Raw genomic sequence first — 54,903 nt, 5'->3', positions numbered from 1 at the left:
TATCTGCCCCAGTACGCGCTTCGGGACCGGTGATGGTCAGCGAGCGTAGCGCGCCAGGGTAGAGGGCGGTCTGGAGTGTCTGGGCCAGGATAGCCCGGGTGCAGAGCAGGGCGGTCGGAGCAGCGCCTTGCAGGCGGGTGGCGAGCTCCGGCCCACACAGGATGGCTGCCGGATCGAGCTCCAGGCAGGGCAACAGGGGCAACCCCTCCGCCAGCATGACCTGACTGTGAGCCTGCAAGTCGGCGATTGGCGGCTCACCGGCGGTGACCAGCAGGATTCGTCGATGCCCGAGCGCGATCAGCCGCTGGGTGGCCAGCGCGATGCGCTGGCCGTGCGCCTCGGCGGAGCGGCAGTGGTCAAGGTCGTTAGCCAGCGCCAGCCTTTGCGATGGCGTGGCGAAAGGATCGAGCGGACGGATGGCGGGACGAGTATCCATGGATGGGCCTCTGCCACGGCGTGGTGGTCAAGAGGTCCAGCGTGCCGGTAGTGGATGGCAGCTTCGTGACAGCCTTGCGTCCTGCTTCCGCGCCAGCGCCTGCTCAGAACCCGCTGGTATCTCCCGTCGGCGGACAGGTCCCGAGTAGAGGCCTTGCGTTCTCCACCGAGGCGGCTAGCCTGAACAGGGTGACGTTCCTCCGGGAGCCCTGCTGATGGACAGGTTGCATGAACGCTTGGCCCAACTCGATCCGCCCGTGCGCCACGAGCTGGAGCGGCGCAGCGACGGCTTGCTGATCACCCTCATCGAGGCCGATCGCAATGTGCGGGTGTCGCGCCTGCTGAAGGCGGACGACATGCGTGAGGTGGAACAGGTCAATCTGATCCTGCTGCACGCCATCAACGAACTCAGACGCAAGGGTGCCCAGGTGCCCCTCGACAAGGATACCGTTCTGCTGACGCGGCTGCCCTGCGCGGGGGTCGGTACTCCGGGTTGAGCGGCGTCTCTAGTCCTCCAGCTCCAGATCCAGCAGCGCCGCACCAAGGCCCTTGCCGTGGGCGTCCAGCGCCAGCGAGCGGGTGACGCCGCCGCGCAGGGCACCGGGCAGCACGAAGTTCAGCGCGCCCAGGGCCGGCAATTCGTAGCGGCGCACCGGCGCGGCATCGGCCGGGCGACTGTCGGCGAACCAGGCGGCGACCCGTTCCGCGGTAAGCGCCTGGCGCAGGCGGTCGAAGTCTTCGCGGCGATAGGCGATCACCGCCATGTTCGAAATGTCCCCCTTGTCGCCGGTACGGACGTGGGCGATCTCGCGCAATTTCATGGCAGCGTCTCCAGCTCCAGGGCAGGGGTGACGGCCGCACGCGGCCACAGCAGCGAGGCCACGGCGATGATCTCGCGGACCGCCTTGGTGGCGCCGCCACCGCCAGCCGGGCCATTGGTGTACAGGGTTTCCACCTCGTTGCCGATCTGCACCGCCGCCGCCCGGCTGGCGCAGCGGCCGACGACGCGCAGGCGCACCTCCCAGGGTTCGCCAGCGGCCCTGGCCGCTAGGGTTTCTCCATGCAGCGCATCACAGCCGATCAGTTCGCAGCGCAATTCCTCGACCGGTACGCCGCAGAGTTGCAGGCGTTCGCGTACCACTTCCGCTGCCAGGCGGGCACGCGCCAGGGCACCCGGTCCGGCGTAGGAGAGCTGGCCTTCGCCATGCCAGCCGTCGCGATAGCCCACCGAGACCTTGAGCTGTTCCGGGCGCGGCTTGCCCCGGGCCCCGCTGACCGCGACCCGGTCGGGTGCGGACTGCTCCAGGGCGACGCCGGAAAAGTCGGCGGTGACGTCCGGCGTCAGGTAGGCCGCCGGGTCGTGGACCTCATAGAGCAGTTGTTCGGTGCAGGTCGCCGGGGTCACGCAGCCGCCGGAGCCGGCGACCTTGGTCAGGGTCGCCTGGCCGTCGGCGTCCACCTCGGCCAGGGGAAAGCCCAGGCGGGCGAGGTCGGGGACGTCCTTGTAGCCAGGGTCGGCGAAGTAGCCACCGGTGACCTGGCCGGCGCATTCCAGCAGGTGGCCGACCAGGGTGCCGCGTCCGCGACGCTCCCAGTCATCTGCCGCCCAGCCGAATTCATGCACCAGCGGCGCCAGGAACAGCGAGGGATCGGCCACCCGCCCGGTGATGATGACATCGGCGTCCGCCTGCAGGGCCTGGACGATGCCTTCCACGCCCAGGTAGGCGTTGGCCGAGATCAATCGGTCGCCCAGTTCGGCCAGGGTCTGGCCGTTGTCCAGCCGGGCGTCGGCGGGCAACTGGGCCAGCACGTCGTCGCCGGCCACAGCGGCGATCTTCAGACCGGTTACGCCCAGCTCCCGCGCCAGGGCCGCGACCTTGCGCGCCGCGGCGGAGGGATGGGCGGCGCCCATGTTGGTGACTACTCGCAGGCGCGGCCGTCCGGCCTTATTCAGCAGCGGCAGGATACGGCGCATCCTGGCTTCCAGCAGCGGATCGAAACCGGCCTCGGGATCGGCCAGCCGCGCCTGTTGCGCCAGGGCGATGGTGCGTTCGGCCAGGCATTCGAAGACCAGGTAGTCGAGCCGGCCGTGCTCGGCCAGCTCCACGGCGGGTTCGATGCGATCGCCGGAATAGCCGGCGCCGCAGCCGATGCGAAGAAGACGGCTCATCTAGAAGACTCCCAGGAGCAGGGCGGCCAGGGTCATCAGCACCGAGGCCGCGAACAGGAAGGGGATGGTGAAACGCTGGTGATCGGCCAGGTCCAGCTTGCACAGGCCCACCAGCAGGAAGGTCGCCGGGGTCAGGGGGCTGACCGGGAAGCCGGTGGTGTGCACCCCGAGCAGCGAGGCCTGGGCCACCTGCAGCGGATCGACTCCCAGGTTGCGGCCAACCTCGGCGATCACCGGCATGACGCCGAAGTAGAAGGAATCCGGATCGAACAGGAGGCTCAGCGGCATGGAGAGGAAACCCACCACCGCCGGGATCAGTTGGCCATGCCCGGCGGGGATGCCGGCCACCGCCACCTGGGCCATGGCCTTGAGCATGCCGCTGCCCTGCATGATGCCGGTGAAGACCCCGGCGGCGAAGAGGATGCTGGCCATGGTCAGGGCGGTCTTGGCATGGGCGTCGATGCGCGCCTTCTGGGCGTCCACCGAGGGGTAGTTCAGGCACAGCGCGGCCACGGTGCCAAGCATGAACATCACCACTGGATCGACCCAGCCGGCGATCATCACGCCCATCACCACCAGGGTCAGCAGCAGGTTGATCCAGAAGCGCTGCGGGCGACGCAAGGCACGTTCGGCCTCGCTGAGCACCCGCTCCGGCGCGGCACCGGCGCCGCCGCCGGCCAGCCACGGCGCCTGGCCAGCCAGGGTCAGGCGCTTCTCCTCGCGCCGCCCGAGCCACCAGGCGCTGGCGAAGACGAAGGCCAGGCCCACCAGCTGCACCGGGATCAGCGGCTGGAAGAGGTCGGCCACCGGCACGTGCAGGGCGGCCGACGAGCGCAGCACCGGCCCGGTCCAGGGCAGGAAGTTGACCCCGGCGGCCATGGCGGCCACGCAGGCGAGGATGCGCCGGTCCAGGCCCAGGCGGGTATAGAGCGGCAGCATGGCGGGAATGGTCACCAGGAAGGTCACCGCGCCGGAGCCGTCCAGGTGCACCAGCAGGGCGAGCAGGGCGCTGCCGCAGACGATGCGCGTCGGCCGGGTGCCGACGGTGCGCAGGATGCGGTCGATGATGGGATCGAGCATCCCGGCGTCGGTCATGATGCCGAAGAACAGGATGGCGAAGACGAACATGCCGATCACCGGGGCGACACCCTTGATGCCGGCGATGATGAAGGCGCTGGTGCCCAGGCCGAAGCCACCGATCAGGGCCGCGGCGATGGGGATGACGATCAGGGCGACCAGGGGCGAGACGCGTTTGCTCATGACCGCGACGAGCAACGCGAGAATGGTGACGACACCGAGCAGGGCGAGCATGGCGGACTCCTTGGACCGTGGCGCGGCAGGCGGGCGCACGGGAGGTTTTGTTGTTGTGGGTCCAGTATTCGAAGACGTCCGATGTCCTGTAAATTGGAATCTTCCGAAGCGGCGTTCAGAAAAACAAAATGAAGAATCTGCTCCAGCATGTGCAGGCCTTTCTCGCCGTGGCCCGCCAGGGCTCCTTCGCCCGGGCGGCGGAGGAGTTGCACCTGTCACCCCCGGCGCTCACCGTGCAGATCCAGCAACTCGAAGCCTGGCTGGAGGTGCAACTGCTGGAGCGCACCCCGCGGCGGGTCCAGCTGACCACCGCCGGGGAAGAATTGCGCGGCCCCCTGGAGCGCATCTTGGTGGACCTGGGCGATGTCCAGACCCACGCCCGGGACCTGGCCGGCCTGCGCCGCGGGCGGATCACCCTGGCGGCCTTGCCGTCCTTTTTCATGGGACCCTTTCCCGAGTTGCTGAAGACCTTCCAGGCCCGTCATCCGGCCATCGAGGTCCGCCTGCAGGACGTGGTGGCCGGCCGGGTCGAGGCGCTGGTCAGGGAAGGGCAGGTGGACCTGGGCATCGGCGTCCGCCCACGGGCCGTGGGCCTGGACTTCCAGCCGCTGTACGTCGATCACCTGCAGCTGTTCGTCCCCCGCGACCATCCCTGGACAGGCCGCACCGAAATTACCCTGGCCGAACTGGACGCCGTGCCCCTGCTGCTCACGGGGCGTGACAGCAGCGTGCGCGAGTGCCTGGACTTCGCTTTCGCCGCCGCCGGCCTGCGCCTGGTGGCGGCCCTGGAGGCCAACTACATGAGCACCCTGCTGGCCCTGGTGGCGGCCGGGCAGGGCCTGGCCCTGCTGCCGGAATCGGCGGGTGGCGAGGCCCCGGTGGTGGCCCTGCCGGTCCGCGGCGAGAGCCTGGCCCGGCCGCTGGGCATCCTGACCCCCACCGGGCGCAGCCTCACCCCGGCGGCCCAGGCCTTCGTCGACTTGCTCAGGGAGCGGCTGCAGGTGCTCTAGTACTCGAAGGGCTGGCCCAGTTCCTGTTGCAGCCAGTCCAGAAAGCGCCGCACCCGGGCGTAGCGCGAGTGCGCCCGGGGAAACACCAGATGGTGAGCGGCCACCGGCAGGTCGTCGTCCTGGGGCAGCACCCGCACCAGATCACCGCGGGCCAGATAGTCCGCTGCCAGCACCGTGCTCTCCAGGGCGAAGCCCAGGCCATGGCGGGCGGCTTCCAGGGTCATGTAGGAGCGATCGAAACTCAGGGTGTAGGGGCGTTCCGGCAGCGCCAGGCCCTGCTGGGCGAACCAGTTGGGCCACTTCATCAGGGTGGCCTCGGACAGGATCAGCTCGCTGTGCAGCAGATCCGCCGGCGACTGGATCGGACGTTTTTCCAGCAACTGCGGTGCGGCCAGGACCGCCAGGCGTTCGCGCTGCAGGGTGCGGATCTCCAGGTTCGGCCAGCTGGGCAGGCCGTGGCGGATGTCGATGTCGACCTTGTCGCGGCTGAAATGCAGGGATTCGTAGGAGCAGGAGAGATTGATCTGCAGGTCGGGATGGCTCTGGCGGAACTGTTCCAGCCGTGGCATCAGCCAGAGCAGGCCGAAGCTCGGCGCCGAGTGCAGGCGCAGGCATTCCAGGCCGGCATCGCTGGCGGCGCGATCCGTGGCCATGGCCAGCCGATGCAGCACCTCGCTGACCTCTTCGAGGTATTGCTCCCCGGCCGGGGTCAGGGTCATGCCGCGCGCGCCGCGGACGAAGAGGGCGCGCCCCACCAGGGCTTCGAGCTTGGCCAGCTGATGGCTGACCGCCGAGGGCGTCAGCGCCAGTTGCTCGGCCGCGCGGGCGACGTTGGCGAAGCGGGCGGTCTGCTCGAAGGCTTGAAGGGCTTTCAGGGGTGGCAGGGAAAGCGTCTTGCCGGAATCCATGAGTCGCGGGTCCTGTGGCCAGTTCGAGGTCGATTCTCAGGTGGTAAGACCCGACTGCCAAGCCGCAGGCATGAATTTTATTCAGCACGGTCTGACGCAGGCTGCGTTGCTGGGGCCCTGGGGCGAGGGCACTCTGGCCCTCAGCGACAGCCCTCCACAACAACAAGAAGGATAGCGTCATGCCCCTGCATTCCCTGCTGCTGCAAGACAAGATCGCCCTCGTCACCGGCGCCGCCTCCGCCCGCGGTATTGGCCGCGCCACCGCTCAGGCCTTTGCCGCCCAGGGCGCGCGGGTCATCATCCTCGACCTCGATGCCAGCGCCGCGCGGGATGCCGCTGCCAGCCTCGGCGAAGGTCACCTGGGCCTGGCGGCCAACGTGGCCGACGAGGCCCAGGTCAGGGCCGCGGTCGACCAGGCGCTCGCCCACTACGGTCGCCTCGACGTGCTGGTCAACAACGCCGGCATCACCCAGCCGGTGAAGACCCTGGAGATCGGCCGCGCCGACTACGACCGTATCCTCGACGTCAACCTGCGCGGCACCCTGCTGATGTCCCAGGCGGTGATCCCGGCCATGCGCGAGCAGGGCGGTGGCAGCATCGTCTGCCTGTCCTCGGTGTCCGCCCAGCGCGGCGGCGGCATCTTCGGCGGTCCCCACTACAGCGCCGCCAAGGCCGGGGTGCTGGGCCTGACCAGGGCCATGGCGCGGGAATTCGGGCCGGACGGCATCCGCGTGAATGCCCTGACCCCCGGCCTGATCCAGACCGATATCACCGGCGGATTGATGCATGACGAGCGCCGCCAGTCGATCATCGACGGCATCCCCCTGGGTCGCCTGGGCGAGCCCAGGGACGTGGCCAATGCCGCGCTGTTCCTGGCCAGCGATCTCTCCGGCTACCTGACCGGCGTCACCCTGGACGTCAACGGCGGCATGCTGATCCACTGATCGCCCCCTCGTTTTCAACGCTCTGCATCGACAAGGGCGCCGCGTCTGCGGCGTCCATAACAACAAGAGATCAGACCATGACTACGCTCACCCTGGCAGCGGCCACCTCGGCGCGCGCCAACGCCTATCGCAAGACCGCCTGGCGGCTGATGCCCTTCCTGATGCTGTGCTACTTCTGCGCCTATCTGGACCGGGTCAACGTCGGCTTCGCCAAGCTGCAGATGATGAACGACCTGGCCCTGAGCGAAGCCGTCTACGGCCTTGGCGCCGGCATGTTCTTCCTCGGCTATTTTCTCTGCGAGGTGCCCAGCAACATCATCCTGCACAAGGTCGGCGCCCGCCGCTGGATCGCCCGCATCATGATCACCTGGGGCATCCTTTCCGGGATGTTCGCCTTCGTCGAGACGGCCTGGCAGTTCTACCTGCTGCGCTTCCTGCTCGGCGTGGCCGAGGCCGGCCTGGCGCCGGGCCTGCTGCTCTATCTCACCTACTGGTTTCCTTCCTACCGCCGCGCCCGCATGACGGTGCTCTGGTTCGTCGCCATTCCGCTGTCGGGCATGATCGGCGGACCGCTGTCGGGCTGGATCATGAATCAGTTCGCCGGCGTCCACGGCTGGGCTGGCTGGCAGTGGATGTTCGTCATCGAAGCCATCCCCACGGTGGTGGTGGGGCTGATGGTGCTCGGCTACCTCAAGGATGGCGTGCACCAGGCGACCTGGCTGGACGACGAGGAAAAGGCGCTGATCCAGAAGGAGCTGGCCGAGGACAACCAGCACAAGACCGAACACGCCAGCGTGCGCGACTTCATCCGTGATCGCCGGCTGTGGCTGCTGGCCGCCATCTACTTCTGCGTGGTCATGGGCCAGTACGCCATCACCTTCTGGCTGCCGACCCTGGTGCGCAATTCGGGGGTCGCCGATCCGCTGCACATCGGCCTGCTCACCAGCCTGCCCTATATGTGCGCCATCGTCGCCATGCTGCTGGCCGGGCGCAGTGGGGACAGGCACCGCGAGCGCCGCTGGCACCTGGTGATTCCCATGCTGCTGGGCGCCTGCGGCCTCAGCCTCGCCGCGGTGTTCGGCCACAACGTCACCCTGTCGATCCTCAGCCTGTGCCTGGCCGCGGCCGGCATCCTCTCCGCGTCCTCGCTGTTCTGGATGCTGCCCACCACGCTGCTGGGCGGGGTCACCGCCGCCGCCGGCATCGCCGCGGTGAACAGCTTCGCCAACCTGGCCGGCTTCTGCTCGCCCTACCTGATCGGCTGGATCACCACCAGCACCGGCTCCAGCGCCATCGGCATGTTCCTCATCACCGGGGTGCTGGTGATCGGCGCCACGCTGGTCCTGCGCATTCCCGCCGCCCTGGTCAATCGCTAATCGAGGTACAGATCATGACCGCTTCTTCGCCACAACCCGCAACGCTCTCGCTGGCCGAGCGCGCCCACAACATCCGCCGCCATGCCCTGCGCATGGGCCAGATCCAGGGCCAGGGTTATGTCGGCCAAGCCCTGGGCGTCGCCGACGTCCTGGCGGTCGCCTACTTCCATGCCCTGAGCTACCAGCCCCAGGAGCCCGAATGGGAAGGGCGCGATCGCTTCTACCTGTCCATCGGCCACTACGCCATCGCCCTCTATGCCGCGCTGATCGAGGCCGGGATCGTGCCGCAGGAAGAACTGGAGACCTATGGCTGCGACGACAGCCGCCTGCCCATGTCGGGCATGGCTGCCTACACCCCCGGCATGGAGATCACCGGCGGTTCCCTCGGCCAGGGCCTGGGCATCGCCGTGGGCGCCTGCCTCGGCCTCAAGCGCAAGCAGTCGAAATCCTTCGTCTACAACCTGCTCTCCGATGGCGAACTCAACGAAGGCGCCACCTGGGAAGCGGCCATGTCGGCTTCCCACTGGCAACTGGACAATCTCATCGCCCTGGTGGACGTGAACAACCAGCAAGCCGACGGCCATTGCCGCGAGATCCTCGCCTTCGAGCCCCTCGCCGAGCGCTGGCAGGCCTTCGGCTGGTTCGTCCAGCGCGTCGACGGCAACGACCGCGCGGCGCTGGTCGCCGCCTTCGACCGGGCTCGCCAGCACCCGGGCGCGCAGCCCCGGATCATTCTCTGCGATACCCGCATGGGCAAGGGCGTGCCCTTCCTGGAAACCCGCGACAAGACTCACTTCATCCGCGTCGAGGCGCACGAATGGGCCCTGGCCCTCGACGCCCTGGATGCCGGGAGGGACTTCTGATGACTACCACCGCCACCAAGCCACGCCTGACCACCTCGGCGATGATCGCCAGCATCGCCGCCGAGGGCCAGCCGACCCGACCAGCCCCGTTCGGCCATGCCCTGGCGGCCCTGGCCGAACAGCGCCAGGACATCGTCGGCCTCACCGCGGACCTTGCCAAGTACACCGACCTGCACATCTTCGCCAAGGCGCATCCCGAGCGCTTCTACCAGATGGGCATGGCCGAGCAGCTGCTGATGAGCGCCGCCGCCGGTATGGCCCGCGAAGGCTGCGTGCCCTTCGCCACCACCTATGCGGTGTTCGCCTCGCGCCGCGCCTACGACTTCATCTGCATGGCCATCGCGGAGGAGAATCTCAACGTCAAGATCGTCTGCGGCCTGCCCGGGCTGACCACCGGCTACGGCCCCAGCCACCAGGCCACCGACGACCTGGCGATCTTTCGCGCCATGCCCAACCTCATGGTGATCGACCCCTGCGATGCCCTGGAGATCGAGCAGGCGGTGCCGGCCATCGCCGCCCACCAGGGGCCGGTCTACATGCGCCTGCTGCGCGGCAACGTGCCCCTGGTGCTGGACCGCTACGACTACCGCTTCCAGCTGGGCAAGGCCCAGGTGGTGCGCCCCGGTCGCGACGTGCTGGTGGTGTCCACCGGCCTGATGACCATGCGCGCCCTGGAGGCCGCCGAGGCCCTGGCCGCGGATGGCGTGGACGTCTCGGTGCTGCACGTGCCGACCATCAAGCCGCTGGACGAAGCGACCCTCCTGGCGGAAGCCCGCAAGCCGGGGCGGCTGGTGGTGGCGGCGGAGAATCATTCGCTGATCGGTGGCCTGGGGGAGGCCGTCGCGACCACCCTGTTGCGCAACGGCGTGACGCCCACCTTCCGCCAGATCGCGCTGCCCGACGCCTTCCTCGACGCCGGCGCGCTGCCGACCTTGCACGACCGCTACGGCATCTCCACCACGGCGGTCTGCCAGCAGATCAAGGGTTGGTTGTAGGGCGGGGAAAGGGCGCCTGGTTACCTCAGGGAGTGCACTGAGGAAGCCAGGCGCCGCCAGGGCGATTCGAAGACTCGACGCCGCCCGCCCATCCGGGCAAGGTGATCAGCTGTCTCTCACCGCCCGCTGGCCGCCATGTCCGATACCGATGAACTCACCCTGCGCAAGCTGGAGATCTTTCTGGCTTTCATGCGCAGTCGCAATCTGGCGCGGGCCGCCGCCGAGCTGGGCACCAGCCATGTCAGCGTGCACCGCGCCATCCATTCACTGGAAAACGCCCTGCGCTGTCCGCTGTTCAAGCATGAGGGGCGTACCCTGACGCCGCTGGACGGCGCCTTCGTGCTGGAGGCGCGGGCCGAGCGACTGATGCAGGACCTGGCCGAGACGGTGCGGCTGACCCGGCAGGCGGCGGGCTTCTCGGCCGATCGCTTTCGCCTGGGTGCGCTCTATTCGCTGACGGTCAAGACCGTGCCCCAGCTGATCATGGGCCTCAAGCTCAGGCGCAGCGAACTCAACATCGACCTGGTGCTGGGTTCCAACGCCGATCTCGCCGAACAGCTGCACGACTTCAAGCTGGACGCCATGCTGGTGGCCCTGGACGACGCCGTGGTGGATGCCGATTGCGAGAGCGTCGAGCTGTTCAGCGACGACATCTTCCTGGCCGCACCCAGCGACTCGCCCTTCGCCGACCAGGCCGAGGTGGACCTGCGCGATCTCGCCGGGGTGCCCTTCGTGACCCTGACCCAGGGCTTCGCCACCTTTCGCGACGGCCGCCAGGTGTTCGCCCAGGCCGGCTTCGAGCCGGAGGTGATCATGCAGGTCAACGACATCTTCTCGCTGATGAGCATGGTCAGCTCCGGGGTGGGCTACGCCCTGCTGCCCGGGCGGGTCGAGGCGGTCTACCAGAACCGCCTCAAGCTGCTGCCCCTGGCCCCGCGCTACCGGCTGCAGCAGCGCATCGGCGCGGTCTTTCTGCGCAGCCGCGAGCGCGATCCCAATCTGCTGGCCTTCGTCGCCGAATGCCGGATGTACGCGCGCAACTAACCCACCAGCGCCCGCACGCAGAAAAACAGCAGCGACGGACCCAACAGGCAGCCCAGGCCGGTATGGAAGGTGGCGGTGAGGGCGCCATAGGGCACCAGGCGGCGGTCGGTGGCGGCGAGCCCCGCGGTGACGCCGCTGACGGTGCCGGCCAGACCGCCGAAGACCATCGCCGAGCGCGGGTTGTCCAGCGCCAGCAGGCGCGCCGACGCGGGCGTCGCCACCATGACGATGATCGCCTTGATCAGGCCGGTGGCGATGGACAGCGCCATGACGTCGGAGCTGGCGCCCAGGGCGGCGCCGGTCACCGGGCCGACGATGTAGGTCACCGCGCCCGCGCCTATGGTGGTCATGCTCACCGCGTCGCGGTAGCCGAAGGCCCAGGCCACGGCGGCGCCGACGATGAAGGGCAGCACGGTGCCGAGCAGCAGGGCCACGGCGCCGATCATTCCGGCCTTGCGCGCCTCGGTGGCCTGGACCTCGAAGGCGGTGGCGACGATGGCGAAGTCGCGCAGCATGGCGCCGCCCATCAGACCGATACCGGAAAACAGCGCGAGGTCGGCCAGGCCTTTCTGGCCCCCGGTGACGGTCCCGCCGACCCAGGCCAGCACCAGGCCGATGACGATGGCGATGGCCGAGCCGTGCACCCGGCCAAAGGTCAGTCGGCGCGAAAGGATCACCGAGATCCACATGATCAGGCCGATCAGCGCGAAGGCGGCGACCAGGCCGTTGTGTTGCAGGGCTTTGGTGATGATGTCGTTCATCCTAGCGACCTCCGACCGGTGCGGCATGGGTGACCGCTGGCGCGGGGGCCACGGCGGCGTCCGGCAAGGGCGGTAGCGGTTCGCCGCGATGGCTGCGGCTGATCAGGGCGATGGTCAAGCCGCAGATCCCCACGGCGCCCACGGCGGCCAGCACCGCCACCGGTCCGCCGTGCAGGGCGGTGACCACGTTCTGCTGGGCCGCCATGGCCACCACCACCGGGATGTACAGCGCGCCCCAGAAGCCGACGCCGAATTCGCATTCCTTGCTCATGCCGCCATGCCGCTCCATGTAGAGCCGGGCGCAGATCAGCAGGAGCATGGCGATGCCCACCCCGCCGACATTGGACTTGACCCCGAGCAGGACGCCCAGGAAGTCGCCGATGATGACGCCTGCAAGCATGCAGACGGCCAGAAGCGCTACACCGTAGATGATCATTGTTGTTGTCCTCGGTTGTGCTTGGGGTGGGGTGAAGCCTGGGGCAGCGCTCCCGCTCTTGCCCCCTCTCCCTGAGGGAGAGGGCAGGGGTGAGGGCAGCCGCCCTGTCTGAAGGTCTCCGTTGTTCCTGTAGGTTGGGTGTAAGCCTGGCACGGCTCCCGCTCTTACCCCCTCTCCCTCTGGGAGAGGGCCGGGGTGAGGGCGGCCGACTCGTGCGAAAAGCTCAGTCCAGTCGCGCCGCCTCCTCGCGCCGCAGCGCGTCCAGGGTATCGGGGTGGGTATCCTGCCAGGCCAGAACGCCGCTGGCGGGTAGCACGCGCCTGGCCAGCTGGGTGAGCACGCTGCCCGGCGCCAGCTCGATGGCCAGGCGCACGCCGCGCTCGCGGGCGGCTTCCAGGGTGGCGTGCCATTCGATGGGCCGCGCCATGTTGAAGGCCAGGTCGTCGCGCAGCTGTTCGGCGCGCACCAGCCGCCGTGCCGAGGTACCGCTCAGATAGGCCAGGCGCGGCGCGCGCAGCTCGACGCCGGCGAAGGCCTGGTCCAGGGTCGTGGCAGCCTCCGCCAGCAGCGGGCAATGGGAGGGCACGCTCATGGCCAGGCGCTTGGCCGCCGCCGCGCCCTCGGTGCGCGCCGCCTCGGCCAGCGTGGCCAGGCCCGCGTCGCTCCCCGCCACCACGTATTGCTGCTCGGCATTGGCGTTGGCCAGGTACAGCGGCGCGTCAGGACGCTGGTGGTCAGAGACCAGCTTCTCGACCGCACCGCGCCCCAGGCCAAGGATCGCCAGCATGCCGTAGCCGGACGGGTAGGCCGCCTGCATCAATTCACCGCGGCGGGCCACCAGGCGCAGGGCATCGGCGAAGCCCAGGGCCTCGGCCACCACCGCGGCGGCATAGGCGCCGATGGACAGCCCGGCCACCAGTTGCGGCGCCGGGCCGCGACTCAAGAGCAGGCGCGCCGTGGCGACGCCGGCGATCAGCAGGCAGAGCTGCACGGCGCGGGTGTGTTCCAGGGCCTGGGCGGAGTCCAGGCTCAGGGGGTCGGTGTCCAGCACCTCGGCGGCTTCCGCCAGCGTCCGCCGGATCTCGGCGTCGTCGGGCAGAGCGTGCAGCATGTCGGGCCGCTGGGCGCCCTGGCCGGGAAACTGGAAGAGGGTGCTCATGCGGCGCGCGCCTCCGGCCAGGGATCGCCTACCAGCCCGGGGCCGGCAGTGGTCTTGAGCAGCACGCGTGGGGCCTCTCCGGCCCAATCGGCCAGGGCCACGCCGCCGAGCGGAGTTTCCAGCAGGATGTCCAGACGACACAGCGCTTGCCCCTGCAGGGACGTCAGCAAGGCCCGGGCCTGGTCGCGCGACAGTGGAGCGGCGCAGCGGATCAGCAGATCCAGATCGCTCCCGGCATGCAGCGCCGGCCAGCCGGAGGCCAATTCATAACCCGCAGCGCCGGTGGGCCCCCAGGGCAGCCCCAGGTCATCCAATAGCGGTTCGATAAAGGCCAGGGTCGAGAAGACGGGCAGGTGACGGCAATCACTGGAGACTCTCAGCGCCTCGGGTGAGAGCTGGCGTCTCACGGCAGCAGGCTCCAGCCAGGCCGCCAGCCGTTCGGCGCGGGTGGTGCCGCGCAGGCCGACCGGGATGAGGTCTGTTTCGGGTACCGCACGGCGGACTACCACCGGCAGCCCGGCCTGGACAACCTCTGCCGCCCAGGCCGGGGCTTCCGGCGAGAGGCCATCCGGCGTCAGGCCCCAGAGCAGGTCGTGGGGTCTGTATTGGGCTCCCATCGACCGCCCGCCCATTACGCGCTCCATTCCGCTCTCAGGCGTTCGCGCACCTCGCGAGAGGCCGCGCGATTGGCGCCATCCAGCCGCAGCCTGAGATCGGTGGCTCCGCTGGCCAGGACATCCGCCTGGGCGTCGGCCAGGGCCTGGCGCACCTGCTGCACAGCTTCGGCCGAGGGCTGGTCGGGCTGGGCCACTTCCAGCTGGCGCCAGAGCAGGCCCAGGGAGGCATAGCTGTCCAGGTCATAGGCCATGGGCGGGATGTCCGCCGCCAGGCGCTCCAGCTCCTCGACGCTGCGCAGGGTGACCCGCGCCGCCGAGGCCTTGCCCATGGCATGCACCTGCACCTGGGGATCGCGCAGGGCCAGCAGGCGATTGGCCTGGTAGCCATGGGCAAGGAAGCCGCCGGACATGGCCTTGCCCACCAGCAGGCCCAGCACCGGATGCCCGGCCAGACGCGCCTCGGCATAGGCCCCGGCGGCCCCGGCCAGGGCCTGATGGATGCCATAGGCTTCCTCGCGGCGCCCATAGGCCTGGCTGGGCACGTCCACCAGGGCGATCAGGGTGCGTTTCACCGCGGCGTCACGATCTTCGGCGATGGCCTGCTGGATGGCCCGGGCCAGGCCCCAGCCCTCCAGCAGGCCCACCTCGCCCTGGCGGGCGCGGGGAAAGGGATTGTCGGCATCCGCTACCACCGCCAGCCAGCGCGCGGGGCGTCCGGCCAGTTCGAGGTCGGCGACGCGCAGGGAGGCAGGCAGGCCGTTGACGGCCTCGCCCTGACCGGCCAGGGCCTGGAACCAGATCAGGCCGCGTTGCGAAGGCTGGGTGCTCATGGCTGGTCTCCGGCATAGAGGTCACGGACCGCGGCGGCGTCCGCTTGGGGACGGGTGTCGAGATCGGCAAGACGCGTCAGATAGTGTTCGGCCTGCTGGCTGCGCAAGGCGCCGGCAACGCCCCGGGTGAAGCCCTGGCGGATGGCGGCGGTCACGGCGGCGCTGTCGTCGGCGACGAAGACATCGGCCAGGCCCGTGGCGACCCGCTGCTCGCCGCCGGTCAGGCTCCAGATGAAGGGGCGGTCGCGGGAATCGTATTCCTCGATCCCGGCTTCCTGCTCGATCACCTGGGGCCCGTTGAGGCCCAGGCGGGCCTCGCGGGTGACGATCAGCTGACTGCACAGCCCCGCGGCGATGGACATGCCACCAAAGCAGCCGACGCTGCCGGCGATGACACCGATCACCGGCTGGTGGCTGCGCAGGGCGACGATGGCGGCCTGGATCTCGGCGATGGCCGCCAGCCCCAGGTTGGCTTCCTGCAGCCGTACACCGCCGGTTTCCAGCAGCAGCACGGCACGGGTCGGGGTGCCGGCGAGATTGTCTTCCAGGGCCAGCTCCAGCGCCCCGGCGATCTTGGCGCCGCTCACTTCGCCCATGCTGCCGCCCTGGAAGGCACCTTCGATGGCGCAGACCACCGCCGGCTGGCCGTCGATCAGCCCCTTGGCCACCACCACGCCGTCATCGGCCTGGCAGACGATGCCCTGCCTGGGCAGCCAGGGCGACATCAGCCGCTCGAAGGGCCCGACCAGCTCGCGAAAGCTACCGGCGTCGAGCACCGTGCGCGCCCGTTCGCGGGCACCGAGTTCGACGAAGCTGCGGCTGTGCAGCAATTCCTGCACGTCGGGAAGGGTGGCTTCAGACATGGGCGGCTTCCTCCAGGTCGAGGGTTTCCAGACCTTGCTCCAGGCGCAGGCGCACCACGCCGGGGGTGGCGCCGAAGTCGTGGATGTCCAGGGTCAGGGCCGGCAGGTCGTCACGGGCGGCGAACAGCCGGTCGAAGAGGGCGCGCCAGCGCGGTTCGCTGCCATTGACCGAGGTGGTCACCCTGAGGGTGAAGTCGGCGTTGGCGGGTTCGAGCAGGACCTCCAGGTCCCCCGAGCCGACGCAACCCACCAGGGCCCGACCCCGGCGGCGCTGGCTGGCCGGATAGCTGCAGCTGAAATGTTCCATCAGAGGTCTCCAGGGAGCCGTGGCTCCAGGCGATCGACGAGAAGGGTGGCGGCCAGCAGATCGGCGGCCCCACCGGGCGAGGCATTGGCGGCCAGCAGCTCCCGGTCCAGGACCAGCAGCTGGCGGCGGCCGGCCAGACTGGCGCTGCCACCGGCGTCCAGCACCGCCTGGGCGCCCTGTTGCATGGTCGCCAGGGCTACGGGGCCGCCGCGGTGCAGCACGCAGGTGTCGTCCAGCCGGGTCATGATCGCCAGCAGGGCATCCAGGCGGGCGTTCTGCTCGCCGGCACCCCCTTGGCGGCTGGCGCGCAGTTGCGGCAGGCCGCGCTGGTGGATGGCGGGAAAGCCGGCGGCGGCTTCAGCCCGGGCGCCGCCGACGCCATAACGTTGGGCGACACGCTGGCCATGGCTCGGCAGAGTGCTGGGAGCATCAGGATCCGGGAGGCTAGCCAGGCGACCTGCCGCAAGGCACAAGGCCTCAGCAGAGCCAGGACGCCAATGCATGGCCGCCGTCACCAGCAGCCCCAGCGCCCAGATGGCGCCGCGATGGGTGTTGACGCCACCGGTCACGCTCAGCATCGCGGCTTCGCCATCGCGACCCAGGCGGCCGATCAGGCGGCGCAGGTCGGCCGCGGGCAGCCCCAGCTCGGCGGCTTCGGCCATGGCCTGGAAACAGGGCCTCAGCGCCTGGGCGGAGGTCAGCATCAGGCCAAGGCTGAGGTCCTGGTGGGCACCCTGGCCGCGACGATCCACCAGGGCCGGCTTGGGCGAAAGTTCGGCTTCGTCCACCAGGGCCGTCACGGCCAGGTCGGCCAGGCGTTCGGCGGGAGACGGGGCAAGACGGGCGAGGGCGGGCATCACCAGCTCCTGAATTTGGCCGGGGGTTGATAGAGGCCGCCGGACCATTCCACCAGTTCGCCGATGCTCTTGGCGGCGAGCAATTCGCGACTGGCGTCGGTGCGGCGGATGCCGAGGTCCTCGGGCAGCGCGACCAGGCCTTCCTGGCGCAGCCGCCGCGCTTCGGTCGGATCGCTGCGCAGACCGATGGCGGTGACCCCGGCCACGGCGGCGATCATCGCCCGGCGCTCTTCCAGGGAGCGGGCGCGGTAGAGATAGGCGATGCCTTCCTCGGTGAGCAGGTGGGTGACGTCGTCGCCATAGACCATGATGGGCGCCAGCGGCATGCCGCTCTTGCGCGCCACCTCCACGGCATCCAGGGTGTCGACGAAGGTGGGTTTGCCGCCTTCCTGGAAGGTCTCGACCATCTGCACCACCAGCTTCTTGCCGCGCTCCAGCAGCGCCGGGGCGCTGTCGCCCGTCTGTTGGCGCATGTCCAGCCAGGCCGGGGTGGGATGGCGGCGGCCGCGCGGGTCATGACCCATGTTGGGCGCGCCGCCAAAGCCGGCCAGGCGCCCGCGGGTCACGGTGGAGGAATGGCCATCGCCGTCCACCTGCAGGGTGGCGCCGATAAAGAGGTCGACGGCGTACTGACCAGCCAGCTGGCAGAGCAGGCGGTTGGAGCGGAGCGAGCCGTCGCGACCGGTAAAGAAGACATCCGGGCGCTGGGCGATGTAGCCCTCCATGCCCAGCTCGGTGCCGAAGCAGTGCACGCTTTCCACCCAGCCGCTCTCGATGGCCGGGATCAGCGTGGGGTGGGGATTGAGCGTCCAGTGCCGGCAGATCTTGCCCTTGAGGCCCAGGCGCTCGCCGTAGGTGGGCAGGATCAGTTCGATGGCTGCGGTGTTGAAGCCGATGCCGTGGTTGAGCGACTGCACCTGGTGGCGCTCGTAGATGCCGCGGATGGCCATCATCGCCATCAGCACATGCACCGGCTTGATATGGCGGGGATCCCGGGTGAACAGCGGCTCGATATAGAAGGGTCGGTCGGCCACCACCACGAAATCCACCCAGTCCGCGGGGATGTCGACCCGCGGCAACTCGGACACGTCGTCCACCAGCTGGTTGACCTGGACGATGACGATGCCGTCGCTGAAGGCCGCCGGCTCGATCAGCGCCGGGCTGTCCTCGGTGCTGGGGCCGGTATAGATGTTGCCGGCGCGGTCGGCCATGAAGCCGGCACTGAGCACCACCTTGGGGATGAGGTCCACCAGCAGCCGGGCATAGAGTTCGATGTAGGTGTGGATGGCGCCCACTTCCAGCAGCCCGTCTTCCAGCAGCTGGCTGATCCTCAGGCTCTGGGTGCCGGCAAAGGAGAAGTCCAGTTTGCGGGCGATGCCGCGTTCGAAGAGATCCAGGTGCTCGGCGCGACCGACGCTGGGCATGATCATGTGCAGGTCATGCAGCCGGGCCGGATCGACCTGGGCGAGACTGCGAGAGAGGAAATCGGCCTGCTTCTGGTTGTTGCCTTCCAGCACCACCCGGTCGCCGGGGGCGAGCAGCTGTTCCAGGGCCGCGACGATGGATGCGGTGGGCAGCACCTTGCCATCGGCCAGCGCGGCCACCCGGTCCAGGCGCTGCTGCTTGTCACGGCGGCGCCTGGCGATCCGAGCCGGTGGGTGGGATGTCGTTGTCATTGGAGTCTCCACGAATCACCTGTCGTGGAGTCACCCTAGACCTCGCCTCCCTGGCGTTCAATCAACCTGAAGGCGGAATCGTTACGCTGAAGTTAACGATCCCGCCTGCATCAGGCCGCCGCGACCGGCTCAGGTCTTGTCGACCGGGGTGAACACCGTGGTGGTCTTGGAGAACCAGCCGGTGGGGGTCACGTCGACGTTGGCGTTGTCATATCTCAGGCTGTTCTGCACCTGCTTGAGCGTCAGGTTGGCCTGCCAGTATTGCTCGTGGCCCAGCTCCTGATTGGCCCGGTGCACCAGATCCAGGGTTTCCTGGGCCGGCAGCACGGCGGTGGAGTAGTCGACGTCGACGCCGGCCACCTTGAGGATCTCGCCGGCGGCCTTGGTATCGCCCTGCTGGATCTTCTCGTTGGCCTGGACCACGGCCTGGTTCTTGGCCGGGGTGGCGACATAGTCGTCACGCAGCGCCATGCCGCTCCAGATCGGCAGCCAGGACGTGGCCTTGGCGTCCTGCGCGGAGACCTGCATGAGTTTGCCGTCCTGACCGCGCAGGTCCCTGGCCGACTTGAGGTAGGCGGTCTTGTCGGTCTGGGCGGTCTGCAGCGCGCTCTCGGCGGCGGCCAGGTGCTGCTTGGCCTGATCGACATGGGCCTCGAAGAGGTCCTGGCGGGCGGCGACCACGTCCATGAAGGCCTGCTGTCCCTGCTGGGAGATCGCCGGCAGGGTGGCGACCTGCTGGGTGGCGATGTCGGGTCGGGTGTCGGCCAGGGCGGCGGTGGAAAACACCGAGGCGATGGTCAGGACGAGGAGGCTCTTGGCGATACGACGATTGAGGTTCATGTGCTTCTCCCGGATACGAAAGTAACTGGAACCGCGGGGGTATCGGGCAGGGTTGCGAGATACCTTGGGGTCAGTGTCCATCCGGTGAGCTTAACGAACGCTTAGCAGGCTATCGGTAGGTGTAATTCCAGGTGTCGGACGCTGGAACGGAAACAGCGCCCGCCCCGGAGAGTCCGGAGCGGGCGCTGTTGGCGGGCCGAAGGGCCTAGCGCACCAGGCAGGGCTTCTTGTTATCGAAGGTCCAGTTGGGCGAGAGGAATTGCATGGCCATGGCGTCGTCGCGCGCGCCGAGGCCCTTGGACTTGTACAGCTCGTGGGCGCGGGCCAGGGCGTCCAGGTCCAGCTCCACGCCCAGGCCACCCTGCTGCGGCACCGCCACCAGGCCGCCCTTGATCTCCAGCGGTTGCCGGGTCAGGCGCTGGCCGTCCTGCCAGATCCAGTGGGTGTCGATGGCAGTGATCTTGCCCGGCGCCGCGGCGGCGACGTGGGTGAACATGGCCAGGGAGATGTCGAAGTGGTTGTTGGAGTGCGAACCCCAGGTCAGGCCCCAGTCGTTGCACATCTGCGCCACCCGCACCGAGCCCTGCATGGTCCAGAAGTGCGGATCGGCCAGGGGGATATCCACCGATTGCAGCTGGATGGCATGACCCATTTGGCGCCAGTCGGTGGCGATCATGTTGGTGGCGGTGGGCAGGCCGGTGGCGCGGCGGAATTCGGCCATCACCTCGCGTCCGGAATAGCCGTTCTCGGCGCCACAGGGATCCTCGGCATAGGCCAGCACATGGTGCTGGTCGCGGCACAGGCGGATGGCTTCCTTGAGCGACCAGGCGCCATTGGGGTCCAGGGTCACGCGCGCCTCGGGGAAGCGCTCGGCCAGGGCGGTGACCGCCTCGATCTCGGCGTCGCCGCTGAGTACGCCGCCCTTGAGCTTGAAGTCCTTGAAGCCGTAACGGTCATAGGCCGCCTCGGCCAGGCGCACCACGGTCTCGGGGGTCAGGGCTTCCTCGTTGCGCACGCGAAACCAGGCGTCGTCGCTCTCGGCTTCGCTGCGGTAGTCCAGGGTGGTCTTGTTGCGGTCGCCGACATAGAACAAATAGCCGAGCATCTCCACGGCGTCGCGCTGCTGGCCTTCGCCGAGCAGGGCCGCCACCGGCACCTCCAGGTGCTGGCCGAGCAGGTCGAGCAGGGCGGCTTCCAGGGCGGTGACGGCGTGGATGGTGATGCGCAGATCGAAGGTCTGCAGGCCACGGCCGCTGGCATCGCGACCGGCGAAGGCCTGGCGGACCTGGCCGAGGATGCGCTGGTACTGCCCCAGCGGCTGGCCGATGAGGAATTGACGGGCGTCTTCCAGCGTCTGGCGGATGCTCTCGCCGCCGGGCACCTCGCCGACGCCGGTGCGGCCGGCGCTGTCCTTGAGGATCAGCACGTTGCGGGTGAAGTAGGGGCCATGGGCGCCGCTCAGGTTGAGCAGCATGCTGTCCTGGCCGGCGACGGGCACGACTTCCAGCGAGGTGACCACCGGGGTGCCGGTGTGCAGGGCGGGGGTGGCGTTGAATTGGGTCATGGTCGGGCTCCTTGGCGATCAGCGAGAGGTTTCAGCGGCGAGCGGGGCTGCGGCAGGCGGCGTGGGCACGCCGCGCAACTCGACGCGCTTGATCTCGCCGACGACGAACAGGTAACTGATGGCGGCCACCAGGGCATTGGCACCGACGAACACCAGGGCCATCTTGAAGGAACCGGTGGCGGCGATGATGTAGCCGATGATGATCGGGGTGGTGATGGACGACAGGTTGCCGATGGTGTTGAACAGGCCACCGGAGAGGCCGGCGATCTGCTTGGGCGAGGTGTCGGAGACCACCGCCCAGCCCAGGGCGCCGATGCCCTTGCCGAAGAAGGCCATGGCCATGAAGCCCACCACCATCCAGTCGGCGTCGACGTAGTTGCAGAGGATCATGCTCATCGACAGCAGCATGCCGGCGACGATGGGGGTCTTGCGCGCCACGCTCAGGCTGCTGCCGCGACGCAGCAGCCAGTCGGAGATCACCCCGCCGAGCACGCCGCCGATGAAGCCGCAGATGGCCGGCAGGGAGGCGATGATGCCGGCCTTGAGGATGGTCATGCCGCGTTCCTGCACCAGGTACACGGGGAACCAGGTGAGGAAGAAGTAGGTGAGGGCGTTGATGCAGAACTGGCCCAGGTAGATGCCGGCCATCATGCGATTGGTCAGCAGCTGGCCGATGTAGCTCCACTTCGGACCTTCGCTCTTCTTGCCGGGGGTGTCCAGGTCGACCAGGCCGCCGTTGCTGGCGATGTACTCGACCTCGGCGCTGTTGGCGCGGGGATGTTCGCGGGGGCTGTAGATCACCGCCATCCAGACCGCCGAGAAGGCGATGCCCAGGGCGCCCATCACCACGAAGACGTGCTGCCAGCCGAAGTGGTAGACGATCCAGCCCATCAGCGGCGCGAACAGCACGGTGGCGAAGTATTGCGCCGAGTTGAAGATGGCCGAGGCGGTGCCGCGCTCCTTGGTGGGGAACCAGGCGGCGACGATGCGGGCGTTGCCGGGGAAGGAGGGCGCTTCGGCGAGGCCGACCATGAATCTCAGGGCGAACAGCAGGAACACCGCGGTGCCGATGCCGAATTCACCGATGTAGCCTTGCAGCATGGTGAACACCGACCAGGTGAAGATGCTCGCCGCATAGACCTTCTTCGATCCGAAGCGATCGAGCAGCCAGCCGCCGGGGATCTGGCCGAGCACATAGGCCCAGCCGAAGGCGGAGAAGATGTAGCCGAGGGAGACGGCACTGATGCCGAGGTCTTTTTGCAGGGCGGAGCCGGCGATGGAAATGGTGGCGCGGTCGGCGTAGTTGATCGTGGTCACCACGAACAGCATGAACAGGATCAGATAGCGGACGCGCGTCTGCTTGGTTTCGTGCATGGAGAACTCCCACTGGTTTGTTTTTGTGTGCGGGCTGACATCGTGTAGCGGGCTTAGGTTGTAAGTCGTCTGACAACGATAGCGCTATCATTAAATAGATAACGCTATCATTCAACCGTTAAATCTGTGGCCGGGCGCAAAAAAGCGGCTAGGAACTCTGGCGCTCGATCAGGGCGAAACCGGTGTCGAGGCTTACCGCAGTTTGATCGCCCGCGAGGCGGTCGAGTAGCGCCTGGGCGACGCGCTGGCCCATGGCATCGGCGTTGACGCTGACCGTGGACAGCGCCGGGGTGGCGAAGCGGCCGTTGGTGGTGTCGCCGAAGCCGACCACCGCCAGCTGTTCGGGGATGCGCAGGCCGCGGCTGCTGGCTTCGGCGACCACGCCCAGGGCCAGGGTGTCGGAGCTGCACAGCACCAGTTCCGGTGGCTCGGGGCGTTCCAGCAGGCGCGCCAGGCCGATGCGGCCGACTTCCCAGGTGGCGGGTAGGGGCAGCACTTCCATGGGCAATTCGGGGATGCCCAGTTCGACCAGGCGGGCCTGCAGGGCCAGGTTGCGGCGCATGGCGCGAGGATCGTCCACCGAGATCACCCCGAAGCGGCGATAGCCGCGGGCGACGAAGTGCTCCGCCAGGGCGACGCCGACCTGCTCGTGGGAAAAGCCCACCTGCATGTCCAGGGCCTCGGCGCTCAGGTCCCAGGCTTCCACCACCGGGATGTTCAGCGCCGCCAGCCGCGCGCGACTGGCCGGGGTGTGCAGGGTGCCGGTGAGGACGATGCCATCGGGGCGGCGGCCGAGGATGGCTTCCAGCAGTTCCTCTTCCTTTTCCGGCGAATAGCCGGTCGGACCGATCAGCGCCTGGTAGCCCGCCGCGGTGAGGCGATCCATGATCGCCTGCACCACGGTGGCATAGATGGAATTGGCGATGGTGGGCAAGAGGATGGCCACCAGCCGGCTCTTGCTGGAGGCCAGGCTGCCGGCCAGCAGATTGGGCACGTAGCCCAGTTCCTTGACCACGGCCAGGACATGCTCGCGGGTGGCGGCGCTCACCAGGCTCGGGCGGTGCAGTGCCCGGGACACGGTAATGGGCGACACCCCGGCGGCGAGGGCGACCTCGCGCACGGTGAGGGGCAGCTCGGTGGTGCCATCGAGCTGGGCGATTTCGCGTCGGGACTTCCTGGCCAAAGCGGGTCCTTGGATGAGAGAGGCCGCCATTATGAGAGCAAGCCCCGGCGGTTGCCATGGGCGCCGGCCAGGGCCCCGGCTAGTCGACCGCTCGCGTTGCCCGGGCGCGGCCGACCCGCGATTGATTGGGGCGACCGAGCAGGGCGGAAACGTTCTGTCCGACCTCGACCAGTCTCTTCAGGTCGACGCCGGACGCTATGCCCAGGCCATCCAGCAGATAGACCAGGTCCTCGCTGGCGACATTGCCGCTGGCGCCCTGGGCATAGGGACAGCCGCCGAGCCCGGCGACGGAGCTGTCGAACACCGCGACGCCTTCGAGCAGGCTGGCGTAGACGTTGGCCAGGGCCTGGCCATAGGTGTCGTGGAAATGCCCGGCCAGTTGGCTGAGCGGCACCTCCCGGCCCAGCCGCTGCCAGAGCGCCCGGGTCCGGCCCGGGGTGCCGACGCCGATGGTATCGCCGAGCGAGACCTCGGCGCAGCCCAGCTCCAGCAGTTCGCGGGTCACGCTCGCCACCTGGTCGGTTGCGACCTCGCCATCGTAGGGGCAGCCCAGCACGCAGGACACATAGCCGCGCACCCGGATGCCCGCCGCCCGCGCGCCCTCGACCACGGGCACGAAGCGCGCCAGGCTCTCGGCGATGGAGCAATTGATGTTGCGCTGGGAGAAGCCCTCCGAGGCGGCGGCGAACACGGCGATCTCGTCCACCCCTGCCGCCAGGGCGGCTTCGAAACCTTTCAGGTTGGGCACCAGTACCGAACGCACCACGCCCTCGGGCCGGCCGAGTCCTGCCAGCACCTCGGCGGTCCCGGCCATCTGCGGCACCCAGAGTGGCGAGACGAAGCTGCCCACCTCCAGATGATGCATGCCACTGGCGATCAGCGCCGTGCACAGCTGGATGCGCTCGGCGATGCCCAGCGCCTGGGGCTCGTTCTGCAGGCCATCGCGGGGTCCGACCTCGACCAGCCGCACCCGGGACGGCAGGGCATCGCTCATGGTGCCACCTCCTCCAGTTCCACCAGCGGGGCGCCCTCGGCCACCAGCTCGCCCGGGCTACAGAACAGCGCCGCCACCACGCCCGCACGGGGCGCGCGGATGCTGTGCTCCATCTTCATCGCCTCCAGCACCACCAGCGGGGCCCCGGCTTCCACGGCGTCGCCGACGGCCACCGAGACGGCTACCACACTGGCGTTCATCGGCGCGGTAAGACCACCGGCATCCGCCTGGCGCGCGACCTCGGCCAGCGGATCGGCCCAAGTGACGGCTTCGAAACGGTCCTGCCATTCGACAAACAGCGTCGGCCCTCGGCGATGGAGGCGGGCGCTGTGGCGAACGCCGTCCACCTGCCAGTGGAGCCGATCACCGCTCAAAGCGACGGCCAGCGGGTCGACCAGGCTCAGGCTGCGCACCTCGCCACGACAGGCCAGGCGCAGCGCGATGCGCGGTGGTCCGCCCAGGCGCCAGCCCTGGCGGGACGCCCAGGGTGACGTGGGATCGGCAGCGGCGGGCAGCGTCGCCAGCCAGGCCTGGCCCGCCAGGGTCCAGAAGGCCTCCGGCAGTTCTGCGGGTGCGGGCAGCAAGGCCGCCTGATGCCGCTCGATGAAACCGGTGTCCAACTCCGCCGCGGCAAAGGCCGGATGGGCGAGCAGGCGCTGCAGGAAGGCGAGGTTGGTGGCGAAGCCGCCCACCGCGGTGTCCTGGAGCATGGCCAGCAACCGCTTGCGCGCCTGTTCGCGGCTGTCGCCCCAGGCGATCAGCTTGGCCAGCATGGGATCGTAGAACGGCGACACTTCGTCGCCTTCCTCTACGCCGCTGTCCACTCGCCGCCCGGGACCGGCCGCGGGCTCGCGATAGAGCTGCAGGGTGCCCGAGGCCGGCAGGAAGCCCTGGTCGGTGTCCTCGGCATAGAGGCGCACCTCGATGGCGTGGCCGTGCAGCGGCACCTGGGCCTGGGTGAGGAGCAGGGCTTCGCCCGCGGCCACGCGCAGTTGCCAGGCCACCAGGTCCAGGCCGGTGATGGCCTCGGTGACCGGGTGCTCCACCTGCAGCCGGGTGTTCATCTCCATGAAGAAAAAGTCGCCACGGGCGTCGAGCAGGAATTCCACGGTGCCGGCGCCGACGTAGCCTATGGCCTGGGCCGCCTGCACCGCCGCCTCGCCCATGGCCCGGCGCAGGTCGGGCGTGAGACCCGGCGCGGGCGCCTCCTCGATCACCTTCTGGTGGCGGCGCTGGATGGAGCAGTCGCGTTCGTTGAGATAGAGGCAATGGCCGTGCCCATCGGCGAACACCTGGATCTCCACGTGGCGCGGTTGCAGCACGTATTTCTCCACCAGCATCCGCGCATCGCCAAAGGCCGAGAGCGCTTCGCGCTGGGCCGAGGCGAGGCCTTCGGCCAGGTCGGCTTCGCGCTCGACGATCTTCATGCCCTTGCCGCCGCCGCCGGCGGTGGCCTTGAGCAGGACCGGATAGCCGATGCGCGCCGCGGCGTCACGAAAGGTGGCCAGGGACTGGTCCTCGCCGTGATAGCCCGGCACCAGGGGCACCCCGGCATCGGTCATCAGCGCCTTGGCCGCGGACTTGCTGCCCATGGCGCGGATCGCCGCGGCGGGAGGACCGACGAAGACCAGCCCGGCCGCGGCCACCGCCTCGGCGAAGGCGGCATTCTCGGACAGGAAGCCGTAGCCCGGATGGATCGCCTGGGCGCCGGTGGCCAGGGCCGCGGCGATGATGCGCTCGCCCAGCAGATAGCTGTCGGCCGGCTTGGTCCCGCCCAGGTCCACTGCCTGATCGGCCTGGCGCACATGGCGGGCGTCGACATCGATGGCGCTGTGCACGGCGACGGTACCCAGGCCGAGGGCCTTGGCCGTACGCATCACCCGGCAGGCGATCTCGCCGCGGTTGGCGACGAGCAGACGGTCGAAGGTCATGGCGAGGTCTCCTGCCAGGCGGGACGACGTTTCTCCAGAAAGGCCTGCAGGCCTTCCTGGGCTTCGGGGGTGACGCGTACCTCGGCGATCAGGCCCTCGGTGAAGGAGCGCACCTCGGCGCGGGGTGCGCCCGCGCCAGCGCCGTCCAGCAACCGCTTGCAGGCGCGCAATGCCTGGGGCCCGTTGTCCAGCAGCCGGGCGATCCAGGCCTCGACCAGGGTGTCCAGGTCGGCAGCCGGCGCCGTCTCGGCCACCAGGCCCAGTTCGGCGGCGCGTTCGCCGGAAAAGCGCTCCGCGCCGAGCATGTAGCGCCGCGCCATGCGCTCGCCCAGGGCGCGAGTCACGAAGGGCGCGATGACCGCCGGCACCAGGCCGATGCGCACCTCCGACAGGCAGAAGATGGCGTCGCTGGCGGCCAGGGCCAGGTCGCAGCAGCTGACCAGGCCCACCGCGCCGCCAAAGGCCGCGCCCTGGACCACCGCCAGGGTCGGCATCGGCAAGGCCTGCAGGCGATACATCACCTCGGCCAGGCGCTCGGTGTCGGCGCGGTTGGCGGCGGCGTCCAGGCGGGCCGAGGCCTGCATCCAGGCGAGGTCGGCGCCGGCGCAGAAGTGCCGCCCGCGGCCGCGCAGGAGCAGAAAGCGCAGTTCCTGATCGCTGGCGATCTCGGCGAGCACGCTGCCCAACTCGGCGATCAGCTGCGCATCCAGGGCATTGTGGCGATCCGGGCGATCGAGCCAGAGGGTGGCGAAGCCGCGTGGATCACGGATCAGTTCCAGGGTGTGGAAGTCAGTCATGGCCTACATCCGGAAGACGCCGAAGATCGTCGGCTCGAGAGGGGCGTTGAGACTGGCCGACAGGGCCAGGGCGAGGACCTCGCGGGTCTGGGCCGGGTCGATCACCCCGTCGTCCCACAGCCGCGCGCTGGAATAGTGGGCATGGGCCTGGCGCTCGTACTGCTCGACGACGGGGGCCTTGATGCGTGCCGCTTCCTCGTCGTCGAAGGCCTCGCCGGCGCGTTCGGCCTGCTCGCGCTTGACCTGCACCAGCACCCCGGCCGCCTGCTCGGCACCCATCACGCCGATGCGCGCGTTGGGCCACATCCACAGGAAGCGTGGATCGTAGGCGCGACCGCACATGCCGTAGTTGCCGGCGCCAAAGCTGCCGCCGATGATCACGGTGAATTTGGGCACCCGGGCGCAGGCCACCGCGGTGACCAGCTTGGCGCCGTGCTTGGCGATGCCGCCTTCCTCGTATTTCTTGCCCACCATGAAGCCGGTGATGTTCTGCAGGAACAGCAGCGGGATGCGGCGCTGGCAGGCCAGTTCGATGAAGTGCGCGCCTTTCTGCGCCGATTCGGCGAAGAGGATGCCGTTGTTGCCGAGGATGGCCACCGGATGGCCGTGCAGGTGGGCGAAGCCACAGACCAGGGTGGTGCCGAATTGCGCCTTGAATTCATCGAAGACGCTGCCGTCCACCAGCCGCGCGATCACCTCGCGCACCTCCAGCGGCTGCTTGGGATCGGCCGGCACCAGACCGTGCAGTTCCTCGGCCGGGTAGAGGGGTGGGATAGGCGTCTTCAGTTGCAAGTCGCCCAGCTTGCGCCAGTTGAGGTTGGCGATGCAGCGCCGGGCCAGGGCCAGGGCATGGGCATCGTCTTCGGCGTAGTGATCGGCCACGCCGGAGGTCCGGCAATGGACATCGGCGCCGCCCAGTTCCTCGGCGCTGACCACCTCGCCGGTGGCGGCCTTCACCAGCGGCGGACCGGCGAGAAAGATGGTGGCCTGCTGGCGCACCATGATGGTCTCGTCGCTCATGGCCGGCACATAGGCGCCACCGGCGGTGCAGGAACCCATCACCACGGCGATCTGCGGGATGCCCTGGGCGCTCATGGTCGCCTGGTTGAAGAAGATCCTCCCGAAGTGCTCGCGGTCGGGGAAGACGTCCTCCTGGCGCGGCAGGTTGGCGCCGCCGGAATCCACCAGATAGAGGCAGGGCAGGCGATTCTGCAGGGCGATGGCCTGGGCGCGCAGGTGCTTCTTTACCGTGAGCGGATAGTAGGAGCCGCCCTTCACCGTGGCGTCGTTGGCGATGATCATGCACTCGACGCCCTCGATGCGGCCGATGCCGGCCACCACCCCGGCGGCCGGTACCTCTTCCTCGTAGACGTCGAGGGCGGCCAGGGCGCCGATTTCCAGGAAGGGCGAGCCTGGGTCCAGCAACAGATCGATGCGCGCGCGGGGGAGCAGCTTGCCGCGCGCGGTATGGCGCGCCTGGGCCTTGGCCCCGCCGCCTTCGCGGATGCGCGCCAGCAGCCCGTCGAGCCGGGCCAGTTGTTCGGCCATGGCCGCGGCGTTGCGCTGGTAGTCCGGGGTGCGCCGGTTCAGCGTGGAGGTCAGCACGGTCATGAAGGCGTCCTCACCGGGTTTCGTTGAACAGCTCGCGGCCGATCAGCATGCGGCGGATCTCGCTGGTGCCGGCGCCGATCTCGTAGAGCTTGGCGTCGCGCAGCAGGCGACCGGTGGGGTATTCGTTGATGTAGCCGTTGCCACCGAGGATCTGGATGGCTTCCAGGGCCATCTGGGTGGCCTTCTCGGCGGTGTAGAGGATCACCCCGGCGGCGTCCTTGCGGGTGGTCTCGCCGCGGTCGCAGGCCTGGGCCACGGCATAGAGATAGGCGCGGCTGGCGTTGAGGCCGGTGTAGAGATCGGCCACCTTGCCCTGGATCAGCTGGAATTCGCCGATGCTCTGGCCGAATTGCTTGCGGTCGTGAACATAGGGCAGCACCACGTCCAGGCAGGCCTGCATGATGCCCACCGGGCCGCCGGCGAGCACCACCCGCTCGTAGTCCAGGCCGCTCATCAGCACCTTGACCCCGCCATTGACCTCGCCCAGCACGTTGTCCTCCGGCACCTCCACGTCGTCGAAGAACAGCTCGCAGGTGTTGGAGCCGCGCATGCCCAGCTTGTCGAACTTGCTGCCGCGGCTGAAACCCTTCCAGTCACGCTCGACGATGAAGGCGGTGATGCCATGGGCCGCCTTTTCCGGTTCGGTCTTGGCGTAGATGACATAGGTGTGGGCATCGGGGCCGTTGGTGATCCAGGTCTTGCTGCCATTGAGCACATAGCGATCGCCGCGGCGTTCGGCGCGCAGCTTCATGGAGACCACGTCCGAGCCGGCGTTGGGTTCGCTCATGGCCAGGGCGCCGACGTGCTCGCCGCTGACCAGGCTGGGCAGGTAGCGGGCCTTCTGCGCGGCGCTGCCATTGCGGTGGATCTGGTTGACGCAGAGATTGGAGTGGGCGCCATAGGACAGGGCCACCGAAGCCGAGCCGCGGCTGATCTCTTCCATGGCCACCGCATGGGCCAGGTAGCCGAGTCCTGCGCCGCCGTATTCCTCGCCCACGGTGATGCCGAGCAGGCCCAGGTCACCGAAGGTGCGCCAGAGGTCCATGGGGAAGCTGTTGCTGGCATCGATCTCGCCCGCGCGGGGCGCCACCTCGCGGGCGACCAGGGCGCGCACCTGATCGCGCAGCAGGTCGAGGGTCTCGCCCAGGGCGAAGTTGAGACTCGGGTAGCTCATGGGGTCACCTGTAGTTGGGATTGTCGGGTGCGAGCGGTCAGCCGATCAGGCGTGCGCAGGGCGGCCGCCAGGCACGGTGCGGAGCGGAAAGGGACAGGGCGGGGCTGTGTCATCGGCCAGGCGCGGGCGTTACCCGAAAGCGATAGCCGCAAGGACGTCGGGCAGGGCCGCCGACGGCTGGGCAAGGGTGCGCTCGACGCGCGGGTGCGGAACGCGGGCGCCAGGGCGCTCATGGTCCGTCCTCCTGTTCATTGTTCTTGTCATGGCGACCGCAAGAGGAAGGCGGCGCTCCTGTGCCTCTGAGTCTAGGAGGAGAAATGCGCTATCGTGAAACGATAAAAATAGAATCCAGGTATTGGAAAATCAGATGGCACTGCACCAGGACATCTCGATGCGGCAGCTGCGCTACTTCGTCGCCGCCGCCGAGAACAGCCAGTTTTCCCTGGCCGCCAGCGCGGTCAACGTCAGTCAGTCCGCAGTCACCACGGCGGTCAGTCAGTTGGAGGCGAGGCTCGCCGTGCGGTTGTTCGAGCGCCTGCCCCATGGGGTGAAGCTCACCGCCGAGGGGCACCAGTTCTATCACCATGCCCGGCACATCCTCGACACCCTGCAGGACGCCGTCAGCCAGCCGCTGTTCCAGAGTCATGCGCTGACCGGCCAGGCCCGCGTCGGCGCCTCCTATGCGGTGCTCGGCTACTACCTGCCGACCCTGCTGGCGCGCTTCAAGCGCAGCTATCCGCAGATCGACATCGACCTGCGCGACATGGACCGACCCAGTATCGAAGCCGGCATCACCGACGGCACCTTGGAGCTGGGCCTCACCGTCATCTCCAACGTCGACGCCACCCAGCCTTTCGAGCGTCATCTGCTGATGCGCTCGCCGCGTCAGCTCTGGCTGCCCAGCGCCCATCCGCTGCTGGCGCCGGAGCGCGTCACCCTGGCCGATATCGCCCCCTATCCCTACATCCTTGCCACGGTGGACGAAGGCGAGACCTCCACGTTGCGCTATTGGCGCGCGGCAGGCCTGGAACCCAACGTGGTGTTCAAGACCTCGTCCATGGAATCCCTGCGCGGCCTGGTCGCCCACGGCTTCGGCGTGACCATCCTCTCCGACATGCTCTATCGCGGCTGGTCGCTCGAAGGCCGCAAGCTGGAAGCCCGCCCGGTGGCCGATACCATCCCGCCCATGGAGCTGGGCCTGATCTGGAGTCCCGAGGAACGCCTGGGCAGTGGCGCTCAGGCGTTTCGGCAGTTCCTGGTGTCGGCGGCGGGGTAGCGGGGCAAGGCGCCTCGACCTCAGCCCTTGGATTTCGCCGGATCCGCACTGCGTGGATAGGTGCGCTCTTCCTCGATGCGGCCATCCGCGGTGTGGATCTTGACGCTGCCGGTCTTGCCGTCCAGGTATTGCGCCGCCTGGTGGACGATGGCGTCCTTGGTCGAGGCCTTGAGCAGGGCGCGATCGCCGTGCTCTTCCTTGAATTCCCAGCCGGTGTCGGTGGGTAGGATGTGGTAGTTCTGCATCTGGTCTCCCTGGGGCCCTTTGGCCCTTGCCTGGTCTTGGGTTGCAGCTGTTTCGACCCGCGTTCGCCCAAGAACATTCGAGCGAAGCGGCCCAGCCAGGCCCGGCAGGGGACCAGGCCGCGCTACTCAGCCCTGCAGATAGACCACCTGGGTGTGGGTGTACTCATAGAGGCCGTGCTTGCCGTCGGCGCCGCCGATGCCGGACTTGCGCACCCCGGCGTGGTAGCCCTGCATGGCTTCGAAGTTCTCCCGATTGATGTAGGTCTCGCCAAAGTCGATCTCGCGCATGGCGTGCATGGCCTTGCCCAGGCTGCGGGTATAGACGGAGGAGGTGAGGCCGTATTCGCAGTCGTTGGCCAGGGCGATGGCTTCGTCGAGATCATCGACTATCTGGATCGGCAGCACGGGGCCAAAGATCTCTTCGCGCATGATCGGCATGTTCGCGCGACAGTCCGCCAGCACCGTGGGCTGGAAGTGAAAGCCGCGACCCAGGTCGGCACGACGGCCACCGGTGACCAGGCGGGCGCCCTGGCCGAGGGCGACGTCGACCTTGGCCGCCACCTTGTCCAGACCGGCGGCGTTGATCAGCGGTCCCATCTCCACGCCGGTGTCGGCCTGGGGGTCGCCATAGCGGGTGGCGGCCATGGCGCGGCCGATGCGCTCGATGAAGTCCTCGGCCACCGCGCGCTCCACATAGACCCGCTCGGCGCAGTTGCACACCTGCCCGGTGTTGATGATGCGCGAGTCGCGGATGGCGCGGACCGCCAGGTCCAGGTCGGCATCGGCCAGGACGATGGCCGGCGCCTTGCCGCCCAGTTCCAGATTGAGCTTCGTCAGATTCGGTGCGGCAGCGGCCATGATCCGCGAGCCGGTGGCGACACTGCCGGTAAAGCTGACCATGTCGATGCCAGCATGGGCGCTGAGCTGGCCCCCTACGGAACCGGGGCCGCTGACCAGGTTGAACACCCCGGGCGGCAGATCCGTCTCGGCCACCAGGCGGGCGAATTCATGGGCATTGATCGGGGTTTCTTCGCTGGGCTTGATGACGATGGTGTTGCCGGTGAGCAACGCCGGCGCCAGCTTGCGGGCGATCAGGAAGAAGGGGAAGTTCCAGGGCAGGATGCCGGCCACCACGCCCAGTGGCTTGCGCAGCAGAAAGATCTGCTCGTCGGGTCTGTCGCTGGTGATGATCTCGCCTTCGATGCGCCGTGCCCACTCGGCCATGTAGTCGAGGTAGTCGGCGGTGAAATTGACCTCCACCTCGGCCAGACCGTGGATCTTGCCCTGTTCGGCGACAATGGTTTGCGCCAGTCGCGGTGCCTGCTCGCGCAGCTTGGCGGCGATGCGCCTGAGATGGCCGGCCCGCTCGATCGCCGGTTTGCGGGCCCAGGCCTTTTGCGCGCGGCGAGCGGCGGCGATGGCCTGGTCGACGTGGTCGCGGCTGGAGGCCGGCACCCGGGCCAGGGCGTCGCCGGTGGCCGGGTTGTGGACGAGAAAGTCCTCGGCGGCCGGCAGGAAACGGCCATCGACGTAGTTCTGGTAAAGGGGCAGATCGGCCATGGCGGACTCCGGGTCAGTAGGTGCGAGAGGGCGCCTGGGGCGCGTCGAGGGGGCGATAGCGGGCCAGGTTGGCCAGCGCTGCCTGGCGGAACAGGCTGATGTCGATGCCGACGGCGACGAACTGGCAACCCCAGTCGCGATAACGCCGGGCATCGTCTTCCTGGGGCGCCAGGATCCCGGCCACCTTGCCGGCGGCGCGGGTGGCGTCGATGGCGGCGCGGATGCGCGCCTGCACCTCGGGATGGCCCGGATTGCCGGCATGGCCGAGGCCGCTGGAGAGATCGGCCGGACCGACGAAGACGGCGTCCACCCCGTCCACCGCGGCGATCTCGGCGACGTTGTCGCTACCCAGTCGCGATTCCACCTGGACGATCAGGCACAGCTCGCGATGGGCGTTGTGCAGGTAGTCGGGCACCGCGTCCCAGCGGGTGGCGCGGGCCAGGCCGCCGCCGACGCCGCGGATGCCATGCGGGGGATAGCGCATGGCCCGCACCAGGGCGCGGGCCTGGTCGGCGGTCTCCACCATGGGCACCATCAGCGTCTGCACGCCGATGTCCAGCAATTGCTTGATCAGCACCGCGTCACCGGTCACGCAACGCACCACCGGCGCCGTGGGGTAGGGCGCCACCGCCTGCAACTGGGCGAGGATGCTCGGCACCGTGTTGGGCGCGTGCTCGCCGTCGATCAGCAGCCAGTCGTAGCCGGTGCTGGCGGCGATTTCGGCGGCATAGCCGGTGGCGAAGCCGGCCCAGAGGCCATAGAGGGTATCGCTGCCCGTGAGGCGGGCCTTGAAGGGATTGCGTGGCAGGTCCATGACGGTGGTCTCCAGGGAAATCAGGAAGGGGTATCGGGCAGGCGCACCAGCAGGCCGTAGCTCAGGGCGCCGGCCACCGCGACCGCGGCGGCGATGCCGAGGGCGAGGCCGAAGGAGCCGGTCTGCTGGACGATCATGCCGGTGATGACCGGGGCGAAGGCGCCGCCGAAGTAGCCGCCGAAATTCTGGATGCTGGCCAGCGAGGCGACCTGATGCGAGGGCACGGCGACGCTGACCAGCGACCAGGTGCCGGCCACCGCCACGTTGAGGCTGAACAGCGCCAGGCTGAAACAGAGGATGACGCTGCCGATGCCGGTCACCCCGGCGCTGCACAGGGCGAACAGCCCGGCTGCGGCCAGACCGCCGCAGATCGGCAGCTTGCGGCTGAAGGCCAGGCTGCGCCCGCTACGGGTCAGGCGATCCACCAGCAGGCCGCCGCCGATCACGCCACAGGCGCCGGCCAGGAACGGCAGACTGGCGACCCAGCCGGCCTGGGACAGGGACAGGTGGTGGACCCGCTCCAGGTAGGCCGGCAGCCAGGTCAGGAACAGCGACAGCATGTAGATGATGCCCACGTAGCCGATCACCACGCCCCAGGTCAGGCGGCGGCGGAACAGCCCCAGCCAGTCGGCGAAGGTCAGTCGCTGGCCGGCGTCCTGGGGTGGCAGCCCGGCGTCCAGGTGCGCCCGCTCGGCGGCGTCCAGCGCCACCTGGACCCGGTCGCGATAGCTCAGGTACCAGAGCGCCGCCACCAGGACGCCCAGCACGCCCATGGCGATGAACATCTGCCGCCAGCCCAGCCATAGCAGCAGGGCGGTGAGGATCGGCTGGGAGATCGCCGGTCCCAGCGAGGAGGAGAGGTTGAAGATGCCGGAGGGCAGGCCGCGCTCGCGCACGTTGAACCACTCGCTGACCACCTTGGCGCCGGCCGGGAATTGCGGCGCCTCGCCGATGCCCAGGCCGACGCGGGCGAGGATCATCAGGTGCAGGCTGCTGAGCAGCCCGAGCACGCCCTGGGCGATGGACCAGAGGCAGATGCCCAGGCCCAGGGTCAGGCGCGCGCCGAAGCGATCCAACAGGCCGCCGATGGGCAGCTGGGCGAAGGCATAGGCCCAGGCGAAGGCCGACAGCAGCAGGCCCATCTCGGTCGGCGTGAAGCCCAGTTCGCCGCTGATGGTCTGGTTGGCGATGGCCAGGGTGCTGCGGTCCAGGTAGTTGACGAAGCCGGCCAGCACCAGCAGCGCGAGGGCGATCACCTGGACCCGCTTGAGCCGGGCACTCTTGGGTGGCAGCGGCATCGCCGCGGGGCGCACATCCGGCAGGGGCGTCGCCAGGGTGTCTTGGGTCGCTTTCATCCAGCCCTCCTGGGCAACGCCTCAGTGGCGATAGGGACGTTCCAGGGCGCACTCCGGATTGAGGCGCACGCCGAAGCCGGGCCGATCCAGCGCCGAGGCGCGCATGCGGCCGCGCACCGGGACGGGTTCGTCGAGCAACTGCGGATGGAACATGGGCACCACCTCGTCGGCCTTGGGCGCCATCATCAGGAACTCGGCGAAGGGACTGTTGGTGCGGGTGATGACGAAGTGGTAGCTGTAGACCGAGGAGCCATGGGGCACCACCAGGGCGTTGTGGGCATCGGCCAGGGCCGAGATGCGGATCAGCTCGGTGAGGCCGCCGCACCAGCCGACGTCGGGCTGGAGGATGTCGCAGCAACCCATTTCCAGCAGCAGGCGGAAGCCCCAGCGGGTGGCCTCGTGCTCGCCGGTGGTGACCAGCATGCCCTTCGGCACGTTGCGTTTGAGTTCGGCATAGCCCCAGTAGTCGTCCGGTGGCAGCGCCTCCTCGATCCACTTGAGACCGAATTGCTGGGCGCCCTGGGCCAGGCGGGTGGCGTAGTTGAGGTCCAGGCTCATCCAGCAGTCGAGCATCAGCCAGAAGTCGTCGCCGACCCGTTCGCGCATGGTCGCCAGGGCCTCCAGGTTCTTGCGCAAGCCTTCCTCGCCCTCGGCCGGGCCATGCTGCAGCGGCAACTTGCCGCCGATGAAGCCCATCTCCTTGGCCAGGTCCGGCCGGGCGCCGGTGGCATAGAACTGCAATTCGTCGCGCACGGCGCCGCCGAGCAACTGGTGCACCGGCTCCTGGCGCAGCTTGCCGAGCAGGTCCCAGAGCGCGAGATCCACCCCGGAGATGGTGTTGAGCACGATGCCCTTGCGCCCGTAGTAGAGGGTGGAGAGGTACATCTGGTCCCAGATCTTTTCCAGGTCGGTGACCTTGGCACCCTCCAGGAAGCGCGCCAGATGCCGCTCGACGATGAAGGCGCCCAGCTCGCCGCCGGTGGTGACGGCGAAGCCCACGGTGCCGTCGCTGGCCTCGACTTCCACCACCAGGGTGCCCAGCACATTGATGCCGAAACTGCGCCGGCTCTGGCGGTATTCCGGGTACTTGGCCATGGGCGTGGCGATGTGGTCGTCGATCCAGTGGCCGTCGCCCTGGTCGTGGTAGTCGGCGCCGCCGCCGCGAAGGGTGTAGGCGCGCACCTGCTTGATGGTGGGTAGGGTCATGGCGAGGCTCCCTTAATGACTGGGCGTGAGCTGAGGTTGGGGATCGGCCTGGTCGCGGCGGCGCAGGCCGAGGATCAGGGCGGCGGCGACCAGGGTGGTGCCGGCGAGCAGATAGAGGCCGGCGCCGGGGTGGGCGAAGGTCACCTCGGCCCAGCGCTTGGCCAGGGGCGCGATGAAGCCGCCGATGGCGCCGCAGGTATTGATCAGGGCGATGCCGCCCGCGGCGGCGCTACCGCGCAACTGGTCGGACGGAAAGGTCCAGAACAGCGGCTGCACGGCGATGAAGCCGGCGGCGGCAAAGCACAGGGCGATCAGCGCATAGAGCGGCGAGAAGGTTACCGAGGCGGCGATGCCCAGACCGGAGATGGCCAGGGTGGCGGCGGCGGTGCGCCGGCGTTCGCCGGTGCGATCCGACCAGCTGGGGATCAGCCAGGCGGCGAGCAGGGCGCAGACCCAGGGAATCGCCGAGACCAGGCCGACCAGCAGCCCGACCTTCTGCCCGAGCAGCCCGGCCACCTGGGTCGGCAGATAGAAGACCACGCCATAGACGCTGGCCTGGATCAGCAGGTAGATGCTGCACAGTAGCAGGATGCGCGGCTGTCCGAGCAGGCGCAGCAGCCCGCCATGGTGCGGCTTGGCGGCGTCCTCGGCGTCCAGCGCCTGCTGCAGCGTCTGCTTTTCTTCCGCACTCAGCCAACGGGCATCGCGCGGCCGATTGTCCAGGTAGAACCAGGCCCAGATACCCACCAGACTGGCCAGTACTCCTTCGACGAGGAACATCCACTGCCAGCCGTGCAGACCGCCGAGGCCGTCGAATTCCAGCAGCAGGCCCGACAGCGGACTGCCGAAGATGAAGGCCAGGGGCGCGCCGAAGTAGAAGAAACCCAGGGCCCGGGCGCGGTAGCGCGAGGGGAACCAGTAGGTGAGGTAGAGGATGACGCCCGGGAAGAAGCCGGCTTCGGCCACCCCGAGCAGAAAACGCAGCACATAGAAGGCCGTCGCCGTATGGGCGAACATCATGGCGGCGGAGATCAGACCCCAGCTGACCATGATCCGGCACATCCACAGCCGGGCGCCGACGCGGTGCATGATCAGGTTGCTGGGAATCTCGAGAAAGGCGTAGCCGACGAAGAAGACCCCGGCGCCAAAGGCGAAGGCCGCGTCGGAGATGCCGGTGTCGGCCTGGAAGGCGACCTTGGCGAAACCCACGTTGGCCCGGTCGAGAAAGGCCATGACGTACATCAGCAGCAGGAAGGGCAGCAGGCGCCGGGTGACCTTGGCGACCAGCCCCGGTGACAGGGTGGTGTGCATGGCGATCTCTCTTGTTGTTGTGATTCGGCCACGGCTCAAGGTAGTCGCAGTTGCAATGCCTGGATAATCGCTTTTTGTTTAGGACCGATACCCTTAAGGTATCGATTCGTGCGCGGGGCTTGGCCAGAGCCATCCCGCCCTGCAGGACCCGCCGCCGCTCGCCTCATCAGGACGCCGCCAATGAACGCTTCTCCTCATGCCCGCGCGCTGTTCAGTCGCCTGCGTTACAAGCACCTGCTGATGCTGGTGACCCTGGCCGGTACCCGCAATCTGCACCGCGCCGCGGAAGCCCTGCATATGTCCCAGCCAGCCACCACGCGGATGCTGCAGGACGTCGAGGAAGCCTTTGGCTGCGCGCTGTTCGAACGCCAGGCGCGCGGCCTGAAGCCCACGGCGCTGGGGGCAGAGATCCTGGAGTTCGCCCGGCGCGCCCTCAATGGCCTGGATCGCTGCGCCGAAGACCTCGATGCGCGGCGCTCCGGTGGCTATGGGCATCTGGCGGTGGGCGCCATCATGGGCGCCTTGCCCGATCTGGTGGTGCGGGCCATCGCCGAGAGCAAGGCGCGCCAGCCGGGCCTCCAGCTACGCATCCTCGGCGACACCAGCGACCAGCTCACCGAGCTGCTGGAGCAGGAGCGGATCGATGTGGCCATCGCCCGTTTCACCCAGCCGGCCGATCTCGGTCGCTTCACCTTCGAGCCCCTGGGCAACGAGCACCTGGCGGTGGTGGTGCGCACCGGGCATCCGCTGGCCGGGCGCGCCGCGCCCGATCTGGCCGAACTGGTGGCCGAGTGGCCGTGGATCCTGCAGCCCGAAGCCAGTCCGGCCCGGGTGGCGCTGGAGGCCGCCTTCGCCCGGCGCCAGTTGCCACCTCCCGCGGACGTCATCGAATGCGGCTCGGTATTCGCCATGCTGCAGCTGGTACAGATCACCGACGCCATCCTGGTGCTGACCGAGGCGGTGGTGCGCGATCACCTGCGTACCGGGCTGATGGTCTCGCTCGACCTGGAGATCACCGAACCCCTGACGCCCTTCGGTATCCTGCTGCGCACGGGGCAGGTACCCAGCGCGGCCCTGGAAGGCTTTCTCGGCCTGCTCAGGCAGCAGGCCGCTGGCGCCGCGGCCTGAACGAGACGGGGGACGCCGCCGGCTGTGCACGGCGAGAAATATTTTCGCTACGCCCGTTGTTTCTTCCCTGATAAATCAGTATCTTAGCGGCCGCTGGTGCAGAGAACCCCGCTGAACAGGTTCTCGGCAAGTGCCAGCAGGATGCCGCAAGGCTTCCATGCGCAGCGGTAGTTCAGTCGGTTAGAATACCGGCCTGTCACGCCGGGGGTCGCGGGTTCGAGTCCCGTCCGCTGCGCCACCTACCACCCGCGAGCTCCGGCTCGCGGGTAACGAAAGAAGCGGCCCTTGCGGCCGCTTTTTTTCGTCCTGCACTTTTGTCGCCAAGTCTTGCCGCCAGGAAACCCCCGACGCTTCGTTAGTCTCCAATGGCCTAACGTCGATGCGTAGGAGTGGCCATGAAGATCGCCTGTCTGGGTTGGGGGTCGTTGATCTGGAAGGCGGCGGAATTGCCGGTCGCCTCGGACTGGTTCGAGGACGGCCCCAGGTTGCCCATCGAATTCGCCCGGGAAGGTGACAGCGGCGAGTTGGCCACGGTCATCTGTGACGGTGTGGCCGAGGTCCAGGTGCTCTGGGCCTATCTGGCGGTCGACACCCTGGAAGAAGCGCGCGACGCCCTGCGTGAGCGCGAGGGGGTGCCAAGAGAGCAGCCCGAATGCATCGGCAGCTGGCCGAGTGGTCCGCATTCGCCCTTTCAGCCGCGCATCGCCGCCTGGGCCGCGGAGCAGGGCGTCGACGCCGTGGTCTGGACGGCCTTGCCGCCGCGCAGTGGTGGTCTGAATCAGCGCATGCCCACGGCGGCGGAAGCGCTCCACTATCTGCGCACCCTCGATCACGAGCGGCAGGCCCATGCGCGGGACTATATCCGGCGTACGCCCGTGGCCATAGATACCGAATACCGCCGGGTAATAGCCCAGACCTTCAACTGGCAGCCCCTGCCCGAAGCCCAGCCAGACCTGGACGCCTCGGCCTGAGGCGCATGCCAGAGCGTCTAGCCAGGTCCAAGCCCGGAAGTTTTGCCAACTTCTGCATGATTATGCAGTTTAGTTGAGCGTTCTTACTTGGCTGGCTGTTCTTTGATGGCTTCGGTTACTACCGGGTAACTTGCGAAGAGGCCTCGCAAGACCTTGTTGGCGCCAATCCGCCGGCCTGGCTTAAGGTTTTCTTAATATTCAAACTTGCAGACACAAGAAGTGGCCTCTATTTTTTCAAAAGGATTACTTGTCGCTGGCATCCGGGGCATCAATCCTTTATTGTCGCGTGCAACTTTCGCCTGCGGGCGAAGTTTCCACCCGCTTTTTCAAATAGCCCTCAGGAGTGCCCATGTCCCGTCTCGCCGAATTCCGTGCCGCCGAAGAGCAACTTCGCGCCCAATTGCAGCTGCTCGAAGATCTCAAGCAGGACAGTTCCCTGCAAAAAGAAATCGAATTCGAAAGTAAGCTCCAGGCCCTGATGGATGAATACCACATGAACCTGGGCGATATCATCGGCATCCTGGATCCCAACGCTGCCCCCAAGCACAAGGCGCAGACGCCGCACCCGGAAAAGCCGGCAGGCAAGCGTCGTCCGCGCAGCACCAAGCGTTATCAGCATCCCAAGACCGGCGAAATCATCGAAACCAAGGGCGGCAACCACAAGTTGCTCAAGGCTTGGAAAGCCGAACACGGCGCCGATACCGTGGAAGGCTGGTTGCAGTAACGTCTCGACGGGATTGCAGTCGGTAGCCGTGCAAGGCGAGTCTACCGACTGGAATCTTTTCCCACCGCTGCAGCCTCTTCACCTCGCGCACTTCCGCCCTCTTCAAGTCCTTACCAGGGACGAATATGTTCCAGGCAGCTGCTCTAGCTGCAATCACCCCGCATTCATCATATCTTTTAGTCGCCTCTAGGCTCATAAGAAAGGCCAGTGCCATTCAGACTTATGCAGAGGGTCTAGGGTGCGGGGATAACGGCGAAGGCGGCTTGTTTCCGCACTGGATAAGCGGCATTCAGCCCAGCAAGGCTAACCTTCGGCGCGCAGGCGATAACCCACGCCGGGCTCCGTGACGATATAGCGCGGTGCTACCGGATCGTCCCCGAACTTCTGTCGGAGATGGCCAATCACGATGCGCAGATAATGACTGTCCTGCGCATGGGTCGGGCCCCAGATATCGATCAGCAATTGCCGCTGGGTCACCACCCGTCCCGGATGTTGGGCGAGGGCGGCCAGCACGGCGTATTCCTTGCGCGTCAGGGCCACTTCGCTGCCGCCCAGTGTGACCCGGCGATAGGCGAAATCCACTTTAAGATCGCCAACCTCCAGCGCCGCCACCTGCTGGCTCGCCGTGGCCGAGGTCTGGCGCAACAGGGCGCGACTGCGCGCCAGGAATTCCTGGATACCGAAGGGCTTGGTCACGTAGTCGTTGGCGCCGGCATCCAGGGCGCGGACCTTCTCGCGTTCGTCCGCCCGCACCGACAGCACCAGCACCGGCACCGCGGACCATTCGCGCAATTCGACCAGCACCTCCTGGCCGTCGCGATCGGGCAGACCCAGGTCGAGAATCACCAGGTCCGGCTGGCCCAACGCCGCCTGGGCCAGGCCTTCGGTGCCGGTGGCGGCTTCGCTGACCTGGTAGCCCTGGGCCGCGAGACTGATGCGCAGGAATTTGCGGATCTGGGGTTCATCGTCGATGACGAGGACGTGAGCGGGCATCTGAACGGGTTCCACACGAGAGGGCGTCATCATAGCCGCTGCGGCTGCCGCATGAGCCAGTCTTATGCCGCCGGAGGAGCGGGCAGCGGCAGGTGCATGCGCATCGTGGTGCCGCGACCGTCCAGGCCGTCTTCCACGCTGACCCGTCCGCCATGGGCGCCAACCATGCCCTGGCAGATCGCCAGACCCAGACCGGTACCCTGGCCACCGCGATCGCCGCGCGCCGCGGTATAGAACATGTCGAAGATCCGCGTGCGATCCTCGGGCGGAATGCCCGGGCCTTCGTCGGCCACGGCCAGCTGCAGCTCATTGCCCTGGCGCAGCAGGCTGATCTCCAGCCGCCCGCCGGGTGCGGAGAAGCGGATGGCGTTCTCCAGTACATTGACCAGCGCCTGTTCGATCAGCGCCGGATGAACCCAGAGCAGCGGCAGACCCGGCTCGATCCGGGTGGCTACCCGCAATCCCGTCAGCAGCGGCTGCAGGCGTTGCAGGGCACTGGCGAGGATGTCGCCGGGGTCGACCCAGTCCCGCGCCAGCTGCAGGCTGCCGTGGCCGAGGCGGGTCATGTCCAGCAGATTCTGGATATAGCGGTCTAGGCGTTCGGCCTCCTGGCGGGTGGCGTCCAGCAACTCCTGGCGATCGCTGGCGGGTATGGCTTCACCCAGGGTCGCCAGGGCATCGATGGAGCCGCGCATCACCGTCAGCGGTGTGCGCAGGTCGTGGGACACCGAGGCGAGCAGGGCGCTGCGCAGCTGTTCGGTCTCGCCGTGCAGGCGCGCGGCCTCGAGATCCTCGCTGAGGCGGACCCGGGCCAGGGCCTGGGCCAGCGGCTGCGCCAGGCTGGCCAGCTGGCGACGCTCGGCGTGATCCAGCGGCTGGCCGTCGTCACGCCGTACGCCCAGCACGGCCAGGCTGCCGCCCTCGCCGAGCAGCGGCCACCACCACCAGCCGCCGGAGGGCAGGGTATCGGTGCCGCGACCCGCCGGCTTTTCCTGCTTCCAGGCCCATTCGGCGGCGATGCGTTCGTTGTCGGCCAGGTGCAGATCGCCCGGTTGGCTCACCAGCTGCCCCGCCTTTTCCGGCAACAGCAGGCAGACGTGGCGAGTGGCGTCGCCCAATTGCTTGAGGGTGACGCTCGCCACCGCCTGACGATCGCTGGCAGCGCTCAGCTGGCGGGTGAAGTCCAGCAGCGCCAGGGTCTCGCGCTGGGTCCGGCGCAGCGCCTGCAGCTGGCGCCGCTGACGGGCGGCCAGGTCGCCGGTGAGCAGGGCCATCAACAGGAAGAAGGCCAGGGTGAGGACGTCCTGCTCGCGGTTGATGGTCAGCGAGAAGGCCGGCGGGATGAACAGGAAATCGTAGGCGAGAAAGCCCAGCAGGGCGCAGAACAGCGCCGGACCGCGACTGCTGCGGACCGCCACCAGCAGGACGGCGGCCAGAAAGATCAGCGAGATATTGGGCAGTTCCAGCAGTCCGGACAGGCCTTCGGCGATGGCCGCGGCCACGGCGGTCGCCAGGACGGCGGCGCCATAGGGGCCGGGCTTGATGGCTCGGCGCGGGCGGGCGGCCGGCGGGGCGTCGCGATCCAGATCGAGGATGGCGATCTCCAGCCCCTGGGCCAGGCGCAGCAGGCGACTCGCCAGACGGCGCCGCAAGCTGAAGCCGCGCGGCCGGCCGCGGCCGATCAGCAGCACGCTGGCGCGCTGGTCGCGGGCATGGCGGACCAGGGCGCGGGCCGGATCGCTGTCTCTCAAGGTCAGCACCTCGCCGCCCAGGCGTTCGGCCAGGCGCTGGCTGGCCTGGAGGTTGGCGCGGGCGGCGTCGTCCAGCGGCTGGCCGGTGTCGACGTGGACCAGGGTCCAGGGCAGGTGGCGCTGGTCGGCGAGGCGACTGGCATGGCGCACCAGGCGCTCCGCCGAAGGTGCGGTGCCGGCGCCGACGATCAGGCGACCCAGTAGCGACGGGGCGGCCTGGCCCTGCTGGCGGTATCTCAGAGCGAGCGCCGAATCCACCTGGGCGGCGGCGGTGCGCATGGCCAGCTCGCGCAGGGCGGTGAGATTGGTCTGGCTGAAAAAGGCATCGATGGCCGCGCGCGCCTGCTCGGGCACATAGACCTTGCCCTCGCGCAGGCGCTCCAGCAATTCCCGCGGTGGCAGGTCGATGAGCACCAGGTCATCGGCATCGAGCAGCACCTGGTCCGGTACCGTCTCGCGCACCTGGACGCCAGTGATGTCGCGCACCTCGTCATTGAGGCTTTCCAGGTGCTGGACATTGACCGTGGTGTAGACGTTGAGGCCGGCGGCGAGCAGGTCTTCGACGTCCTGCCAGCGCTTGGCATGGCGACTGCCGGGGGCGTTGCTGTGGGCCAGTTCGTCGACCAGCACCAGTTCCGGCGGATCGGCCAGCAGGCCTTCCAGATCCAGTTCGCTGAGCTTGAGGCCGCGGTGCTCGACCCGCCGCAGCGGTTGCTGCGGCAGGCCGGCGAGGAGGGCGGCGGTCTCCCGCCGCCCATGAGTTTCGACGATCCCGGCGCGCACCCGGCGGCCCTGGCGCAGTGCGGTCTGGGCCGCCTGCAGCATGGCGTAGGTCTTGCCCACGCCGGGCGCCGCCCCTAGGAAGACCTTGAGGCGGCCACGGCCTTCGCGGTGTTCGGCGAGCAGCGCTTCGGCGCGCCCGGTGCTGTCGGTCATTTGCTCAGGTCTGCCAGGGCCAGGTTGAGGAGCAGGACATTAACCGTTGCCGGACCGAAGCGCGAGGTGCGCGTCTGTTCGTTCACCAGGGCTTCCAGGCGTTCCGGGGCCAGGCCGCGCGCGGCCGCGACCCGGGCGATCTGATAGCGGGCGCCGGCCGGGGTGAGGTCCGGGTCGAGGCCGCTGGCGGAGGTGGTCACCAGCTCCTGGGGCACCGGGCCCTGGCCGGTCACCTGGACCTCGGGCAGTGCCTTCTCGATCCGCTCGCGCAGCGCCGGTGCCGACTGGGCCAGGTTGCTGGCGCTGCTGGAGACGGTGGCGTAGTCGCCAGCCGAGGGGCGCGGCTGGAACCACTCGGGGCCGCTGAATTTCTGCGCGATCAGGCGTGAGCCGACCACGCTGCCGTCGGCGCGCTGGATCAGGCTGCCGCCGGCCTGGTCGGCGAACAGCACCTGGCCGAGCACCGTCACCAGCAGGGGGTAGGCGCCCCCGGTCAGGGCGCTGAGCAACAGGAGCATCAGCACGGCGGAACGCAATTGCATGAGCATGGCGGTCTCCTCAGACCAGACCCAGGGCGCCGAGCGCCAGGTCGATAGCTTTGATGCCGACGAAGGGCACGACGATGCCGCCCAGCCCATAGATCAGCAGGTTGCGGCGCAACAGGGCGGCGGCGCTGGCGGCCTTGACCCGCACTCCGCGCAGCGCCAGGGGAATCAGCGCGACGATGATCAGGGCGTTGAACACGATGGCCGACAGGATGGCGCTCTGCGGACTGGCCAGGTGCATTACGTTGAGCACGTTCAGCTGCGGATAGATGCCGGCGAACAGCGCGGGCAGGATGGCGAAGTACTTGGCCACGTCGTTGGCCACCGAAAAGGTGGTCAGGGCGCCGCGGGTCACCAGCAGTTCCTTGCCCACCTGTACTACGTCGAGCAGCTTGGTGGGGTCCGAGTCCAGGTCCACCAGGTTGGCGGCCTCGCGGGCGGCCTGGGTGCCGTCGTTCATCGCCATGCCGACATCGGCCTGGGCCAGTGCTGGGGCGTCGTTGGCGCCGTCACCGCACATGGCTACCAGCTTGCCCTCGGCCTGTTCGCTGCGGATGCGCTCCAGCTTCTTTTCCGGCGTGGCTTCGGCGATGACGTCGTCCACCCCGGCCTCGGCGGCGATGGCGGTGGCGGTCAGAGGGTTGTCGCCGGTCACCATCACGGTACGGATGCCCAGGGTGCGCAGCTCGGCGAAACGCTCGCGGATGCCCGGCTTGACCACGTCCTTGAGGTGGATGGCGCCCAGCAGCCGGCCCTCACCGCAGACCAGCAGCGGGGTGCCGCCACTTTTGGCGATGGTCTCGATCTCCCGGGCCAATACCTCCGGCAGGTCGGCGCGGGTCTGGCCGAGAAACATCAGCACGGCGTCTACCGCACCCTTGCGATACTCGCGGCCCTGCCAGTCGATGCCCGACAGGCGCGTCTCGGCGCTGAAGGGAATGGGCGTGACCTGGGCGCGCGGCGGCTCTTCCAGCGGATGCAGGTTACGCAGGTACTCCACTATCGAGCGGCCTTCCGGGGTCTCGTCGGCCAGCGAGGCGTAGAGGGCGCCCTCGGCCAGGCCCTTGGGCGTGATACCGGGGGTGGCGTACAGGGCGCTGCAACGGCGGTTGCCGAAGGTGATGGTGCCGGTCTTGTCCAGCAGCAGGGTATGGACGTCACCGGCGGCTTCCACGGCGCGCCCCGAGGTGGCGATCACGTTCAGTCGGACCAGGCGATCCATCCCGGCGATACCGATAGCCGAGAGCAGGCCGCCGATGGTGGTGGGGATCAAGGTCACCAGCAGCGCCACCAGGAACAGCAGCGGCAACTCACCACCGGCCAGGGCAGCGAAAGGCTGCAGGGTCACCACCACCAGCAGGAAGATCAGCGTCAGGCCGATCAGCAGGATGTCCAGGGCGACCTCGTTGGGGGTCTTCTGCCGCTTGGCGCCTTCCACCAGGGCGATCATGCGGTCCAGGGTCGACTCGCCGGGGTTGGCGGTGATGCGCACCCGGATCCAGTCCGACACCACCCGCGTGTTGCCGGTGACCGCCGAGCGATCACCACCGGATTCGCGGATCACCGGTGCCGATTCCCCGGTGATGGCCGCCTCGTTGACCGCGGCCACGCCTTCGATGATCTCGCCGTCACCGGGGATCAGCTCGCCGGCTTCCACCCGCACGATCTGGCCCTTGCGCAGCGAGCTGGCCGGCACCATCCGGTGCTCGCCGTTTTCCTCCAGGCGGGCGGCGAGATTCTGGCCGATGCCCTTGAGACTGTCGGCGCGCGCCTTGCCACGCCCCTCGGCGAGCGCTTCGGCGAAGTTGGCGAACAGCAGGGTGAACCACAGCCAGAGGGTGATCTGCACCGCCACCCCGGTGCTCACGCCATTGTCCGGCGCCAGGCACAGCAGGGTGGAAAACAGCGCGGTGATCTCGACCACGAACATCACCGGCGAGCGGATCTGCTGGCGCGGGTCGAGCTTGACGAAGGCCTGCCGCAGCGCCTGGCGCCACAGGGTGCCAGGGGTAGGAGTGGGCAGGGTGTGGGTCTGGGCATCCATTTCAGCGGACTCCGAACAGTTGCAGATGGTCGGCGATCGGCCCCAGGGCGAGCGTCGGCAGGAAAGTCAGGCCGCCCACCAGCAGCAGGGTGATCACCAGCAGGGTGACGAACAGCGGGCCGTGGGTGGGAAAGCTGTTGGGGCCGAGCGGCACGGGTCGCTTGGCGGCCAGGCTGCCGGCGATGGCCAGGATCGGCAGGATGTAGCCGAAGCGACCGATCAGCAGGGCCAGGCTCAGCATCAGGTTGTGGAAGGGGGTGTTGGCGCTGAAGCCGCCAAAGGCCGAGCCATTGTTGGCCGTGGCCGAGGTGTAGGCATAGAGCAGCTGGCTGAAGCCATGGGGGCCCGTCGCGCCGATCCCGGCCACTCCGGCCGGAACGCTGGCGGCGATGGCGCCCAGCACCAGTACGCCCAGCGGCATGACCAGCAGGGTCGCCACCAGCAGCCGTACCTCGGGGGCTTCCAGCTTCTTGCCGAGGTATTCCGGGGTACGACCCACCATCAAGCCGGCGATGAAGACGGCGATCAGCACATTGAGCAACATGCCGTAGAGGCCGGCGCCGACGCCGCCAAAGATCACCTCGCCGAGCATCATGTTGAACAGGGCGATCAGGCCGGTCAGGGGGGCCAGGCTGTCATGCATGGCGTTCACCGAGCCGTTCGATGCCGCCGTGGTCACCGTGGCCCAGAGCGCCGAGGCGGTACCGCCGAAGCGGGTTTCCAGACCCTCTAGAGACGCCCCCTGGGTGATCGACAGGCCGGCCAGCGCCGGGTTGGCGTGATTCTGGGCGCCGATGGCCACGGCGCCGCCGACCACCAGCAGGCCGAACATGGCGGCGAAGATCGCCCAGCTCTGCCGCCGATCCTTGACGTAGTGGCCAAAGCTGAACACCAGCGCGGCCGGAATCATCAGGATGGCCGACAGCTCCAGCAGATCGCTCAGCGCCGTGGGGTTCTCGAAGGGGTGCGCCGAGTTGACGCCAAAGAAGCCGCCGCCGTTGGTACCCAGTTGCTTGATCGCGATCTGGCTGGCCGCCGGGCCCAGCGGCAGTGTTTGGCTGGCGCCCTGCAGGGTGGTGGCATCCACATAGGCGGCGAAGGTCTGGGGCACGCCCTGCCAGATCAGCAGCAGCGCCAGGGGCACGCACAGCGGCAGCAGCACATAGAAGGTGGCGCGAAACAGATCGACCCAGAAATTGCCGATCTCCTGGGCGCTGCGGCGGGTGATGCCGCGGGCCAGCGCGGCCAGCACGGCGACGCCCACCGCGGCGCTGACGAAGTTCTGCACGCCCAGGCCGACCATCTGGCTGAAGTAGCTCAGCGAGGCTTCGCCGCTGTAGGCCTGCCAGTTGGTGTTGGTGACGAAGCTGATGGCGGTGTTCAGCGCCAGGGTCCATTCGAGCCCGGGCAGGTGCTGCGGATTGAGCGGCAGTTCGCCCTGCAGCAGCAGGATGGCGAACAGCAGGATGATCCCCAGCAGGTTGAACAGCACCAGGGCAATGGCATAGGCGCGCCAGTCCTGGCCACGGCCATCGGTGCCCACCACCTTGAGGGTCAGGCGCTCCAGGGGCCCGCCGACAAAGGTCAGCCAGGTCCGCTCGCCTTCCAGCGCGCGGTAGAAGTAGCGCCCCAGGAAGGGCGCGGGAAGAAAGGTCAGGGCCAGGAAGGCCAGGATCAGGAACGCGGCTTGGCTGTCCATGCCGCCTCCCTAGGACCGGCCGGCGCGCAACAGCGCCGCCAGCAGATAGACGAACAGACCCAGTGCCAGGAGCAGGGCCAGAAGATTCCAGGGGGTCATCGCGAGTTCTCCAGAGACGGCCGTTGCCGCGTGGAGAAATTGTCGGGAGGAGGGGTGTAAAGAAGCGAGGCGGGGAGCGGTGGCGGGGCGTAAAGAAAGCGTTAAATCGGCCCCGCCCGCCAGTGCTGGCGGGGCGTTGCGACTATTGCTTGGGCGCGGCCTGCTGTTCTTCCTTGGCCTTCTTGTTGGCCTCGTGGTGACCGATGGCGCAGCCCGCGGCGGCACCGGCGACGCCGTGACCACCGGCGACATGACCCGCGGCGCCGCCGACCACGGCGCCCTTGACGCAACCGGCGGCGAAGGTAACTTGGCTGGCGCCGAGCAGCAGAGCAGACAGGGCAAGGGTAGGCAGGAGCTTCATGGTGGCGACCTCTCGTGGGTGCGAAGTAATGTCCTGTAACAATTGACCTGGCGGGGCTGCGGGGGTTCGCCGCCTTGTGCAAATCTTCCGTGGAAGAGCCGCACGCCAGAGCCTGCTAAACGACAGGCTACGGATGGGGCGCCTGATGCAGGACGGCCCAGTAGGCTGGTTTCGGCCGTTGGTGGCGGTCGAACAGCAGCGGCTGGTCGTCTCCCGGTACGCCGGGCGGGTTGTTCAGATAGCTGTGGTCGTCGGCCACGCCCCACCAGGTCACGGCGCTCACCTCGGGGTGCCTCAGGACCATGGCCATGAAGTCGCGATAGCGTTCGGCCTGAAGGTCCAGCCGCTGCGGCAGACCGAGTACGGGGTGGTAGTCGTGGTGCTGATAGAGACTCATGTCCAGCTCGGTGATCTGGTTTTCCATCCCCAGCTTGGCGAAGGTGGTGAGCGACTGATCGATGGCCGCCAGGGACGGCCAGTAGATGCTGATATGGGTCTGGTGGCCGATGCCCTGCACCGGCACGCCCTCGGCCAGCAGGCCCTTGACCACCCGCGCCAGGCAGTCGCGCTTGGCGGGCTCGTGGGTGTTGAATTCGTTGATGAACAGGCGCGCCTGGGGATCGGCGGCATGGGCGGCGCGAAAGGCCTCGGCCAGATAGTCCGGACCGACCACCTGCAGCCAGCGATCGTCACGCAGGCAACTGCGCTGATTGGGGTCTATGGCCTCGTTGACCACGTCCCAGGCATAGACTCGCCCGCGGTAGTGGCCGACCACCGTGGCGATATGCGCTCGCAGGCGCTGCAGCACCTGCTCTCGGGTGGCCGGCTGCCCATCGGCACCCTGCCAGAACCAGTCCGGGGTGTGGCTGCCCCAGAGCAGGGTATGGCCGCGCACCGCCACGCCGTGCTGCTCGGCGAAGGCGACGATGGCATCGGCCGGCCCGAAGTCGTAGCGGTCTTCCTGCGGATGGATGCGCATAGGCTTCATGGCGTTCTCGGCCACCAGGCTGCCGAATTGCTGCGCCAGCAGCGCCCCGTCGGGACCCGCGAGCTGATCGGGTTCGATGGCGGCGCCGATCTTCAGGCGCCCGCCATAGGCCGCCGCCAGGGAGCGGGTAGCGATCGGCTCCGCGGCCAGGGCAGCGGCACTCCAGAGACCCAGAGACACCAGCAGGGCGAGCAGAGCGCGCGGCATAGTGATGATCTCCCAGCAATCGGTAGTGGGTGGCGGACGGCCGTTCAGCCATGAGTATGCGGCGACTCTTCCTTGGCCTTGGCCGCCAGGTGGTGGCCGATGACGCACCCGGCCACCGCACCGGCAATGGCATGGTGACCGGCGACATGCCCGGCCACCCCGCCGACCACGGCACCCTTGATGCAACCCGCCGCCAGACTCGCCTGGCTGAGGGCAAGCAGGAAAAATGACAGGGTGATGACCGCAAGACGTTTCATGGCAGGTATCCGAGGCGTGCTGGAGCGCCGAAGGTAACGGCACCCGGGTTAACAGGCGCTTAAGACCAGCGCCTATGCCGCTGCCCGCGTAGCGTGGAAAACGGCGCAGCCTTTTCCACCGGCAGCCATCAAGGCCTCTCCCGGCGGCTACGTGGACAAGCTTCGCGTTGTCCACCCTACGGCGAAACCCCCATAAAAAAACCGCCCCGAGGGGCGGTTTTTCAGTACCGAACGCTAGCGTCAGACTTCGACGGCGGCGATACGGGCCTTTTCCGCGCTTTCACGGAATTCGGCGATCTGATCGAAGCTCAGGTAGCGGTAGACGTCCGCAGCCATGCTGTCGATGCTCTTCGCGTATTCCATGTACTCCTCGACGGTGGGCAGCTTGCCCAGGATCGAGGCCACCGCTGCCAGCTCCGCCGACGCCAGGTAGACGTTGGCGCCGTCGCCCAGGCGGTTGGGGAAGTTGCGGGTGGAGGTGGAGACCACGGTGGCGTTGGCGGCCACGCGGGCCTGGTTGCCCATGCACAGCGAGCAGCCCGGCATTTCCATGCGCGCACCGGCCTTGCCGTAGATGCCGTAGTAGCCTTCCTCGGTCAGCTGGTGCTGGTCCATCTTGGTCGGCGGCGACAGCCACAGACGGGTCGGGATCGAACCCTTGACCTTGTCCAGCAGCTTGCCGGCGGCACGGAAGTGGCCGATGTTGGTCATGCAGGAACCGATGAACACCTCGTCGATCTTGTCGCCGGCCACCTGGGACAGCAGGCGGGCGTCGTCCGGATCGTTCGGGGCGCACAGTACCGGCTCGTTGACCTCGGACAGGTCGATCTCGATGACTTCGCTGTATTCGGCGTCGGCATCGGCGGCGAGCAGTTCCGGGTTGGCGATCCAGGCTTCCATGGCGCGCGCGCGGCGCTCCAGGGTGCGCGGGTCACCGTAGCCTTCCTCGATCATCCAGCGCAGCAGGGTGATGTTGGACTGCAGATACTCGGTGATCGACTCGGGCGACAGCTTGATGGTGCAACCGGCGGCGGAACGCTCGGCGGAGGCATCGGACAGCTCGAACGCCTGCTCCACGGTCAGGTCTTCCAGGCCTTCGATCTCGAGGATGCGGCCGGAGAAGATGTTCTTCTTGCCCTTCTTCTCGACGGTCAGCAGGCCCTTCTGGATGGCGTAGTAGGGGATGGCATGCACCAGGTCACGCAGGGTGATCCCGGGCTGCATCTTGCCCTTGAAGCGCACCAGGACCGACTCCGGCATGTCCAGCGGCATGACGCCGGTGGCCGCGGCGAAGGCCACCAGGCCGGAACCGGCCGGGAAGGAGATGCCGATCGGGAAGCGGGTGTGGGAATCGCCACCGGTGCCGACGGTGTCGGGCAGCAGCATGCGGTTCAGCCAGCTGTGGATGATGCCGTCGCCCGGACGCAGGGAGACGCCGCCACGGGTGCGGATGAAATCCGGCAGGGTGTGGTGGGTCTTGACGTCGATGGGCTTGGGATAGGCCGCGGTGTGGCAGAAGGACTGCATCACCAGGTCAGCCGAGAAGCCCAGGCAGGCCAGGTCCTTCAGCTCGTCGCGGGTCATCGGGCCAGTGGTGTCCTGGGAACCGACGGTGGTCATCTTCGGTTCGCAGTAGGTGCCGGGGCGCACGCCCTCGACGCCGCAGGCCTTGCCGACCATCTTCTGCGCCAGGGTGTAGCCCTTGCTGCTCTCGGCCGGCTGGTCCGGCTTGTTGAACAGGTCGGTCGGACCCATGCCCAGTTCGGCACGCGCCTTCTCGGTCAGGCCGCGGCCGACGATCAGCGGGATACGGCCGCCGGCGCGGACTTCGTCCAGCAGCACGGGGGTCTTGAGTTCGAAGGTGGCGAGCACCTCGTCACTGCCGTGGCGGGTGACCTTGCCGGCCTTGGGATAGACGTCGATGACGTCGCCCATTTCCAGCTCCGACACGTCGAATTCGATCGGCAGGGCGCCGGCGTCTTCCATGGTGTTGTAGAAGATCGGGGCGATCTTGGAGCCGAAGCAGAAACCACCGGCGCGCTTGTTGGGCACGTAGGGGATGTCGTCGCCAAAGAACCACAGCACCGAGTTGGTGGCGGACTTACGGGACGAACCGGTACCGACCACATCACCTACATAGGCGACCGGGAAGCCCTTGGCACGCACTTCCTCGATCTGCTTCAGCGGACCGATGCTGCCTTGCTGCTCGGGCACGATGCCGTCGCGAGCCATCTTCAGCATGGCCAGGGCGTGCAGCGGGATGTCCGGACGCGACCAGGCGTCAGGCGCAGGAGAGAGGTCGTCGGTGTTGGTTTCGCCCGGCACCTTGAACACGGTCAGGGTGTACTTCTCGGCAATTTCCGGACGCTTCTTGTACCACTCGCCCTCGGCCCAGGACTGCATGACGGCCTTGGCGTGGGCATTGCCCGCCTTGGCCTTCTCGGCCACGTCGTGGAAGGCGTCGAACATCAGCAGAGTGTGCTTGAGTTGTTCGGCGGCCACAGCGCCCAGTTCGGCGTCGTCCAGCAGCTCGACCAGGGTGGCGATGTTGTAGCCGCCCTGCATGGTGCCCAGCAGCTCGGTGGCGCGCTGCTTGGAGATCAGCGGGGACTGGGCTTCGCCCTTGGCGATGGCGGAGAGGAAACCGGCCTTGACGTAGGCGGCTTCGTCGACGCCCGGCGGCACGCGGTTGGTAACGAGGTCGACGAGGAATTCTTCTTCGCCGGCCGGGGGATTCTTCAGCAGTTCGACCAGACCGGCCGTTTGCTCGGCGTTCAGCGGCTGGGGCACGATGCCCTGGGCGGCACGCTCTTCTACGTGTTTACGATAGGCTTCAAGCACAGGTTGACCCTCATCAGTGGTCCAATATTGCGTCCGGGGGCTGGCGCCCCGAAATGCATTCGGCAGGGTAAGACGGGGGAGGCTGCGGGCAGGACCGCCGTCGCGCCGGACGCATTCCGCTGGAAGCTGTTTTCAAAGTTTTACGCCGGCTGCTGAAAAGCTGATCGGCAGCAGGGCGGTTGATGAGGCCGCCGCTGCCGGATCGCCGGATACTTTGCTCGTGACGCTTTGAAAACAGCTTCGTATCGGACATTGCGCCTATAAGGCTGCCTAATTCTACGCCAAGCCTCGAGCGAAGTTAAGCGCCGCGTTGTCGCATCGCTGCGTCGGCTGATTAGACCTTGGCCGCAGGCTGCTACCGGCCCAGGTGCGCGAAGCGCCCGCTGAAGGGTTTGGCGATGGGGTAGGCCAGGTCACCGTGCTTGCTGGTGCCCAGGCCCAGGTCGACCAGGGATTCGGCCAGCTTGACCGCGGCGCTGACGCCTTCGATCACCGGAATGCCGATGGCTTCGCTCAGGGCCTCGCGCAGATCGGCCATGCCGCCACAGCCGAGCACGATGGCGCCGGCGCCTTCCTCGTCACGGGCGCGGCGGCCCTCGGCGGCGATCAGTTCGATCAGGCTGTCGTCGGCGGCTTCCAGGGCCAGCACCGGCAGGTCGATGCAGCGCACCGAGGTGCACAGCTCGGCGAAGCCGTAACGCTGCAGCAGGTGCTCGGCGATGATGCGCGTGCGGGTGAGGGTGGTCACCACCGCGAAGCGGGTGGCCAGCAGGCTGGCCAGGTGAAAGCCGGCCTCGGCGATGCCCAGTACCGGCCCCTGGGCCATTTCCCGCGCGGCCAGCAGGCCCGGATCGCCAAAGCAGGCGATGACGTGGGCCGCGCAGCCTGCCTCGACGCCCTTGCGCATCTCTTCGATCACCCCGACCGCGGCCACGGCCTCGTCGTAGTGACTTTCGATGGACACCGGACCGGCGTCCGGATTGCTGGCGAGAATGGTGGTGCCCGGTCGGGCAATGGCCTGGGCCGCGCGACCGATCTTGGCGGTCATGCTGGCGCTGGTGTTGGGATTGATGACCTGAATCTGCATGGGAGCCTCAGCTGCGTTTGAAGATGCTGCGGAAATCGGGCTCGGCGGCCGTGGGCCGGTCGATCCGGAGGGATTCGCGGATGAGGCGCAGGTGCTGCGCCATCCACTCGCTGGCGGCCGTGCCGTCGCCGCGGGCGAGCAGGTCCAGCAGGTCTTCGTGCTGACCGCAATCGCAGCCCAGGCTGTGCCGCGAGCCATAGATGGCGATCAGCAGCGAAGAGCGACTGGCCAGTTGGGCCACCTGTTCGGTCAGCACCTGGTTGTCGGCCAGGGCGGCGAGTTCGACGTGAAAGCGCGCGGACAGCTGGATCGCCAGGCTGTGGCGGCCGCCATGCTGCGCTTCGTGCTCTTCGAGGCACAGTTGCCGTAGGGGCGCGAGCTGGGCGCTGTCGACGCGGGCGGCCACCAGCGGCATCAGCGCCGGTTCGATCAGTTGGCGCGCGGCGAGGATGTCCTGGGCCTCCTTGGCGCTGGG

52 protein-coding genes and 1 tRNA gene (2 of these 53 only partly in view) are annotated in these 54,903 nt (G+C 68.2%); 12 read left to right on the top strand and 41 right to left on the bottom strand.

The annotated features are described in order from the left end of the window. A protein-coding gene (locus PSK12I2_RS0118640; RefSeq protein WP_027599564.1) for a hypothetical protein crosses the window boundary here: on the bottom strand, nucleotides 1–436 show its 5' portion. The gene continues 17 nt to the left of window position 1, outside the view; 436 of the gene's 453 nt are visible here — the first part of the coding sequence; it begins with the start codon at nucleotides 434–436; the stop codon falls past the left edge of the window. 214 nt (nucleotides 437–650) lie between these two features. Between PSK12I2_RS0118640 and PSK12I2_RS0118635 the strand changes: the two genes are divergently transcribed. Then, nucleotides 651–932, top strand: a complete 282-nt coding sequence (locus PSK12I2_RS0118635) for a hypothetical protein (protein WP_027599563.1) — start codon at nucleotides 651–653, stop codon at nucleotides 930–932. A 9-nt stretch (nucleotides 933–941) separates the two neighbouring features. On the opposite strand, the gene PSK12I2_RS0118630 is transcribed toward PSK12I2_RS0118635, so the two are convergent. The 3 genes from PSK12I2_RS0118630 to PSK12I2_RS0118620 are packed head-to-tail and all read right to left on the bottom strand — an operon-like array spanning nucleotide 942 to nucleotide 3,916. Then, the gene (locus PSK12I2_RS0118630) at nucleotides 942–1,256 is read right to left on the bottom strand and encodes a hypothetical protein (protein ID WP_027599562.1); all 315 of its coding nucleotides are present in this window, start codon (nucleotides 1,254–1,256) and stop codon (nucleotides 942–944) included. After that, a complete protein-coding gene (locus PSK12I2_RS0118625) occupies nucleotides 1,253–2,605 on the bottom strand; it encodes an acyclic terpene utilization AtuA family protein (protein WP_027599561.1) in 1,353 nt (450 codons plus the stop codon). Before PSK12I2_RS0118625 ends, PSK12I2_RS0118630 begins: the two co-directional genes overlap by 4 nt. Next, on the bottom strand, nucleotides 2,606–3,916 hold the full coding sequence (locus PSK12I2_RS0118620; RefSeq protein WP_027599560.1) for a CitMHS family transporter: 1,311 nt from the start codon (nucleotides 3,914–3,916) through the stop codon (nucleotides 2,606–2,608). Nucleotides 3,917–4,044: 128 nt separating this feature from the next. On the opposite strand from PSK12I2_RS0118620, the gene PSK12I2_RS0118615 reads away from it, so the two are divergent. Continuing rightward, nucleotides 4,045–4,926, top strand: coding sequence for a LysR family transcriptional regulator (locus PSK12I2_RS0118615; RefSeq protein WP_027599559.1), 882 nt, complete (start codon nucleotides 4,045–4,047; stop codon nucleotides 4,924–4,926). Here PSK12I2_RS0118615 and PSK12I2_RS0118610 read toward each other — a convergent pair. Continuing rightward, the gene (locus tag PSK12I2_RS0118610) at nucleotides 4,923–5,834 is read right to left on the bottom strand and encodes a LysR substrate-binding domain-containing protein (protein ID WP_027599558.1); all 912 of its coding nucleotides are present in this window, start codon (nucleotides 5,832–5,834) and stop codon (nucleotides 4,923–4,925) included. The genes PSK12I2_RS0118615 and PSK12I2_RS0118610 overlap by 4 nt on opposite strands. Before the next feature lie 194 nt (nucleotides 5,835–6,028). On the opposite strand from PSK12I2_RS0118610, the gene PSK12I2_RS0118605 reads away from it, so the two are divergent. The 5 genes from PSK12I2_RS0118605 (at nucleotide 6,029) to PSK12I2_RS0118585 (ending at nucleotide 11,056) form a co-directional block, all read left to right on the top strand. Beyond that, nucleotides 6,029–6,778, top strand: a complete 750-nt coding sequence (locus tag PSK12I2_RS0118605) for an SDR family NAD(P)-dependent oxidoreductase (protein WP_027599557.1) — start codon at nucleotides 6,029–6,031, stop codon at nucleotides 6,776–6,778. Nucleotides 6,779–6,855: 77 nt separating this feature from the next. After that, nucleotides 6,856–8,154 (top strand): MFS transporter, encoded by a 1,299-nt coding sequence (locus PSK12I2_RS0118600; protein WP_007158548.1) that lies wholly within the window; start codon nucleotides 6,856–6,858, stop codon nucleotides 8,152–8,154. Nucleotides 8,155–8,168: 14 nt separating this feature from the next. Further along, nucleotides 8,169–9,017, top strand: a complete 849-nt coding sequence (locus tag PSK12I2_RS0118595) for a transketolase (protein ID WP_027599556.1) — start codon at nucleotides 8,169–8,171, stop codon at nucleotides 9,015–9,017. Further along, nucleotides 9,017–10,012 (top strand): transketolase family protein, encoded by a 996-nt coding sequence (locus tag PSK12I2_RS0118590; RefSeq protein WP_007158546.1) that lies wholly within the window; start codon nucleotides 9,017–9,019, stop codon nucleotides 10,010–10,012. The genes PSK12I2_RS0118595 and PSK12I2_RS0118590 overlap by 1 nt, the downstream gene beginning before the upstream one ends. Before the next feature lie 135 nt (nucleotides 10,013–10,147). After that, nucleotides 10,148–11,056 (top strand): LysR family transcriptional regulator, encoded by a 909-nt coding sequence (locus PSK12I2_RS0118585; protein ID WP_027599555.1) that lies wholly within the window; start codon nucleotides 10,148–10,150, stop codon nucleotides 11,054–11,056. Here PSK12I2_RS0118585 and madM read toward each other — a convergent pair. From madM to PSK12I2_RS0118495, 18 genes are all read right to left on the bottom strand, one after another. Beyond that, nucleotides 11,053–11,817, bottom strand: coding sequence for a malonate transporter subunit MadM (gene madM / locus PSK12I2_RS0118580; RefSeq protein ID WP_027599554.1), 765 nt, complete (start codon nucleotides 11,815–11,817; stop codon nucleotides 11,053–11,055). The genes PSK12I2_RS0118585 and madM overlap by 4 nt on opposite strands. A gap of 1 nt (nucleotide 11,818) precedes the next feature. Further along, a complete protein-coding gene (madL, locus tag PSK12I2_RS0118575; RefSeq protein WP_027599553.1) occupies nucleotides 11,819–12,253 on the bottom strand; it encodes a malonate transporter subunit MadL in 435 nt (144 codons plus the stop codon). 223 nt (nucleotides 12,254–12,476) lie between these two features. Beyond that, nucleotides 12,477–13,412 carry a malonate decarboxylase subunit epsilon gene (gene mdcH / locus PSK12I2_RS0118570; protein WP_027599552.1) on the bottom strand — a complete coding sequence of 312 codons (936 nt, stop codon included), beginning with the start codon at nucleotides 13,410–13,412 and terminating at the stop codon, nucleotides 12,477–12,479. Next, the gene (locus tag PSK12I2_RS0118565) at nucleotides 13,409–14,029 is read right to left on the bottom strand and encodes a malonate decarboxylase holo-ACP synthase (protein ID WP_027599551.1); all 621 of its coding nucleotides are present in this window, start codon (nucleotides 14,027–14,029) and stop codon (nucleotides 13,409–13,411) included. Before PSK12I2_RS0118565 ends, mdcH begins: the two co-directional genes overlap by 4 nt. Nucleotides 14,030–14,043: 14 nt before the next feature. Continuing rightward, on the bottom strand, nucleotides 14,044–14,859 hold the full coding sequence (gene mdcE, locus PSK12I2_RS0118560) for a biotin-independent malonate decarboxylase subunit gamma (RefSeq protein WP_027599550.1): 816 nt from the start codon (nucleotides 14,857–14,859) through the stop codon (nucleotides 14,044–14,046). Then, nucleotides 14,856–15,722 carry a biotin-independent malonate decarboxylase subunit beta gene (locus tag PSK12I2_RS0118555; RefSeq protein WP_027599549.1) on the bottom strand — a complete coding sequence of 289 codons (867 nt, stop codon included), beginning with the start codon at nucleotides 15,720–15,722 and terminating at the stop codon, nucleotides 14,856–14,858. The genes mdcE and PSK12I2_RS0118555 overlap by 4 nt, the downstream gene beginning before the upstream one ends. Further along, nucleotides 15,715–16,029 (bottom strand): malonate decarboxylase subunit delta, encoded by a 315-nt coding sequence (locus PSK12I2_RS0118550; RefSeq protein WP_027599548.1) that lies wholly within the window; start codon nucleotides 16,027–16,029, stop codon nucleotides 15,715–15,717. Before PSK12I2_RS0118550 ends, PSK12I2_RS0118555 begins: the two co-directional genes overlap by 8 nt. After that, complete coding sequence (locus PSK12I2_RS0118545; RefSeq protein ID WP_027599547.1) at nucleotides 16,029–16,886, bottom strand: triphosphoribosyl-dephospho-CoA synthase; 858 nt, start codon at nucleotides 16,884–16,886, stop codon at nucleotides 16,029–16,031. Before PSK12I2_RS0118545 ends, PSK12I2_RS0118550 begins: the two co-directional genes overlap by 1 nt. Next, the gene (mdcA, locus tag PSK12I2_RS0118540; RefSeq protein ID WP_027599546.1) at nucleotides 16,886–18,562 is read right to left on the bottom strand and encodes a malonate decarboxylase subunit alpha; all 1,677 of its coding nucleotides are present in this window, start codon (nucleotides 18,560–18,562) and stop codon (nucleotides 16,886–16,888) included. The genes PSK12I2_RS0118545 and mdcA overlap by 1 nt, the downstream gene beginning before the upstream one ends. A 129-nt stretch (nucleotides 18,563–18,691) precedes the next feature. After that, nucleotides 18,692–19,402, bottom strand: coding sequence for a YfdX family protein (locus tag PSK12I2_RS0118535; protein WP_027599545.1), 711 nt, complete (start codon nucleotides 19,400–19,402; stop codon nucleotides 18,692–18,694). Nucleotides 19,403–19,607: 205 nt separating this feature from the next. Beyond that, nucleotides 19,608–20,966, bottom strand: a complete 1,359-nt coding sequence (gene gudD, locus PSK12I2_RS0118530; protein ID WP_027599544.1) for a glucarate dehydratase — start codon at nucleotides 20,964–20,966, stop codon at nucleotides 19,608–19,610. Between the two features lie 18 nt (nucleotides 20,967–20,984). Beyond that, complete coding sequence (locus PSK12I2_RS0118525) at nucleotides 20,985–22,340, bottom strand: MFS transporter (protein WP_027599543.1); 1,356 nt, start codon at nucleotides 22,338–22,340, stop codon at nucleotides 20,985–20,987. A 148-nt stretch (nucleotides 22,341–22,488) separates the two neighbouring features. Next, entirely contained in the window at nucleotides 22,489–23,523 is a 1,035-nt protein-coding gene (locus PSK12I2_RS0118520; RefSeq protein WP_027599542.1) for a LacI family DNA-binding transcriptional regulator, read from the bottom strand. A gap of 79 nt (nucleotides 23,524–23,602) precedes the next feature. Next, on the bottom strand, nucleotides 23,603–24,517 hold the full coding sequence (locus PSK12I2_RS0118515) for a hydroxymethylglutaryl-CoA lyase (protein WP_027599541.1): 915 nt from the start codon (nucleotides 24,515–24,517) through the stop codon (nucleotides 23,603–23,605). After that, nucleotides 24,514–26,448 (bottom strand): acetyl/propionyl/methylcrotonyl-CoA carboxylase subunit alpha, encoded by a 1,935-nt coding sequence (locus tag PSK12I2_RS0118510; RefSeq protein WP_027599540.1) that lies wholly within the window; start codon nucleotides 26,446–26,448, stop codon nucleotides 24,514–24,516. Before PSK12I2_RS0118510 ends, PSK12I2_RS0118515 begins: the two co-directional genes overlap by 4 nt. Next, nucleotides 26,445–27,245: an enoyl-CoA hydratase-related protein gene (locus PSK12I2_RS0118505; RefSeq protein ID WP_027599539.1), complete on the bottom strand. Its 801-nt coding sequence runs from the start codon at nucleotides 27,243–27,245 to the stop codon at nucleotides 26,445–26,447. The genes PSK12I2_RS0118510 and PSK12I2_RS0118505 overlap by 4 nt, the downstream gene beginning before the upstream one ends. Before the next feature lie 3 nt (nucleotides 27,246–27,248). After that, nucleotides 27,249–28,856, bottom strand: a complete 1,608-nt coding sequence (locus tag PSK12I2_RS0118500; protein ID WP_027599538.1) for a carboxyl transferase domain-containing protein — start codon at nucleotides 28,854–28,856, stop codon at nucleotides 27,249–27,251. A 10-nt stretch (nucleotides 28,857–28,866) separates the two neighbouring features. Further along, nucleotides 28,867–30,030 carry an isovaleryl-CoA dehydrogenase gene (locus tag PSK12I2_RS0118495; RefSeq protein WP_027599537.1) on the bottom strand — a complete coding sequence of 388 codons (1,164 nt, stop codon included), beginning with the start codon at nucleotides 30,028–30,030 and terminating at the stop codon, nucleotides 28,867–28,869. 367 nt (nucleotides 30,031–30,397) lie between these two features. On the opposite strand from PSK12I2_RS0118495, the gene PSK12I2_RS0118485 reads away from it, so the two are divergent. Continuing rightward, nucleotides 30,398–31,306 (top strand): LysR family transcriptional regulator, encoded by a 909-nt coding sequence (locus tag PSK12I2_RS0118485; RefSeq protein WP_027599536.1) that lies wholly within the window; start codon nucleotides 30,398–30,400, stop codon nucleotides 31,304–31,306. A gap of 20 nt (nucleotides 31,307–31,326) precedes the next feature. On the opposite strand, the gene PSK12I2_RS0118480 is transcribed toward PSK12I2_RS0118485, so the two are convergent. From PSK12I2_RS0118480 to PSK12I2_RS0118455, 6 genes are all read right to left on the bottom strand, one after another. Continuing rightward, a complete protein-coding gene (locus tag PSK12I2_RS0118480; protein ID WP_027599535.1) occupies nucleotides 31,327–31,551 on the bottom strand; it encodes a DUF2188 domain-containing protein in 225 nt (74 codons plus the stop codon). Between the two features lie 126 nt (nucleotides 31,552–31,677). Beyond that, complete coding sequence (gene aldA / locus PSK12I2_RS0118475) at nucleotides 31,678–33,111, bottom strand: aldehyde dehydrogenase (RefSeq protein WP_027599534.1); 1,434 nt, start codon at nucleotides 33,109–33,111, stop codon at nucleotides 31,678–31,680. A 13-nt stretch (nucleotides 33,112–33,124) separates the two neighbouring features. After that, nucleotides 33,125–33,925: an aldolase/citrate lyase family protein gene (locus PSK12I2_RS0118470; protein WP_027599533.1), complete on the bottom strand. Its 801-nt coding sequence runs from the start codon at nucleotides 33,923–33,925 to the stop codon at nucleotides 33,125–33,127. Nucleotides 33,926–33,945: 20 nt separating this feature from the next. Next, nucleotides 33,946–35,280, bottom strand: coding sequence for an MFS transporter (locus PSK12I2_RS0118465; protein ID WP_051398756.1), 1,335 nt, complete (start codon nucleotides 35,278–35,280; stop codon nucleotides 33,946–33,948). A gap of 21 nt (nucleotides 35,281–35,301) precedes the next feature. Then, the gene (gene rhmD / locus PSK12I2_RS0118460; protein WP_027599531.1) at nucleotides 35,302–36,486 is read right to left on the bottom strand and encodes an L-rhamnonate dehydratase; all 1,185 of its coding nucleotides are present in this window, start codon (nucleotides 36,484–36,486) and stop codon (nucleotides 35,302–35,304) included. A gap of 12 nt (nucleotides 36,487–36,498) precedes the next feature. Continuing rightward, on the bottom strand, nucleotides 36,499–37,797 hold the full coding sequence (locus tag PSK12I2_RS0118455) for an MFS transporter (protein WP_027599530.1): 1,299 nt from the start codon (nucleotides 37,795–37,797) through the stop codon (nucleotides 36,499–36,501). Nucleotides 37,798–37,977: 180 nt separating this feature from the next. Between PSK12I2_RS0118455 and PSK12I2_RS0118450 the strand changes: the two genes are divergently transcribed. The 4 genes from PSK12I2_RS0118450 to PSK12I2_RS0118435 all read left to right on the top strand — a co-directional run bounded on the left by PSK12I2_RS0118450 (nucleotide 37,978) and on the right by PSK12I2_RS0118435 (nucleotide 40,620). Then, on the top strand, nucleotides 37,978–38,925 hold the full coding sequence (locus tag PSK12I2_RS0118450; protein WP_007158516.1) for a LysR family transcriptional regulator: 948 nt from the start codon (nucleotides 37,978–37,980) through the stop codon (nucleotides 38,923–38,925). A gap of 161 nt (nucleotides 38,926–39,086) precedes the next feature. Continuing rightward, nucleotides 39,087–39,163, top strand: a tRNA-Asp gene (locus PSK12I2_RS0118445). A gap of 157 nt (nucleotides 39,164–39,320) precedes the next feature. Beyond that, a complete protein-coding gene (locus PSK12I2_RS0118440) occupies nucleotides 39,321–39,896 on the top strand; it encodes a hypothetical protein (protein ID WP_027599529.1) in 576 nt (191 codons plus the stop codon). Between the two features lie 349 nt (nucleotides 39,897–40,245). Continuing rightward, nucleotides 40,246–40,620: a histone-like nucleoid-structuring protein, MvaT/MvaU family gene (locus PSK12I2_RS0118435; RefSeq protein ID WP_007158514.1), complete on the top strand. Its 375-nt coding sequence runs from the start codon at nucleotides 40,246–40,248 to the stop codon at nucleotides 40,618–40,620. 303 nt (nucleotides 40,621–40,923) lie between these two features. Here the strand turns inward: PSK12I2_RS0118435 and PSK12I2_RS0118430 are convergent, their stop codons facing one another. The 12 genes from PSK12I2_RS0118430 to PSK12I2_RS0118375 form a co-directional block, all read right to left on the bottom strand. Further along, nucleotides 40,924–41,613, bottom strand: a complete 690-nt coding sequence (locus PSK12I2_RS0118430) for a response regulator (protein ID WP_027599528.1) — start codon at nucleotides 41,611–41,613, stop codon at nucleotides 40,924–40,926. 62 nt (nucleotides 41,614–41,675) lie between these two features. Next, a complete protein-coding gene (locus PSK12I2_RS0118425; RefSeq protein WP_027599527.1) occupies nucleotides 41,676–44,300 on the bottom strand; it encodes a sensor histidine kinase KdpD in 2,625 nt (874 codons plus the stop codon). Next, the gene (gene kdpC, locus PSK12I2_RS0118420; RefSeq protein ID WP_027599526.1) at nucleotides 44,297–44,848 is read right to left on the bottom strand and encodes a potassium-transporting ATPase subunit KdpC; all 552 of its coding nucleotides are present in this window, start codon (nucleotides 44,846–44,848) and stop codon (nucleotides 44,297–44,299) included. Before kdpC ends, PSK12I2_RS0118425 begins: the two co-directional genes overlap by 4 nt. Nucleotides 44,849–44,858: 10 nt before the next feature. Beyond that, entirely contained in the window at nucleotides 44,859–46,889 is a 2,031-nt protein-coding gene (gene kdpB, locus PSK12I2_RS0118415) for a potassium-transporting ATPase subunit KdpB (RefSeq protein ID WP_027599525.1), read from the bottom strand. Between the two features lies 1 nt (nucleotide 46,890). Further along, a complete protein-coding gene (gene kdpA / locus PSK12I2_RS0118410; protein WP_027599524.1) occupies nucleotides 46,891–48,588 on the bottom strand; it encodes a potassium-transporting ATPase subunit KdpA in 1,698 nt (565 codons plus the stop codon). Nucleotides 48,589–48,597: 9 nt separating this feature from the next. Beyond that, a complete protein-coding gene (locus PSK12I2_RS24960; protein WP_017640468.1) occupies nucleotides 48,598–48,687 on the bottom strand; it encodes a potassium-transporting ATPase subunit F in 90 nt (29 codons plus the stop codon). Nucleotides 48,688–48,829: 142 nt separating this feature from the next. After that, complete coding sequence (locus PSK12I2_RS0118400) at nucleotides 48,830–49,048, bottom strand: hypothetical protein (RefSeq protein ID WP_007158508.1); 219 nt, start codon at nucleotides 49,046–49,048, stop codon at nucleotides 48,830–48,832. A 127-nt stretch (nucleotides 49,049–49,175) separates the two neighbouring features. Continuing rightward, nucleotides 49,176–50,243, bottom strand: a complete 1,068-nt coding sequence (locus PSK12I2_RS0118395) for an endo-1,4-beta-xylanase (RefSeq protein ID WP_027599523.1) — start codon at nucleotides 50,241–50,243, stop codon at nucleotides 49,176–49,178. A gap of 44 nt (nucleotides 50,244–50,287) precedes the next feature. After that, nucleotides 50,288–50,500 (bottom strand): hypothetical protein, encoded by a 213-nt coding sequence (locus PSK12I2_RS0118390; RefSeq protein WP_007158505.1) that lies wholly within the window; start codon nucleotides 50,498–50,500, stop codon nucleotides 50,288–50,290. A 240-nt stretch (nucleotides 50,501–50,740) separates the two neighbouring features. Beyond that, a complete protein-coding gene (acnB, locus tag PSK12I2_RS0118385) occupies nucleotides 50,741–53,341 on the bottom strand; it encodes a bifunctional aconitate hydratase 2/2-methylisocitrate dehydratase (protein WP_027599522.1) in 2,601 nt (866 codons plus the stop codon). 355 nt (nucleotides 53,342–53,696) lie between these two features. Then, a complete protein-coding gene (locus PSK12I2_RS0118380; protein WP_027599521.1) occupies nucleotides 53,697–54,428 on the bottom strand; it encodes an aspartate/glutamate racemase family protein in 732 nt (243 codons plus the stop codon). A 7-nt stretch (nucleotides 54,429–54,435) separates the two neighbouring features. Further along, nucleotides 54,436–54,903, bottom strand: the 3' portion of a protein-coding gene (locus PSK12I2_RS0118375) for a GntR family transcriptional regulator (RefSeq protein ID WP_007158502.1). Its footprint extends 237 nt past the window's final position; only the last 468 of its 705 coding nucleotides appear in the window; its start codon lies beyond the right edge, outside the window; its stop codon occupies nucleotides 54,436–54,438.

The sequence above is a fragment of the Pseudomonas sp. MOIL14HWK12:I2 genome, from assembly GCF_000510745.1.
Classification (GTDB): Bacteria; Pseudomonadota; Gammaproteobacteria; order Pseudomonadales; family Pseudomonadaceae; genus Chryseomonas; species Chryseomonas oryzihabitans.
Note: the sequence above shows the minus strand (reverse complement) of the source record. Positions and strands in the feature narration are given on the sequence as shown.

Excerpts from the sequence above, each read along its gene's own strand:
- PSK12I2_RS0118635 (WP_027599563.1), top strand. The coding sequence starts at position 651 with ATGGACAGGTTGCATGAACGCTTGGCCCAACTCGATCCGCCCGTGCGC.
- PSK12I2_RS0118630 (WP_027599562.1), bottom strand. The coding sequence starts at position 1,256 with ATGAAATTGCGCGAGATCGCCCACGTCCGTACCGGCGACAAGGGGGAC.
- PSK12I2_RS0118625 (WP_027599561.1), bottom strand. The coding sequence starts at position 2,605 with ATGAGCCGTCTTCTTCGCATCGGCTGCGGCGCCGGCTATTCCGGCGAT.
- PSK12I2_RS0118620 (WP_027599560.1), bottom strand. The coding sequence starts at position 3,916 with ATGCTCGCCCTGCTCGGTGTCGTCACCATTCTCGCGTTGCTCGTCGCG.
- PSK12I2_RS0118615 (WP_027599559.1), top strand. The coding sequence starts at position 4,045 with ATGAAGAATCTGCTCCAGCATGTGCAGGCCTTTCTCGCCGTGGCCCGC.
- PSK12I2_RS0118610 (WP_027599558.1), bottom strand. The coding sequence starts at position 5,834 with ATGGATTCCGGCAAGACGCTTTCCCTGCCACCCCTGAAAGCCCTTCAA.
- PSK12I2_RS0118600 (WP_007158548.1), top strand. The coding sequence starts at position 6,856 with ATGACTACGCTCACCCTGGCAGCGGCCACCTCGGCGCGCGCCAACGCC.
- PSK12I2_RS0118595 (WP_027599556.1), top strand. The coding sequence starts at position 8,169 with ATGACCGCTTCTTCGCCACAACCCGCAACGCTCTCGCTGGCCGAGCGC.
- PSK12I2_RS0118590 (WP_007158546.1), top strand. The coding sequence starts at position 9,017 with ATGACTACCACCGCCACCAAGCCACGCCTGACCACCTCGGCGATGATC.
- PSK12I2_RS0118585 (WP_027599555.1), top strand. The coding sequence starts at position 10,148 with ATGTCCGATACCGATGAACTCACCCTGCGCAAGCTGGAGATCTTTCTG.
- madM (WP_027599554.1), bottom strand. The coding sequence starts at position 11,817 with ATGAACGACATCATCACCAAAGCCCTGCAACACAACGGCCTGGTCGCC.
- madL (WP_027599553.1), bottom strand. The coding sequence starts at position 12,253 with ATGATCATCTACGGTGTAGCGCTTCTGGCCGTCTGCATGCTTGCAGGC.
- mdcH (WP_027599552.1), bottom strand. The coding sequence starts at position 13,412 with ATGAGCACCCTCTTCCAGTTTCCCGGCCAGGGCGCCCAGCGGCCCGAC.
- PSK12I2_RS0118565 (WP_027599551.1), bottom strand. The coding sequence starts at position 14,029 with ATGGGAGCCCAATACAGACCCCACGACCTGCTCTGGGGCCTGACGCCG.
- mdcE (WP_027599550.1), bottom strand. The coding sequence starts at position 14,859 with ATGAGCACCCAGCCTTCGCAACGCGGCCTGATCTGGTTCCAGGCCCTG.
- PSK12I2_RS0118555 (WP_027599549.1), bottom strand. The coding sequence starts at position 15,722 with ATGTCTGAAGCCACCCTTCCCGACGTGCAGGAATTGCTGCACAGCCGC.
- PSK12I2_RS0118550 (WP_027599548.1), bottom strand. The coding sequence starts at position 16,029 with ATGGAACATTTCAGCTGCAGCTATCCGGCCAGCCAGCGCCGCCGGGGT.
- PSK12I2_RS0118545 (WP_027599547.1), bottom strand. The coding sequence starts at position 16,886 with ATGCCCGCCCTCGCCCGTCTTGCCCCGTCTCCCGCCGAACGCCTGGCC.
- mdcA (WP_027599546.1), bottom strand. The coding sequence starts at position 18,562 with ATGACAACGACATCCCACCCACCGGCTCGGATCGCCAGGCGCCGCCGT.
- PSK12I2_RS0118535 (WP_027599545.1), bottom strand. The coding sequence starts at position 19,402 with ATGAACCTCAATCGTCGTATCGCCAAGAGCCTCCTCGTCCTGACCATC.
- gudD (WP_027599544.1), bottom strand. The coding sequence starts at position 20,966 with ATGACCCAATTCAACGCCACCCCCGCCCTGCACACCGGCACCCCGGTG.
- PSK12I2_RS0118525 (WP_027599543.1), bottom strand. The coding sequence starts at position 22,340 with ATGCACGAAACCAAGCAGACGCGCGTCCGCTATCTGATCCTGTTCATG.
- PSK12I2_RS0118515 (WP_027599541.1), bottom strand. The coding sequence starts at position 24,517 with ATGAGCGATGCCCTGCCGTCCCGGGTGCGGCTGGTCGAGGTCGGACCC.
- PSK12I2_RS0118510 (WP_027599540.1), bottom strand. The coding sequence starts at position 26,448 with ATGACCTTCGACCGTCTGCTCGTCGCCAACCGCGGCGAGATCGCCTGC.
- PSK12I2_RS0118505 (WP_027599539.1), bottom strand. The coding sequence starts at position 27,245 with ATGACTGACTTCCACACCCTGGAACTGATCCGTGATCCACGCGGCTTC.
- PSK12I2_RS0118500 (WP_027599538.1), bottom strand. The coding sequence starts at position 28,856 with ATGACCGTGCTGACCTCCACGCTGAACCGGCGCACCCCGGACTACCAG.
- PSK12I2_RS0118495 (WP_027599537.1), bottom strand. The coding sequence starts at position 30,030 with ATGAGCTACCCGAGTCTCAACTTCGCCCTGGGCGAGACCCTCGACCTG.
- PSK12I2_RS0118485 (WP_027599536.1), top strand. The coding sequence starts at position 30,398 with ATGGCACTGCACCAGGACATCTCGATGCGGCAGCTGCGCTACTTCGTC.
- PSK12I2_RS0118480 (WP_027599535.1), bottom strand. The coding sequence starts at position 31,551 with ATGCAGAACTACCACATCCTACCCACCGACACCGGCTGGGAATTCAAG.
- aldA (WP_027599534.1), bottom strand. The coding sequence starts at position 33,111 with ATGGCCGATCTGCCCCTTTACCAGAACTACGTCGATGGCCGTTTCCTG.
- PSK12I2_RS0118470 (WP_027599533.1), bottom strand. The coding sequence starts at position 33,925 with ATGGACCTGCCACGCAATCCCTTCAAGGCCCGCCTCACGGGCAGCGAT.
- PSK12I2_RS0118465 (WP_051398756.1), bottom strand. The coding sequence starts at position 35,280 with ATGAAAGCGACCCAAGACACCCTGGCGACGCCCCTGCCGGATGTGCGC.
- rhmD (WP_027599531.1), bottom strand. The coding sequence starts at position 36,486 with ATGACCCTACCCACCATCAAGCAGGTGCGCGCCTACACCCTTCGCGGC.
- PSK12I2_RS0118455 (WP_027599530.1), bottom strand. The coding sequence starts at position 37,797 with ATGCACACCACCCTGTCACCGGGGCTGGTCGCCAAGGTCACCCGGCGC.
- PSK12I2_RS0118450 (WP_007158516.1), top strand. The coding sequence starts at position 37,978 with ATGAACGCTTCTCCTCATGCCCGCGCGCTGTTCAGTCGCCTGCGTTAC.
- PSK12I2_RS0118440 (WP_027599529.1), top strand. The coding sequence starts at position 39,321 with ATGAAGATCGCCTGTCTGGGTTGGGGGTCGTTGATCTGGAAGGCGGCG.
- PSK12I2_RS0118435 (WP_007158514.1), top strand. The coding sequence starts at position 40,246 with ATGTCCCGTCTCGCCGAATTCCGTGCCGCCGAAGAGCAACTTCGCGCC.
- PSK12I2_RS0118430 (WP_027599528.1), bottom strand. The coding sequence starts at position 41,613 with ATGCCCGCTCACGTCCTCGTCATCGACGATGAACCCCAGATCCGCAAA.
- PSK12I2_RS0118425 (WP_027599527.1), bottom strand. The coding sequence starts at position 44,300 with ATGACCGACAGCACCGGGCGCGCCGAAGCGCTGCTCGCCGAACACCGC.
- kdpC (WP_027599526.1), bottom strand. The coding sequence starts at position 44,848 with ATGCTCATGCAATTGCGTTCCGCCGTGCTGATGCTCCTGTTGCTCAGC.
- kdpB (WP_027599525.1), bottom strand. The coding sequence starts at position 46,889 with ATGGATGCCCAGACCCACACCCTGCCCACTCCTACCCCTGGCACCCTG.
- kdpA (WP_027599524.1), bottom strand. The coding sequence starts at position 48,588 with ATGGACAGCCAAGCCGCGTTCCTGATCCTGGCCTTCCTGGCCCTGACC.
- PSK12I2_RS24960 (WP_017640468.1), bottom strand. The coding sequence starts at position 48,687 with ATGACCCCCTGGAATCTTCTGGCCCTGCTCCTGGCACTGGGTCTGTTC.
- PSK12I2_RS0118400 (WP_007158508.1), bottom strand. The coding sequence starts at position 49,048 with ATGAAGCTCCTGCCTACCCTTGCCCTGTCTGCTCTGCTGCTCGGCGCC.
- PSK12I2_RS0118395 (WP_027599523.1), bottom strand. The coding sequence starts at position 50,243 with ATGCCGCGCGCTCTGCTCGCCCTGCTGGTGTCTCTGGGTCTCTGGAGT.
- PSK12I2_RS0118390 (WP_007158505.1), bottom strand. The coding sequence starts at position 50,500 with ATGAAACGTCTTGCGGTCATCACCCTGTCATTTTTCCTGCTTGCCCTC.
- PSK12I2_RS0118380 (WP_027599521.1), bottom strand. The coding sequence starts at position 54,428 with ATGCAGATTCAGGTCATCAATCCCAACACCAGCGCCAGCATGACCGCC.